This is a genomic window from Saccharothrix luteola, from assembly GCF_020859565.1.
GTDB classification, from domain to species: Bacteria; Actinomycetota; Actinomycetes; order Mycobacteriales; family Pseudonocardiaceae; genus Actinosynnema; species Actinosynnema luteola.
In genome coordinates this window covers 57,672-115,342 of sequence record NZ_JAJHUO010000002.1, presented here as the reverse complement: position 1 = coordinate 115,342, position 57,671 = coordinate 57,672, and the positions used below count along the sequence as shown (strand labels likewise).

At 71.7% G+C, this 57,671-nt stretch carries 39 protein-coding genes and 1 pseudogene (2 of these 40 cut by a window edge); 22 read left to right on the top strand and 18 right to left on the bottom strand.

Annotated elements, in window-relative coordinates:
• From LNK82_RS02260 to LNK82_RS02245, 4 genes are all read right to left on the bottom strand, one after another.
• Positions 1-5,060 carry the 5' portion of an RHS repeat domain-containing protein gene (locus LNK82_RS02260; RefSeq protein ID WP_230565207.1) on the bottom strand. Its footprint begins 817 nt before the window's first position, so 5,060 of the gene's 5,877 nt are visible here — the first part of the coding sequence; its start codon is at positions 5,058-5,060; the stop codon falls past the left edge of the window.
• Positions 5,061-5,188: 128 nt separating this feature from the next.
• Complete coding sequence (locus LNK82_RS02255; RefSeq protein ID WP_230565206.1) at positions 5,189-5,725, bottom strand: hypothetical protein; 537 nt, start codon at positions 5,723-5,725, stop codon at positions 5,189-5,191.
• A 115-nt stretch (positions 5,726-5,840) separates the two neighbouring features.
• On the bottom strand, positions 5,841-12,377 hold the full coding sequence (locus LNK82_RS02250) for an RHS repeat-associated core domain-containing protein (RefSeq protein ID WP_230565205.1): 6,537 nt from the start codon (positions 12,375-12,377) through the stop codon (positions 5,841-5,843).
• 266 nt (positions 12,378-12,643) lie between these two features.
• Positions 12,644-13,804: a trypsin-like serine peptidase gene (locus LNK82_RS02245; RefSeq protein WP_230565204.1), complete on the bottom strand. Its 1,161-nt coding sequence runs from the start codon at positions 13,802-13,804 to the stop codon at positions 12,644-12,646.
• A gap of 175 nt (positions 13,805-13,979) precedes the next feature.
• Between LNK82_RS02245 and LNK82_RS47545 the strand changes: the two genes are divergently transcribed.
• The gene (locus LNK82_RS47545; protein ID WP_230565203.1) at positions 13,980-17,237 is read left to right on the top strand and encodes an AfsR/SARP family transcriptional regulator; all 3,258 of its coding nucleotides are present in this window, start codon (positions 13,980-13,982) and stop codon (positions 17,235-17,237) included.
• Here LNK82_RS47545 and LNK82_RS02235 read toward each other — a convergent pair.
• Positions 17,224-18,066: a hypothetical protein gene (locus LNK82_RS02235; protein ID WP_230565202.1), complete on the bottom strand. Its 843-nt coding sequence runs from the start codon at positions 18,064-18,066 to the stop codon at positions 17,224-17,226. The two genes, LNK82_RS47545 and LNK82_RS02235, sit on opposite strands and share 14 nt — an antisense overlap.
• A gap of 1,175 nt (positions 18,067-19,241) precedes the next feature.
• On the opposite strand from LNK82_RS02235, the gene LNK82_RS02230 reads away from it, so the two are divergent.
• The 6 genes from LNK82_RS02230 to LNK82_RS02205 all read left to right on the top strand — a co-directional run bounded on the left by LNK82_RS02230 (position 19,242) and on the right by LNK82_RS02205 (position 28,883).
• On the top strand, positions 19,242-20,180 hold the full coding sequence (locus tag LNK82_RS02230; RefSeq protein WP_230565201.1) for an aminoglycoside phosphotransferase/kinase family protein: 939 nt from the start codon (positions 19,242-19,244) through the stop codon (positions 20,178-20,180).
• 30 nt (positions 20,181-20,210) lie between these two features.
• The gene (locus LNK82_RS02225; protein WP_230565200.1) at positions 20,211-20,753 is read left to right on the top strand and encodes a GNAT family N-acetyltransferase; all 543 of its coding nucleotides are present in this window, start codon (positions 20,211-20,213) and stop codon (positions 20,751-20,753) included.
• A 524-nt stretch (positions 20,754-21,277) separates the two neighbouring features.
• Entirely contained in the window at positions 21,278-22,327 is a 1,050-nt protein-coding gene (locus tag LNK82_RS02220; RefSeq protein ID WP_230565199.1) for a multicopper oxidase domain-containing protein, read from the top strand.
• Between the two features lie 32 nt (positions 22,328-22,359).
• A complete protein-coding gene (locus LNK82_RS02215) occupies positions 22,360-26,340 on the top strand; it encodes a ThuA domain-containing protein (protein ID WP_230565198.1) in 3,981 nt (1,326 codons plus the stop codon).
• 30 nt (positions 26,341-26,370) lie between these two features.
• Entirely contained in the window at positions 26,371-27,915 is a 1,545-nt protein-coding gene (locus LNK82_RS02210) for an OmpL47-type beta-barrel domain-containing protein (protein WP_230565197.1), read from the top strand.
• On the top strand, positions 27,912-28,883 hold the full coding sequence (locus LNK82_RS02205) for a hypothetical protein (RefSeq protein ID WP_230565196.1): 972 nt from the start codon (positions 27,912-27,914) through the stop codon (positions 28,881-28,883). The genes LNK82_RS02210 and LNK82_RS02205 overlap by 4 nt, the downstream gene beginning before the upstream one ends.
• Positions 28,884-29,002: 119 nt before the next feature.
• On the opposite strand, the gene LNK82_RS02200 is transcribed toward LNK82_RS02205, so the two are convergent.
• Both LNK82_RS02200 and LNK82_RS02195 read right to left on the bottom strand, forming a co-directional pair.
• Positions 29,003-29,494, bottom strand: a complete 492-nt coding sequence (locus LNK82_RS02200; RefSeq protein ID WP_230565195.1) for a nucleotidyltransferase domain-containing protein — start codon at positions 29,492-29,494, stop codon at positions 29,003-29,005.
• A gap of 126 nt (positions 29,495-29,620) precedes the next feature.
• On the bottom strand, positions 29,621-30,526 hold the full coding sequence (locus LNK82_RS02195) for a lysyl endopeptidase (RefSeq protein WP_230565194.1): 906 nt from the start codon (positions 30,524-30,526) through the stop codon (positions 29,621-29,623).
• 332 nt (positions 30,527-30,858) lie between these two features.
• On the opposite strand from LNK82_RS02195, the gene LNK82_RS02190 reads away from it, so the two are divergent.
• Positions 30,859-33,243, top strand: a complete 2,385-nt coding sequence (locus LNK82_RS02190; RefSeq protein WP_230565193.1) for an NACHT domain-containing protein — start codon at positions 30,859-30,861, stop codon at positions 33,241-33,243.
• A gap of 61 nt (positions 33,244-33,304) precedes the next feature.
• Entirely contained in the window at positions 33,305-34,525 is a 1,221-nt protein-coding gene (locus LNK82_RS02185; protein ID WP_230565192.1) for a hypothetical protein, read from the top strand.
• Between the two features lie 48 nt (positions 34,526-34,573).
• Here LNK82_RS02185 and LNK82_RS02180 read toward each other — a convergent pair whose 3' ends face one another.
• Positions 34,574-35,128, bottom strand: a complete 555-nt coding sequence (locus LNK82_RS02180; RefSeq protein WP_308257143.1) for an SgcJ/EcaC family oxidoreductase — start codon at positions 35,126-35,128, stop codon at positions 34,574-34,576.
• A 322-nt stretch (positions 35,129-35,450) separates the two neighbouring features.
• Between LNK82_RS02180 and LNK82_RS02175 the strand changes: the two genes are divergently transcribed.
• Positions 35,451-36,524, top strand: a complete 1,074-nt coding sequence (locus LNK82_RS02175) for a hypothetical protein (protein WP_230565191.1) — start codon at positions 35,451-35,453, stop codon at positions 36,522-36,524.
• Between the two features lie 11 nt (positions 36,525-36,535).
• Here the strand turns inward: LNK82_RS02175 and LNK82_RS02170 are convergent, their stop codons facing one another.
• From LNK82_RS02170 to LNK82_RS02150, 5 genes are all read right to left on the bottom strand, one after another.
• On the bottom strand, positions 36,536-37,240 hold the full coding sequence (locus tag LNK82_RS02170; RefSeq protein WP_230565190.1) for a hypothetical protein: 705 nt from the start codon (positions 37,238-37,240) through the stop codon (positions 36,536-36,538).
• 110 nt (positions 37,241-37,350) lie between these two features.
• Complete coding sequence (locus LNK82_RS02165; protein ID WP_230565189.1) at positions 37,351-38,406, bottom strand: ABC transporter ATP-binding protein; 1,056 nt, start codon at positions 38,404-38,406, stop codon at positions 37,351-37,353.
• Complete coding sequence (locus LNK82_RS02160; RefSeq protein ID WP_230565188.1) at positions 38,406-39,227, bottom strand: carbohydrate ABC transporter permease; 822 nt, start codon at positions 39,225-39,227, stop codon at positions 38,406-38,408. The genes LNK82_RS02165 and LNK82_RS02160 overlap by 1 nt, the downstream gene beginning before the upstream one ends.
• Positions 39,224-40,108 (bottom strand): carbohydrate ABC transporter permease, encoded by an 885-nt coding sequence (locus LNK82_RS02155; RefSeq protein WP_230565187.1) that lies wholly within the window; start codon positions 40,106-40,108, stop codon positions 39,224-39,226. The genes LNK82_RS02160 and LNK82_RS02155 overlap by 4 nt, the downstream gene beginning before the upstream one ends.
• A complete protein-coding gene (locus LNK82_RS02150) occupies positions 40,095-41,486 on the bottom strand; it encodes an extracellular solute-binding protein (RefSeq protein WP_230565186.1) in 1,392 nt (463 codons plus the stop codon). The genes LNK82_RS02155 and LNK82_RS02150 overlap by 14 nt, the downstream gene beginning before the upstream one ends.
• Before the next feature lie 288 nt (positions 41,487-41,774).
• Between LNK82_RS02150 and LNK82_RS02145 the strand changes: the two genes are divergently transcribed.
• The 3 genes from LNK82_RS02145 to LNK82_RS02135 all read left to right on the top strand — a co-directional run bounded on the left by LNK82_RS02145 (position 41,775) and on the right by LNK82_RS02135 (position 43,291).
• Positions 41,775-42,140, top strand: coding sequence for a DUF5684 domain-containing protein (locus LNK82_RS02145; protein ID WP_230565185.1), 366 nt, complete (start codon positions 41,775-41,777; stop codon positions 42,138-42,140).
• A 234-nt stretch (positions 42,141-42,374) separates the two neighbouring features.
• Positions 42,375-42,974 (top strand): hypothetical protein, encoded by a 600-nt coding sequence (locus tag LNK82_RS02140; RefSeq protein ID WP_230565184.1) that lies wholly within the window; start codon positions 42,375-42,377, stop codon positions 42,972-42,974.
• Complete coding sequence (locus tag LNK82_RS02135) at positions 42,971-43,291, top strand: phosphatase PAP2 family protein (RefSeq protein ID WP_230565183.1); 321 nt, start codon at positions 42,971-42,973, stop codon at positions 43,289-43,291. Before LNK82_RS02140 ends, LNK82_RS02135 begins: the two co-directional genes overlap by 4 nt.
• Before the next feature lie 128 nt (positions 43,292-43,419).
• On the opposite strand, the gene LNK82_RS02130 is transcribed toward LNK82_RS02135, so the two are convergent.
• Entirely contained in the window at positions 43,420-44,295 is an 876-nt protein-coding gene (locus LNK82_RS02130; RefSeq protein WP_230565182.1) for an IS110 family transposase, read from the bottom strand.
• Between the two features lie 16 nt (positions 44,296-44,311).
• On the opposite strand from LNK82_RS02130, the gene LNK82_RS02125 reads away from it, so the two are divergent.
• The 5 genes and pseudogenes from LNK82_RS02125 to LNK82_RS02105 all read left to right on the top strand — a co-directional run bounded on the left by LNK82_RS02125 (position 44,312) and on the right by LNK82_RS02105 (position 49,383).
• Complete coding sequence (locus LNK82_RS02125) at positions 44,312-46,105, top strand: 3-methyl-L-tyrosine peroxygenase-related protein (RefSeq protein WP_230565181.1); 1,794 nt, start codon at positions 44,312-44,314, stop codon at positions 46,103-46,105.
• Between the two features lie 41 nt (positions 46,106-46,146).
• Positions 46,147-47,124, top strand: a complete 978-nt coding sequence (locus LNK82_RS02120) for a TauD/TfdA family dioxygenase (RefSeq protein ID WP_230565180.1) — start codon at positions 46,147-46,149, stop codon at positions 47,122-47,124.
• A 73-nt stretch (positions 47,125-47,197) separates the two neighbouring features.
• A complete protein-coding gene (locus LNK82_RS02115; protein WP_230565179.1) occupies positions 47,198-47,650 on the top strand; it encodes a hypothetical protein in 453 nt (150 codons plus the stop codon).
• Positions 47,592-48,274 (top strand): annotated as a pseudogene (locus LNK82_RS02110) (transposase family protein). Before LNK82_RS02115 ends, LNK82_RS02110 begins: the two are co-directional and overlap by 59 nt.
• A gap of 128 nt (positions 48,275-48,402) precedes the next feature.
• Positions 48,403-49,383, top strand: coding sequence for a shikimate dehydrogenase (locus LNK82_RS02105; RefSeq protein ID WP_230565178.1), 981 nt, complete (start codon positions 48,403-48,405; stop codon positions 49,381-49,383).
• On the opposite strand, the gene LNK82_RS02100 is transcribed toward LNK82_RS02105, so the two are convergent.
• Positions 49,298-51,160, bottom strand: a complete 1,863-nt coding sequence (locus tag LNK82_RS02100) for a sugar phosphate isomerase/epimerase and 4-hydroxyphenylpyruvate domain-containing protein (RefSeq protein ID WP_230565177.1) — start codon at positions 51,158-51,160, stop codon at positions 49,298-49,300. The genes LNK82_RS02105 and LNK82_RS02100 overlap by 86 nt on opposite strands.
• A gap of 127 nt (positions 51,161-51,287) precedes the next feature.
• Between LNK82_RS02100 and LNK82_RS02095 the strand changes: the two genes are divergently transcribed.
• From LNK82_RS02095 to LNK82_RS02085, 3 genes are all read left to right on the top strand, one after another.
• Positions 51,288-51,962 (top strand): TetR/AcrR family transcriptional regulator, encoded by a 675-nt coding sequence (locus tag LNK82_RS02095; RefSeq protein ID WP_230565176.1) that lies wholly within the window; start codon positions 51,288-51,290, stop codon positions 51,960-51,962.
• Positions 51,963-52,079: 117 nt separating this feature from the next.
• Positions 52,080-53,408, top strand: coding sequence for an MFS transporter (locus tag LNK82_RS02090; protein ID WP_230565175.1), 1,329 nt, complete (start codon positions 52,080-52,082; stop codon positions 53,406-53,408).
• Between the two features lie 140 nt (positions 53,409-53,548).
• Positions 53,549-53,704 carry a hypothetical protein gene (locus LNK82_RS02085; RefSeq protein WP_230565174.1) on the top strand — a complete coding sequence of 52 codons (156 nt, stop codon included), beginning with the start codon at positions 53,549-53,551 and terminating at the stop codon, positions 53,702-53,704.
• Positions 53,705-53,807: 103 nt separating this feature from the next.
• Here the strand turns inward: LNK82_RS02085 and LNK82_RS02080 are convergent, their stop codons facing one another.
• The 3 genes from LNK82_RS02080 to LNK82_RS02070 all read right to left on the bottom strand — a co-directional run bounded on the left by LNK82_RS02080 (position 53,808) and on the right by LNK82_RS02070 (position 56,124).
• Entirely contained in the window at positions 53,808-54,632 is an 825-nt protein-coding gene (locus LNK82_RS02080; RefSeq protein ID WP_230565173.1) for an integrase core domain-containing protein, read from the bottom strand.
• 19 nt (positions 54,633-54,651) lie between these two features.
• Complete coding sequence (locus LNK82_RS02075; protein WP_230565172.1) at positions 54,652-54,876, bottom strand: hypothetical protein; 225 nt, start codon at positions 54,874-54,876, stop codon at positions 54,652-54,654.
• A gap of 492 nt (positions 54,877-55,368) precedes the next feature.
• Positions 55,369-56,124 carry an FHA domain-containing protein gene (locus LNK82_RS02070; protein WP_230565171.1) on the bottom strand — a complete coding sequence of 252 codons (756 nt, stop codon included), beginning with the start codon at positions 56,122-56,124 and terminating at the stop codon, positions 55,369-55,371.
• Positions 56,125-56,275: 151 nt separating this feature from the next.
• On the opposite strand from LNK82_RS02070, the gene LNK82_RS02065 reads away from it, so the two are divergent.
• Positions 56,276-57,671, top strand: the beginning of a protein-coding gene (locus LNK82_RS02065) for a golvesin C-terminal-like domain-containing protein (protein ID WP_230565170.1). It continues 5,144 nt past the right edge of the window; only the first 1,396 of its 6,540 coding nucleotides appear in the window; its start codon is at positions 56,276-56,278; the stop codon falls past the right edge of the window.

The following is a 57,671-nucleotide window of genomic DNA, read 5'->3' as shown; positions in this document are numbered from 1 at the left end:
TTGAGGATCGGGTCGGCCGAGGCGAACGCGCCGATCGCCGGGTCGTACTCGCGCGCGCCGAGGTGGACCAGGCCGGTGGAGGCGTCGTCCGTGCCGCCGACGAAGCCCTGCTCGCTCGGCCACGTCGGCGTGGCGCCGCGCGGCGCGCCGTACGGCAGCCGGCGACGGGTCGTGACGGCCAGGTCGTCCGCGGCGATCACGGCGCCCGCCGTGCCCGCGTGGTCGTCGGCGAGCCAGCTCAGACCCGCGCCGGTGCGCACCGCGACGACCGCGCCGTCCACGCCGTAGTGACGGGTGGCGGTGAGCGCCCCGCTGTCGCGGTCCAGGCGCAGCTCGGTGTCGCCGAGGTAGAGCGTGCTGGCCTCCGGGTCGTGGCGCAGCAGCCGGTCGCCGTCGGCGTCGTACTCGAACGTGGTGACCTGCCCGCCCACGTCGACCCGGGCGAGCCTGCCCTCGGCGGTCCACGACAGGACCTGCCCGGGGCGGCCGACGGTGTTGCCCGCCGCGTCGTAGGTGTAACCGTCCACGACGGACCCGGTGGTCACCGAGGTGACGCGGTGCGGCCCGGCCTGCCCGACCGGCGGGTAGGCGTAGTCGCGGGTCGTGTCCCCGCTCGCGGCGTGGTGCACCTCGCGGGTGCGGTTGCCCGCCGCGTCGTAGCCGTACGTGTGCCAGTACGGCGCGGGGCCGCCCAGCGCTCCGGTGCTCGGCCCGGCCGCGCAGTCGGAGGTCGTGGTCCACGCCTCCACCAGGCGGCGCAGCGCGTCGCCGCGGAAGCACTGGGTGTCGCCGGAGGCCACGTCGGTGCTGGAGACGATGTTGCCCGCCGGGTCGTGGCCCAGGGCCAGGTCGACGGCGACCTCGCCGGTCTCCAGCTCGGTCTTCAGGCCGGTGGGCCTGCGGGTGGCCTCGTCGTAGGTGTACGAGCGCATGACCCGGTCGCCGAGGATGCGGTAGCCCAGCCCGCCCACGGCGGTGTGACCGGTCGCCGTCACGTACCGCGCGAGGTCCGAGCCCAGCGTGGCCACCTGGCCCAGCGCGGTGTACCCGGTGGTCAGGGTCTCGGCGGGGAGGTCGCCGACCGCGGGCAGGCCGGTGCTGACGAGCGCGCCCGCCTGGTCGCGCGTCTCGGTGACCTCGTAACGGCCGGCCAGTGCGCCCTCGCTCGCCGGGACGGTGACGGCCGTGCCGGTCGGCAGGCCGAGCGCGTCGTAGCCGGTGACCTCGGTGCGGTACTGCGCGCCGTCGGTGTGCCGGATCGCGGCGGCCGGTTCCCCGATGCCGCCGGGCAGCGCGTCGAAGGTCCACTCGGTGCGCCGGTCCGTCCCCTCGGACACGCCGGTGCGGCGTCCCAGCGCGTCGTAGGTGTGCGTGAGCGTGGCGCCGCGGGCGTCGGTGACGCTCGTCAAGCGGTCCTCGTCGTCGTAGGTGCTGGTGGCGACACCCTTGTCCGGGTCGTCCACGCGCACCTGCCTGCCGCGCAGGTCGTGCTCGAAGCGCCAGGTGTTGCCCGCCGCGTCGGTCACCGAGGACCGCTTGCCTGCCTTGGTGTAGCCGTAGCGGGTGGTGTGGTGCTCGCCGTCGGGGCCGTCGCCGGTGTACTGGCGCAGTTCCACCACGCGGCCGCGCACGTCGGTGACGGTCGTGGTGGGCGTGCCGCCGGCGGGCGGGTCGACGCTGACGCGGTCGCCCTCGTGGCGGTAGGTCGTGCGGGCCCGCTCCACGCCGTAGGACCGCAGCACCTCGGCGGCCGTGCGGCCCGCGCCGTCGTGCTCCACGACCTCCTGCGACGGCACGTCGGCGTCGTCGACCACCAGCAGCGACGTGCCCGGCTCCTCGGCGTTGTAATAGGCGGCGTTGGTCTTCGAGGCACGGCCGTGGCTGTCGTACAGCGTGTCGGTGACGATCCGACCGCCGACCGGCGAGGGCTCCTGCGTCTGCCGCTCGCGCAGCAGGCCGTCGTGCAGCGCGTAGCTGGTCAGGTACTGGCCGGAGCCCAGCAACCGGTGCGTGGTCACGACGCTGGGCGCGTCGGCGCGCACCAGGTACTCGTAGCGCGCGGTGGGCGGCTCGGTGCTCGGGCGGCCCGGTCGCCACGCGGCGGTGAGCCGGCCCAGCGGGTCGTAGGTCTGCTCGCCGCGGCGGCCGTTGGCGTCGACGGTCGCGACGACCCGGCCGCGGGCGGGCTCCAGCTCTTCCACGCCGGTGTGGCCCAGCGCGTTCGTCGTGATCACCGCGGTGACCGGACCGCCGGTCGCGGGCGTGTACGTCGTGGTGGTGCGGGCGCCCGTGGCGTTGTCCGCGGTGACCACGCGGCCGTGCGCGTCGTGGGTGGCGCGGGACGTGGTCACGTACACCGGTCGGTCGCCGTCCCACGACGCCAGTTCCTCGGTCCGGGTGACGTCACCCTTGGTGGGCGGCGTGTCGGTGCTGTCCGCGCCGTCGTAGGCGGTGCGCTCGTCGGAGACCACGTCGGCGGGCGCGAACACCTGCGTCGGCTGGTCGTCGCACGGCACGCTCGCGGTCGTCACCCGGTTGGGCCGGTCGATGATCCACGCGTCGGTGTTGCGGGCGTAACCCGTGACGGTGCACAGGTCGTCGTCGGGCACGGCCACGTCACCCAGGTCGTGGACCTTGGTCACGGCGCCGTAGCCGTCGTAGCCGGTCGTGGTCTCCGACATCCGCGAGCCGCCGCCGGGCAGCGGGGTGCGGGTCTGCACCGAGTCGACCTTGAGGATGCGGGCCTCCAGCGGGCCGCTCTGCCGCCGGCGCACGGCGGTCGGTTCGGACAGCCACGGCTGTTGGAAGCGCGCGGAGACCTCGGCGCCGGTGACGGCGTCGCGGACCACCGTCTCCCGGGCGAACCCCGCGTAGCCGGGCTTGTCCTCGAACTGCTTGCCCTGCGAGTCCTCGACCTTGACCTCACGCGTGCCGCCGTCCAGCAGCACGTCCCCGTCCATGCCGCGAAGGAACAGGTGCTCGGTCAGCGTGCGCGGGCCGTCCGCGCCGCCGGTGGACACGCGCACCTTCTGGAAGCCGCGCCACGCGCCCCAGGTCTTGAACCGGTCGGGCACCAGCTCGGCGGCGTCGTAGTGCCAGGCCGCGCCGTCCTCCACGTACTCGTACCGGGTGACCGCGTGCGGCGCGCCGCCGACCCGGTCCACCTCGGCGACCTCGGCCACCACGTACTTGGCGAACCACCCCAGTTGCGGCGAGGACAGGCCGGCGGGCAGCCAGAACGACGGGAAGCACTTCTCGGCGTTGGCGTCCTGGCGCGGCAGCGACCCGGGGTCGCAGGTGTCCTCCAGGTAGCGGACCTCGGTCGAGCCGCCGCTCTCGTTGTGGACGCGGGACAGGCGCCACTTGTTCATCGGCTCGTGGTCGTGGCTCACCGCGACGCGGTTGGGCAGGCGGACGCCGTCGAACAGCAGGGGCGGCGTGGTGGCGGTGCCGCCGACGTGGCCCGTGCGGGTGAGGGCGCGCAGCCACAACGTCGGGCTGGTGTGGTCCTCGGTGGCCGGGAAGACGTGGTCGAGCCGCCAGGAGTCCACGTCGGCGAACCCGTCGCCTGAGCGCACCTGCGTGGTGATCGACTCCAGCCTCGTCGTGCCCCAGAAGCTCGGTCCCGCCGCCGCGCACCCGCCGCCCGCGCAGGCCAGGTCCCACGGCGTGTCCGGCCAGTCACCCGGCTTCGACGGTTGGCAGGACGAACCGGGGATGCAGCGCGGTGCGCTGGTGAACACGACGCGCGCGGTGGGCTCACCGCCCGCGCGGTGGCCGTAGTCGATGCGGGTGGGGTGCCCGGCGCGCACGTACGGCGTGGCGTTGCCGGCGACCCCGGCGCGGCCGTAGTGGTTGATCTCGGTGTCGTAGTAGTAGGACACCTGGTCGCCGTGGGTGTCCGTGACCAGGTCGAGGTTCCACCGGTAGCCCTGCCGGCACCAGGACGTGTCGAACGACGGCCCGTGGCACGGCTCGCCCGCGTCGTTGCCGAACACCGGCGCCGTCCAGACCGACTCGGCCGCGCCGGCGGAACCGAACGAGTACCGCGTGCCGTCCGGGCCGGTGACCAGCCAGTGCTCGCCGTTGTCGTCGCCGTTGGCCGCGCCGGTGCGCAGCTCGACCCGCCAGCCCTCGTCGTCGGCCACGCGCCAGTGGTCGCGGCCCGCGTCCCAGACCAGCTCGCCGGTCAGGCCGGGCAGCACGACGTGCGCGGCCTGCCGGTCCCAGCACAGGTCGCCCTTGCCGGGTTCGCCGTCCTCCTCGCAGGGTTCGTAGGTGCGCTCGATGAAGCCGGGTTCGTAGGAGAACCCCTCGCCGATCCAGGAGGCCTGGTTGTTGGTCGACGCGGTCCGCCCGTCCACGACGCCCGAGGAGTAGGACAACGCCACCTGCGGGGTCGGGCCGGGCGCCGGGGGCACCTCGATCGGGTGGTTCCAGGAGAAGTCGCCGGACTGCACCCCGACCGCCCAGGTCGCCGAAGGTGCCAGCGAGGTGGGCGTGAAGCTGCCCGAGTCACCCGACGTGCCCGCGGTCAACGCGTAGGTGGTGCCGCGCACGGGCGCGACCCTGGTCCCGTCGGGCCCGGCCGACCGCCCACCCGCCGTGCCGCCCGCCACCTCGACGTGGACCTTCCCCGCTGCGACGTCGTTGCGGGCGGGCACGACCCTCCCGGTGGCGACGTCCACGACCCGCAGCCGCGACGCGTAGTCACCGCCGAACGCGTGGCGCATCCCGGAGTAGTCCACCTCGACCGCCACGGGCGCCCCGGCGCGTCCGACCCGGAACAACACCCCGTTCCCGCCCTGCTCCAGGACCTCGACCGCCCCACCCCGTGCCGTGGCGGACACCTGCTGCTCCGGCGCCTTCGTCACGGCCGCGGCGTCGACCGCCAACCCGGGCACCGGCGCGCCGCCCGCCACCTTCCCCACCACCGACCGCGTGCCGGGCAGCTCACCCCACCCGTCGGGCCCCGCCACGGCGGGCGGCACGACCACGAGGGCCCCACCCAACGCCAACGCCGTGCCCCGCGCCACCAGACGTCTCCACGCTGCACCCATGCGAGCTCTCCTCAGGCGACCACCGGCCGAACCCGGCACCCGGCACCAGCCTGGTTCCCGCCGCCCCCGTTCGGCGAGGTGTTCGCACGGGGTCGAACGAATCCGAACAGCAGAACGGGCGGTCTGCGCTACACACCGGTCCGGGAGGAAAACCGGAAGAGCACGCAGACGTCAACTCCCCGCAGCTCGGGTGACCACTGTTCGGTGCGGTCGATGCCGATGCCGATGCCGATGGCGTCACCGGAGATGAAGTACGGCGCCTCGTCGAGTCCCACCGCAGCGGGCCACGAGCGGAGCAGGTGGTCCTTCACGACCATGAATGCGCCCCAGTCAGGTGAGAAGTCGGTCCGGTAGAGGAACACTTCCTCGCTCGGGATCTCACCCAGCAGCGCCGTGACCCGATCGAGCGCAGCCGCAGTGGGCACGACTTCGACGATGACATCGAAGGTCGACTGGCCGCCCTCGCCCGCACGTAGTGCAGCGCCGTACCTGTCGACCAACTCGTCGAAGAAGGCAAGCAGCTCCTGAGACTCGGTCGTCCGCACCGGTTCCGAGGACAACCAGGACCACCACCGGGCTACCGCGGGCGCCGATTCGGCCCGCCGTGCTCGGCGCTGCACTGCGGCCTTCCTCCGAATCAGTTCTGCCCTGCGATCGGCATCCACCAAGGACTCCCATCACCGTTTCGTGCGTTGCGACGTCTCTGGTGCGGCACCCATCGTGACGGGTGCCGCACCACAGCAGGCCATCACGCCGGCTGTGCCGGCCGACCCGCGAAGGTCATCTCCTCCTGTTCTTCTTAGTCGACGACTTCTTGGTCGACGACTTCTTGGTCGACTTGGCTGCAGCCTTCTTCCTCGGGGCCTTCACACCATGTCTCGTCTTCTGATGATCTGTGTCCTTGCCGCCGACGTGCCGCGGGTGTCCCTTGGCGTTGCGGCCGCCCCGCCACAATCCGCCCTCCCAGTGCTCGCCGTGGGTATCGTCCTTTTGGCGGACGATTATCACGTCCTTGCCCTTGGCGTTCTTGTAGCGGTACCCCTTGCCATCCGGATTCTTCCAGGTCTCGAGGGGCTTGGCGTTCCTCTCCACGTTCCACTGCCGCTTGGCGGCGCGATAGGCCGCCTTCGTCGAAGGGCTGACCGTGGTCATCCCGGGGACAGCGCAGGTCTTGTTGTGGACGACGATGTCGAACTGGTCGACCTGGACGACAAATGTGTGGATCTCGTCGACGTCCAGGTTGTAGACCACTTGGTCCTGCACGGGCCCCCGGTCGACGACGCCCGAGACCGTGGCCGTTTCGCTTCCGCTGCTGACCACGTCACCCCGGCGGACGTCGACAGCATCCACCCATCCGCGACCAACCACCCAGATCGGGTGTTCCGCAGTCGCGACCAGCGTGGAGGAGACGTCGCCGTCGAGATCGAGCGTCACGAGGTGCTTCGTACCCTCGCCCCGGATCACAGCCCGCACCGGCCTGGCGTGGGAAAGCCCTGTGCGCGGGTCCACCGCGATGACCATGTCACCGACCTGCACCCGGTCGATCGGAACGTGCCTGCCATCCGCCAGCAAAACCGGAGTCCGCGGGACGAACGAGTTGCACTTGGTTGGCTTCTTGACCGAACCCGTCCTCTTGCCGGTCGCCTGCTTGACCGTCCGGGACGACTTGGCTGGTGACGCCTTGGCGCCCTTCGCTGTTGCCTTAGTACCCTTCGCCACCGCCTTCGTCGCCTTGGCGCCCTTCGCCGCGCCCTTCGTCGCGGCTGCCTTCGCGGCGGTCTTGCCGGCCACCTTCTTGGCCACCGCCATGCCCGCCTTGAGCAGCAGCTTGCCGCCCGGCACGAGGTTGGCGGCCGCGCCGGCCGCCATCTCCAAGGCCTTCTTCTTGTTGCCCAACGCCGCGTGCGCCGCCGCGCCGGCCAGCCCCGCCGCCGTGCCGATCGGCCCCGGGATGTAGGACGCGACCTCCGACACCTTGGCCACGACCTTCGCGGCCTTCTTGACCCAGCCCCACAGCAGGCCGTCCGGGTCGCTGAACGTCAGCGGGTTGTTGTTGGAGTACAGGTAGCCGTGGAGTTGTTGCGGGTCCTCCTCGTCGATGATCGGGTCCACCGACAGGAACCGGCCCGTCTCCGGGTCGTACTCGCGCGCGCCGAGGTGGGTCAGCCCGGTCGAGGCGTCCTCGGTGCCACCGACGAAACCGCGATCACCGACCCAGCCCGCCGGCTTGTCACCCCGGTCCGCGCCGAACGGCAGGCGCAGCCGGTGCTCCGCGGCCAACGACGAAGCGTCCACCGACGTCTCGGCAGTGCCGTGGTGGTCGGCGGACAACCACGTCAACGACTCACGGGTGCGGACCGCGATCGTGTCCTCGTTGTGCTCGTAGTACCGCGTCGCCGTGAGCAGGCCGACCTTGTCCACGTGCAGCTCGGTCGTGCCGATGTACAGCGTGGTGCCCTCGGGGTCACGGCGGATCAGCCGGTCGCCGTCGGCGTCGTACTCGAACGACGTGGTCTTGTCGCCCTCGACCACCGACGTCACGTGGCCCTCGGCGTCGTAGGACAACTCCTGCGCACCGCGGGCGGTGGTGTTGCCCTCGACGTCGTACTCGAACGAACGCACGTCGTCGGGCACGCCCGGCTTGCTGGTGCGCACCGACGCCAACTGCTTCGAACCCGGCCGCGGGTACTCGTAGGTGCGGGTCGTGTCGCCGCCCGCACCGTGCAGCACCTCGGTGAGCCGGTTGCCGATCTTGTCGTAGGTGTAGGAATGCCAGTACGGCGCAGGACCACCCAGCCCGCCGGCGCTCGGCTCCTCGTCGCACGACCACGGCGCGGTCCACGCGTCGGTCAGCCGCCGCAGGTGGTCGACGCGGAAGCACTGCGTGTCGACCGCCCGGCCGGCGGAGGCGTTGACCAGCTTGGTGATGTTGCCCGCCGGGTCGTACTCCACCGTCCGGTCCACGACCGGCGTCGCGTCGTTCTCCTGGTACATCGTGGCGCCGACGAGCCGCCGGGTGCCGTCCTCGTACTCGAACGCCTGGGCGGCCTGCTTGCCCGCCTCACCCATGATGTACATGCCGACTTCGCCGAGGTTCGTGCGCAGCGTCCGGTCGACGTACCTCGACAGCCCCTGCACCGAGTCCGCGTTGCCGAACTGGTCGTACCCCTGCTCCAGCACCTCCGCGGGCAGGCCGCCCATCGCGGGCAGCGACACCGACGTCACCTGGTCGGCGGCGTTGTAGCTCAACGTCGACTCGTACCGGCCGGCCAGCGCGCCTTCCCGCGCCGGGACGGTGACGGCGTTGCCGGTCGGCAGCTCGGCATCGTCGTAGCCGAGCACCTCGTCCCGGTACTCCTGCCCGTCGACGTAACGGATCTCCGCCACCGGCAGGCCCTTGCCGAGGCTGTCGAAGGTCCACTCCAGCACCTTGGTGTCGCCCTGGCGCGTGGCGACCTTGCGCCCCAGCGCGTCGTAGCTGTGCGTCAGCGTGGAGCCGCGGGAGTTGGTGCTGGTGAGGAGCTGGTCCTCGTCGTCGTACGTCATCGTGGACGTGCCCTGGTCCGGGTCGTCCACCCGCACAAGGCGACCGCGCACGTCGTAGTGGCTGCGCCAGGTGTTGCCCGCCGGGTCGGTGATGGTCTCCTGCTCGCCGGCCTTGGTGTAGGTGTACCTGGTGGCGTCGTAGTCGCCCGACGGGGAGCCGGACGAGTACTGGCGCAGCTCCACCACGCGTCCCTCGGCGTCGAGCAGCTCGGTGGTCGCGGTGCCGCCGTCGGGCGGGTCCTCGCTCACCCAGTTGCCGCCGTAGGTGGTGGTCGTGCGCCACTTCTCCGCGCCGCGGACCAGCAGGACCTCGGCGACCTCACGCCCCGCGCCGTCGTAGCCGAACGCGGTCTGCGCCGGGACGTCCTGGTCGGACACCACCAGCAGGTCCGTGCCGGGCTGGTCGGGGTTGTGGTAGGCGGCGTTGGTCCGCGCCACCCGGCCGTGGCTGTCGTAGACCGTGTCGGTGACGATCCGGCCGCCGTCGGGCGCGGGCGCCTGCACCTGGCGTTCCCGCAGCAGCCCGTCGAACAGGGTGTGCGAGGCCACCTGCCCGCCGTGGCCGAGCAGCTTCTTCGCGGTCACGGCGGACGGCGCGTCGTTGCGGAACAGGTACTCGAACTCCACGTCCGGGACGTCGTCGGTGCTCCGACCCGGCTGCCACACCTTGGTCAGGCGCCCCAGCGGGTCGTAGGCCATCGTGGTGCGGCGGCCGTTCTCGTCGACCTGCTCCACCGCGTCACCGGTCGCGACCCGGAACGTCGTGCTCTCGGTGTGCCCCAACGCGTTCGTGCTGGTCACGGACGTCACCGGGCCGCCGACCGCGGGCGTGTAGGCCGTGGTCTCCTTGTTGCCCAGCGCGTCGTGCTCCTCGACCTCACGGCCGTGCGCGTCGTACACCGACCGCTCGAGGGTGGTGTAGCGCGGTGTGGCACCGTCCCAACCGGACAGTTCCTCCTCGCGCGTCGGGTCGCCCTTGGCGGGCGGCGCGTCGAGGTCGTCGGACCCGTCGTAGTAGGTGCGCTCGTCGGAGATCACGTCGCCCGGCGCGTAGTCGGCGACCGAGCAGTTCACCGACACCTTCACCACCCGCTTGGGGGTGGCGATCAGCCACGCGTCGAGGTTGCGCGCGTACTCCACGCGGGTGCAGGTGTCGTCGCCGGCGACCGCGAGGTCCCCGAGGTCCGCGGTCCGGACGTGGGCGCCCAGGTCGTCGTAGAAGTGCTGTTCCTCGGTCTCCCGGAAGCCGCCGCCCGCCAGCGCGGTGCGGACCCGGGTCTTCTTGACCTCGGTGACGTAGGCGCCCAGGTCGCCGGCCGCACGGCGGCGCACCGCGTTCGGGCCGATGACCTCCGGTTCGGTGATCTCCCGTTCGATCTCGGGACCGCCGTCGCCGTCGTAGGTGATCTCCTCGTAGGAGAAGCCGCGCAGCGCGGGGTCGTCCGGACGCCCGCCGAGCTCGTCCTTGCGGGTGGTGCCGTCGGCCTTGCGGTCGCCCCACATGCCGCGGAAGAAGCGGTGCTCGACCAGCGTGCGGGGGCCGGACGAGTCGCCGGTGCGCACCTTCACGCTGTGGTAGCCCCGCCACTGGCCCCAGGACTTCAGCTCGTCGGGGACGAGTTCGGCGTCGTCGTGGTGCCACGCCGCGGCGCCCGCGGGGTACTCGTAGGACGTCACCTCGTCGGGTGAGCCGCCGACCCGGTCGATCTCCCGGACCTCGGTGACGAGGTACTTGTGGAACCAGTCCAGCTCGGGTGTGGACGTGCCCTCCGGCGACCAGTTCGCCGGGTAGCACGGCAGGCCGTTGTCGTCGGGGACGGGCAGGTCGCCCGGCACGCAGCCGTGCGCGGCGTAGGTCACCTGGATCTCGCCGCCGGTCTCGGTGTGCACCCGGCCGACGCGCCACCGCTTCAGCAGCGGCCGGCGGGGGTCGGGCACGACGCGGTTGTCCAGCAGCACGCCGTCGAAGTTGACGTCCGGGGTGACCGCGGTGCCGCCGACGTGGCCGGTGTGGGTGATCGACTCCAGCCACAAGCCAGGGCTGGTCGCGTCGTGGGTGGCGGGGAACAGGTGGTTCAACGTCCACGAGTCGACGTCGGTGAGCTGCCCGTCCTGCCGCACCTGGCTGGTGATCTTCGCCAGCCGCTTGGCGCCGAAGAAGACCGGCGAGTGCTTGCCCGCGCACGTGCCGCCGTCGCACTGCTGGTCCCACGGCACGTCCGGCCAGTCGGCCGGCTGGGACCGCACGCACGCCGAACCGGGCAGGCACCGGTCCTCGGCGGTGAACACGACCCGCGCGGCGGGCTCGGTCTGACCGTCGCGCAGGCCGTAGTCGATGCGCGCCAACTGCCCGCTGCGCACGAACGGCGTGGCGAGGGACGCGGTGTTGTTGCGGCCGTAGTGGTTGGTGTCGGTGTCGTAGTAGTAGGCGACCGTGTCGCCGTGCCGGTCCACGACGCGATCGAGCATCCACCGGTACGCCTGCTGGCACCACGAGGCGGCGAACGACGAGGCGTGGCACGGTTCGCCGGGTTGGTTGCCGAACACGGGCACGGTCCACGCCGAGCGCGCCGCGGCCCGCAGGCCGAAGAAGTACTGCGTGCCGTCGGGCGCGGTCATGCGCCAGTGCTCGCCGTCGTTGTCGCCGTTGTCGGCGCCGAAGAGCTGGTCCACCCGCCAGCCGTCGTCCTGCTCGGCGCGCCAGACGCCGCGGCCCGCGTCGTGCACCAGCTCGCCGGCCACGCCGGGCAGCGCCACGACGGCGTTGGCCGAGGCGTAGCAGAGGTCCCCGGTGGGCGTGGTGTTGTTGCCGCCCGCCGCGTCCGAGGCGCAGGAGGTGTACTGGCGCTCGATGAAGCCGGGCTGGAAGTCGAAGCCCTCGCCGATCCAGGACGCCTGGTTGTTGCTCGCGGCGGTGCGCCCGTCGATCCCGCCGGAGGAGTAGGACAGCGCCACGTCCGGCTCGGGACCGGGCACCGGCGGCAGGTCGAGCGGGTAGGCCCAGGAGAAGTCGCCGGACTGCAGGCCGACCTCCCACGTGGCCGACGGCGACAGCGACGTCGGCTTGAAGGTGCCCGCGCTGCCGCCGGACGCCGCCGTCACCGCGTAGAGCACGTCGGGTGCGGTGACGCGGCGGCGCTGCTTCTCGTCGTCCGGGACGCGGGGCGTGCCGGACGCGGTGACCTCGCCGCGGATGCGGCTCCCGTGCACGTCGTTGCTCGCGGGCACCGGGGTGCCGGTGACGCACTCGGCGCGTTCCGGGGCCCACGCGGCACAGGCGGGCAGCCGCACCAGGCTCAGCCGGGACGCGTAGTCGCCGCCGAACTCGTCGCGGAACGACGAGTAGTCCACGTCCACGGTGACCGGCCCGGCGTCGGCGGCGCCGTCGGCACGCTGGACGCGGAACAGCACACCGCCGACGCCCGCCTTCTCGGCCACCGGCCGGTCCAGCACCTCGACCCGCACCCGCTGCGGGCTCTTGGCGTTGGCGACGCCGACCCGCACCGGCAGGTCGGCCGCGCGGACCGGCTCGGCCGCCACCGCGACCTCGGCGCTGCCCGCCTTCGGCCGGGCGACCTCGCGAGCGGCCTTCGGTGCCGTGACGGCGGAATCGACGGCCGGGTCCGGCGGGCGCGGGCGCACCGCGACACCGCCACCCGGCACGGACTCGGACTGCGCCACGCCGGGCCAACCGCGCGGCGCGGGGTCGGCGAACGCGGTGGGGACGTTGAGCAGGCTCGCCACCAGGGCGAGCACGAGTCCGACCGCCAACGCGGCACGGGATCTCGGTGGTGTTCCCGGTGTGGACGAGCGACCCCGGCCGGGGCGTCTGCGTGAGCGCACGGGCGTTCCTCTCCTGGGCACCGTCAGGCCACCGAGAAGCACATCCGGTCCGCGACGCCGCGAGGGCCGGTGCGAACGGATCCGAACAGATCCGAACGCGACCGGCCCTCATCCACCGCCGCTCACAGGTCAGCCACTCGTGGCGCCGGCAGTGGACGCCCGAGGGCCGCGAAGGGCCCTCGGCGCCCCGATCCCTACTCGCACGCGTGATCGTTGAACGCGCTGGGCGACAGGTGGATCCAGTGGCAGAAGTTGTCGGACCTCTTCCCGGTCACCTTGGTGCCCCAGTTGCCGTGGTAGGCCATGATCGCGATCACCCGCCGGTCACCGCCGTTGTACTGGTAGATCGGCGAGCCGCTCTGACCGGTCTGGCTGTCGGCGTGGGTCTTGATCATCTTGGCCAGCACGAGCTTCGTGGAGTTGTCGTCGCCGTACAGGTGGTTGTCGCACTGCCCGTCGGCCGAGGGCGAGGCGGCGCAGGTGTGGCTCCAGCCCGGGTAGCCGAACGTCCAGTGCCCGCCCCAGTACCCGCGGGAACGCCAGCCCAGCCAGCCCAGCCGCGCGGTGGACGCCTGGTCCTCCAGCACGATCATCCCGTAGTCGTAGGCCGGGTTGCCCCAGTCGTACCAGCCGGAGACGCTGAAGTACCAGGTGGAGTTCTTGAGGCCGTTCGGGTAGGTCCCGATCCCGTTCTGGCCCGGCGCCACCTTGCGGTTCGGGAACCAGCCCTGGCCCGCGCCCCCACCGCCCTGGTGGATGCAGTGGCCCGCGGTCAGCAGGTGCCGCGGCCCGACCAGGGAGCCGGAGCAGTGCGAGGTGGTGGAGCCGGGCGCCGAGATCGAGCCCATCGCCCGCCACGGGTAGCTCGTGGTCGCCGTCCGCAGCACGCGGTCGTCGGCGTCGAACACCGTCCGGGCGCCGAACCCGCCACCCGTCGCGGGAGCGGTGGTGTCCGGCCGCGGCTCGCCCTCGGGGTCCACGTCCGGGGGCGTCGGGTTGACCGGGCGGCTCTCCTCCGGGCCGACCGGTGACGGCGTGATCTGCCGGTACAGCCGCCCGTCCGGCGAGACCGCGACGCCGAGCTCCCAGCTCTCCGGCCGGTCCACGTCGAGCCGCTGCGCCTCCTCGTCGGTGAGCGCGACCGGCCGCGGTTCGGCGCCGGGATCGGCGTAGGTGGCCAGCCCGACGCAACGCCAGTCGGCGCGCCGGTCCAGCTCGGTGGCGGGACGGTCCGCGCACGGGTCCTCGGCCCTGGCGACCGACGCGGTCACCACGGGCGCCAGCGCCGCGATCAGCAGCAGCACGACCGCTCGGGCCGGCCGGTGTCGTTTGTCGTGCGATGTCCGGAGGTTCATCGGTGCCCCTTCGAAAGTCGGGTGACGTGGTCGCGCACCACGGTCGTCACACGCCTTCCGGTGGCCTTAGCGCCGGCATAAGGCGGCCGGACCGACCGGCCACCGGGGCTGATCACATCGGGTGAATCCGCCGACGACCGCGCACCAACCGCCCTCGATGTGCAATGGATAACGTGTGACGACGACCGGGACCACCGACACCGTCGTGCGGCCTCGCCTGGACTACCTGCTGGCCGCGGCGCGGTCGAGCAGGATCACGACGGTGGTGGCGCCCGCCGGGTACGGCAAGACCACGTTCCTGGCCGGGTGGACCGCGCGGGCGGAGGTCGCCTGGCACACCGTCACCGAGGAGGACCGGTCCGCCCAGCCGCTGCTCGTCCGCCTCGCCCGTGCCCTGCGCGTCGTCCTGCCCTCGCTCCGCTTCGAGCCGCCCGCGGTCCTGGCGGACGACGAGGACGCGGGCGAGGCCGGGCGGACCGACCGGGCGCACGCGATGGCCGCCTCCCTGTGCGACGCGATCGCCGAGGCCACCTCCGCCGGTGGGCGGGCGCTGCTCCTGGTGGTGGACGACCTGCACGTGATCGGCCGCGACGACCGGGCGTGCGGCGTGCTCGAAGCGCTGTGCCTTCAGGCGCCACCGGCCCTGCGCGTCGTGCTGTCCGGCCGGGAGCCGCCGCCGTTCCCGGTGCAGCGGCCGGCCGGGCCCTCCGGGCCGCTGGAGGTGACCGCCGCGCAGTTGGCGTTCACCGAACGGGAGACGCGGGAGCTGGTGGCCGACGACCGCGCCGCCGCGGAGGTCCACCGCCTGTCCGGAGGCTGGCCGGCGGCCGTGCGGCTGGCCGCCGAGGCGCTGGGCCGCGACCCGGCGGCCGGGCCCGGGCCGACGACGCGGCACGCGCTGCCCGCGGCGCTGCCGCACAACCGCGCGCTGTACGACTACCTGGCCCACGAGGTCTTCGACCGGGAACCGCGAGGGGTCCGCGAGCTGTTGGGTGTTGCCGCGCTGTTCGACCGCTTCGACGCCGAGCTGCTGGCGGCGCTCGGGTTCGCCGATGCCGCCCGGGTGCTCGCCGACCTGCTGGCCCGCGGGCTGTTCGTCGAGCGGCTCGTCGCGGACCCGGGCCGGCTCGGCCTGATCCCGTTGGCGCGCGTGTTCGTCGCGAGCCGCGCCTCGCTGGACGCCGCCGAACGACGCCGGCTCGGCACGGCCGCCGCCGCGTGGCTCGCCGAGCACGGCCGCCTCGGGGAGGCGCTCGCCGCGCTGGCCGGGCTCGGCGAGCACCGGGTCGTCGGCGCGCTGCTGGCCGAACGCGGCGAGGAGCTGCTCCAGCAGGGCGGTGCGGACACCGTGATCGCCGCCGTGGCCGAGATCCCGCCCGACGACCGCGACCCGGTCACGTGGCAATTGGCCGGCGTGGCGCACCAGGTGCGCGGCGAGTGGGGCCTGGCGCTGGCGTGCCTGCGGCGCGCGACGCCCCCGGGAGCCCGCACACCCGCGGCACTGGCGGCCCGCATCGCCGCGATGCACTACTTCAGCGGTGCGCCGGACCGGACGCTGGCGGCCTGCAAGGAGTGCTCGACCACCGGGGCCGACCCGGCGGCCGAGGCCAGGGTGCGCGGCCTGGCGGCGAGCGCCCACTGGGCACGGGGGGACGTCGCGTCGAGCCGGGCGGAGATCGCCGCGGCGTCGGCGTTGGCCGGGGAAGCGGGCGACGACGCGGCCTTGGCCGCCACGCACACCGTGCTGGCCATGATCGCCGACGCGGAGGGCGACCGCCCGGCGATCGCGGACCACTACGCGCGGGCGTTGGCGCACGCCCGGCTCGCCGGCGACGTGCTGGCCGAGATCAGGATCCGGGTCAACCGGTCCGCCCACCTCGTGCACGAGGCGGACCACGCGGAGGCGCTGGCCGAGTTGGACACCGCGTTGCGGCTGGCCGACCTCACCGGGTTCACCAGCTACCGGGCGCTCGCGCTGAACAACCGGGGCGCGGCGTGGCTGGGACTGGGGCGGCTCGACGAAGCCGCGGCCGACCTGCACGCGGCGCGGAAGGTGTACACCAGGACGGGTTCGCGGCTCGCCAGCCTGGCGCTGGAGTCGCTCGGGGAGGTCTACCGGCTCCGGGGCGAACGGGCGCTGGCCCGGGACGCCTTCACCGAGGCCGTGCGGCTGGCCGAGGAGAACGACGCCGTGCCGCAGCTGGTGCCCGCGCTGGCGGGGCTGGCCCGGGTGCTGGCCGACGAGCAGCCCGGGACCGCCCAGGACCTCGTGCGCCGCGCGTTGTCGTGCGGCACCGGCCTCGGCTACCCGGCGGCGCTGCTGGCCGCCGCACGGCTGGCGCTGGCCCGGGGTGAACCCGACGAGGCCGCCTCCCACGCGGGCCGGGCCCACGCGGTGGCCGCCCGTCGTGGCGACCGGGCCGCCGTCGCCGCGTCGCTCGAACTGCTCGGCCGGGCCCGGGCCGGGCGCGACGAGGCGTTGTCGCTGCTGGGCCAGGCCGCCGCGGCGTGGGCCGAGATCGGCAACCCGATCGGCGGCATCGAGGTGTCGATCGCCAAGGCGCGGGTGCTCGGCGGGGCGGACGGGCTGGCGCTGGTCACCGTGGCGGGCCAGGCCGCCGGCCGCCTCGGCGCCCGCGGGCTGGTCGCGGAAGCCGCGGCCGTCGCCGAGTCCTGCGGCCGGTCGACCGGACCCGCGGTGTCGATCCGGACCCTCGGCGGGTTCCAGGTCCTGATCCGCGGCACGGCGGTCCCGGCCACCGCGTGGCAGTCGAAGAAGGCGCGCGACCTGGTCAAGATCCTCGTCGCGCGCCAGGGGCGGCCGGCGACCCGCGAGGCGCTGATGGCGCTGCTGTGGCCGGACGAGCCGCCGGAACGCGTCGCCAACCGGTTCTCGGTGGCGCTGTCCACCGCGCGCCTGGTGCTCGACCCCGACCGGTGCGACCGGCACGGCATCGTCGCCGACACCGACCAGGTGCGCCTGGACCCGGCCGTGGTCGACGTGGACGTGCTCCGGTTCCACGCCGACGCGAAGGCCGGGCTGGCGGGCCGGTCACCGGCGCTGCTCGCGTCGGCGGAGACCGCCTACACCGGCGACTTCCTGGAGGAGGACCCCTACGCCGACTGGGCGGCCGAGCTGCGCGAGGACACCCGCCTCACCTACCTCCAGGTCGCCTCGGCGCTGGCCGGGCACGTCGCCGCCGCCGGCGACCACGTCGCGACCGCCCGGTACTGCCTGCGGGTCCTGGAACTCGACGGCTACGACGAGACCGCGCACCTGACGCTGGTCCGGGCCTTGACGGCGTCGGGCAGCCACGGCGAAGCGCGACGACGCTACCGGGCCTACGTGTCGCGGATGCGCGAGATCGACGTGGAGCCGAGTCCGTTCCCCGACTCCACGCCGCCGCGCGGTGCGGGACTCACCCCTTCTTGAGGCAGATCGCGTAGGCCTCCACGTTCCACCGGCTGGCGCCGTCCGGCGCGATCACCGTCATCGAGTCGGTCCCCGGGTCCGGCTTGGCGCTCACCAGGACCGCCTCGGAGTCGGGCGTCTCGCCGGTCACCAGGCCGCCACCGCCCATGAGCTGGAACCCGTCGTCGCAGGTCGCGGTGGCCTCCTGCGCCCCGAGGTCGGGGAACTCGCCGGAGTCGGCCACCACGCGCACCAGGCTGCCGGCCATCGTGGCGTCGCAGATCGCCGACGCCTCCATGGTCCACTGCGCGTTCGCCGGTCCGGATCCCATCGCGGTGGCCGTGGTCAGCCCCTCGTCGGGCACCAGCCCGTACAGGGCCGCCTTGTCCTCGGCGTCGTTCCCGACGACGTCGCCACCGACACCGGTCAGGCTGCCGGCGACCGCGCAGTGGTCCGAGGCTTCCTTGAGGTCGACCGACGCGGTGCCGAACGGTTCGTCGCGCGCCAGTTCGGGGTTGCCCGCCGCGCAGAGGGCGTAGGCGGTCACCGCCCACGCGGACGTCGTCGTGCGCGACCTGGCCCGCACCACGACCCCCGACAGGTCCGCCGACGGCCGGATGGAGTCGATCACCACGTCCCCCGACCGGTTGTCGACCGCGCCACCCGCCGAGTACAGCTTCGTGCCGCGCGGGCACAGCGCCCGCACGGACTTGTCGGAGTCGGTGGACGGGCTCACCGCCTCCACCAGTTGGACGTCCACGGCGGCGCTCGCCGCGCTCGCGTGCCCGGTCGCCAGCCCCACCGCGAGACAGCCCGTCGCCACCCGCGTCCACCACGTCGTCCTGGTCATCGATCCCCCTTGATCTCCGCGCGCGGCCGTGACCCGCGACGCCACGAACCAGGGTGGGGCCGGGGATTACGGTGGTCTTAAAGTCGGGGGGCCGGCCGCCTCCGGTGCGAAGGCCTGGTGCCGCGTCACGAAAGGTTGGGGTGGTGATCGTGTCGGGCTGACCGCTGCTGGTGGTGGCTGGAACGCTGCTGGTGGAGGTGTTGCTGGTGGCTCGCGTCCTGGCTCTTTACGACAGTCCACCGGCCGACGGGCGGGTGCTCTGCGCGGATGAGTTCGGCCCGCTGAACCTGCAACCGCGACCCGGTCGGGACCGGTTCCATCGCGGGCATCCCACCCGGCAGCGGGCGACCTACACCCGATGTTGTCCAGGCCATGACCGGGCTCGCCCGCCACATCGCCCAGCCAGCCCCCGGCACTGCCGAATCCGGCTCTATGTGATCAAGGGCCGGCGCAAGCGCAGCCTCAGCCAGTCGATGTGTGCGTGCGTGCTATCGGTAGCACGCCCAGCCTTGCGCGTGGTTCTGCTCGAGTACTGCATACGCCCCCGCGCCGTACTGCAAACTGCAGGCGTGGTTGAGATCCATTTCTCGCACGCGGTAGGTCGCCCAGCCAAAGGGCGGGCCCACCCACATCGAGTCCACGCAGCGCCATCCCCTCGCGTGGTTCTCAACCAAGTAGGCGATGCTGGCGTCCCCCGGATTGACTGTTCTCTGGCAGTAGGCACCCAGGTTGATGCCGCCGAGGCGGGTGGCCGCCGAGGCCGGCGGAGCCATGACGGCCAATCCTGACGTGGCTATGACCGTGACGGCCGCTGCGCTCAACCAATTCCGTACACCCATGTCAACCCCTCCTGTCGTCTCAACGTCCCCTTTCGCGGACCGGGAGCAAGTCTGCCCCTCGCTAGGCACGAACTGGATGACGGACACCGGATCTGTCCTACAACTGTCGACAGCGTGTCCCCGGACGCCACGACGCACCGTGCTGACCGGCAAGCGGAACCGGCTCGCGGAGCACGTTCCGGCCGAACCCGGTCCCCGGTCGACCGCGCGACCTTGACCAACCGCTGCGCCTGCTCCGGCTCCAACGGCCGCACGAACACCTCAGCCCGACACGATCACCACCCCGACCTTCCGTGACGCGGCACCAGTGCGGTGCCCGGCACTAGAGTGGTGCTCATGATCACCGAGGAAGAACGGACCGCCCGCTCACGTCGCGCCTGCGACGCCGCCATCGCCGCCGCGACGGCGCTGGGGCTGGACGCTTCCGAGGCGAAGGTCCTGTACGACGTGTTCTCGGTGGTGGTGGACCTCGCGCCCTCGCCCGTCGTCGCACGCGTGCCGGTGGTGACCCCGCGCGGCACCACGTCGACGGGCTTCCAGCGCACGGAACTCGACGTGTCGAGGTGGCTGGCGGCACGCGGCGTGCCGACCGTCGTGCCGAGCGCGCTCGTCCCGGCGGAGCCCGTCGAGCGCGACGGTTTCGCGATGACCTTCTGGGAGAAGGTCGAGGGCGCGACCCCCACCGACTACGACGCGGTGAAGCGCATGCCCGTCGTCGCCCGCCTGCACTCGATCCTGGCCGAGTACCCGGGCGAGACCGGCTTCTTCCCGGGGATGCAGGGGTACGTCGACCTCGCCTTCGACGACCTCGAAGGTCGGGACGACCTGCTGCCCGCCGCCGACCTGGCCCGCGCCCGCGCCGAGTGGGCCGTCCTGTCGCCCGTCATCTCCTCGCCCGCCGCCTTCGCGCGGGCGTTCCCCGGCGTCCCCGTCCAAGTGGTCCACGGCGACGCCCCGTTCTACAACCTGATCGAGACCGCCGACGCCCTGCTGTACTCCGACTACGAGCACGTCGGCGTCGCCCCGGTCGAGTGGGACCTCGCGCACACCGGCGAAGAGGCGATCGCCTCCTACAACGCCGCCGCGGCCGATCTGGGCCTGCGCACGGTCGACACGGGCGTGCTGCGCGCCATGGAGCGCTTGCGCGACCTCCAGGTGGTCGCCTGCCTGGCGCTTGTACCGCAGCTCCCGCTCCTGGTCGACGGCCTGTCCCCGTCGCTGGCGGCGTGGCGGGTCACCGAGCCCTGGCAGAGTGGGGACTTTCCCGCGAAGTGAAGCGGGCCGTCCGAGGGAGGGGTCGCGGTCATGGCAGGCGACGTGACACCGGGACGCGAGACCGTGCTCGAGACCGAACGCCTGCTGCTCAGGCCGTGGCGGGTGGCCGAGGCCGCCATCCAGCGCGAGCTGTGGACCGAACGCGATCCGCGCGTGCCACCGCACCGCCGGATCGACGCGGACGGTCGCCCCACGGTCGAGGACCTGGAGCACGCGATCCGCATCCGCGCCCACCAGCCGTCGTCGACCGGGTTGCTCGCGATCGAGCGGAAGGCCGCTGGTGACGTCATCGGCTACTGCGGGCTGATCGACAGCGGCCGAGGGGCCGAGGGGGAACCGGAGCTGGCGTTCGAGCTGCTGCGCCGGGTCTGGCGTCAGGGCTACGCGACCGAAGCGGCGTGGGCGGTCCTGGACTGGGCCAGGTCGTCGGGGTACGACCGCGTGTGGGCCACGGTCTGGGACTGGAACACCGCGTCGCGGCGGGTGCTGGCCAAGCTCGGGTTCACCGAGACCGGGCGGACGGAAGTGGACCCGGTCCGCGGCACCACCCTGTTCACCACGCGACAACTCTGATACCCCGCCTGTCGCCGGTGCGAATCGCCGCGCACGACGACGGAAACCGTCAACCCGACCGCAGCCCATGATCATGGTGAATACGCACGGTCGGCGGGAACCGGCGAGCGGGACCGACCAGGAAGCGAATTCGGACGATCACCAGCCCCGCGTCTTGTCCGCCGTGAACTTGCCGAGTGCGCGGGCACGACGCCCAGTGGGCCGACCGAGTGAACGGCGTACGGGCGTCCCACACTATGACACGGATTGTCCGGTCCGTTAGGCCGGTTGGCCCTTCACTTTCGTTCAAACCATGCATAAGTTGCAGATGGTTGTTGCGAAAGACTGCCGAACTCCGCTCAACCGCACACCGGACAACCACGACCTCCGACGCCGTCCGCGAAAGCACACCCCGGACGGTTCATTCGCTGCGGGGAATGGACGATCCGCCCATTCCCGAGCCGCCCGTGCCCACATTGTTCCACGCCTTTCCGGCACCGGCGTCGCCCTTTCCGGACACCTGCCGTCGACCTGGATGGAGAACGATGACCGAGCACGCCCAACCCGGCTGGTTCACCAGGCTCGTGTCCCGGCGGGCCGTGCTGGCGACCGGCACGGCGGGGCTCGCCGTGCCGGCCGCCATGACGCTCGGCCCGGTGGCGCCCCGACGGGCCGCCGGCGCGCAGGCGGGCGTGGTCAAGAAGGTCACCCTGTACGCGGAATCCCTGCCGGACAACCTGTACGGCTACGGCCTGGCGCCCGGTCGGGCGACCGTTCCCGGTCCGGTCCTGGAGATCTACGAGGGTGACGCGCTGGAGGTCACCCTGGTCAACAACACCGACCGGCGGATGTCCATCCACCCGCACGGCGTGGACTACGGCGTCGAGTCCGACGGCAGCCCGCTCAACGCCTCCTTCAACAACCCCGGCGAGACGCGGACCTACACCTGGCGGTCACGGGAGATGGTCGCCACCGCGGGCAGGCGCCTGATGCCCGGCAACGCGGGCTACTGGCACTACCACGACCACGCCATGGGCACCGACCACGGTTCCCTGGGCATCGCACGCGGGCTGTACGGCGCGCTGGTCGTGCGCCGCCGCGGGGACATCCTGCCGGACAAGCAGTTCACCGTCGTGTTCAACGAGATGACGATCAACAACCTGGTGGCGCCGCACACACCGATCTTCGAGGCGGACCTCGGCCAACGGGTGGAGTGGATCGCGATCGGGCACGGCACCCAGTTCCACACGTTCCACCTGCACGCGCACCGGTGGGCCGACAACCGCACCGGGATGCTCGAAGGGGCGTCCGACCCGAGCCGGGTGATCGACAACAAGGACCTCAACCCCGGCAGCTCGTTCGGGTTCCAGGTGCTGGCCGGCGACGGCGTCGGCCCCGGCGCGTGGATGTACCACTGCCACGTGCAGAACCACTCGGAAACCGGGATGTCCGGGATCTTCCTCGTGCGCAACGCCGACGGCAGCATGCCGCCCGGCGCGCAGGAGGCGATCGACCGGTTCCGCGGGCACGGCCACGGCGCCGCGACCGCACAAGCCCCGACCGAAGGGCAGCACCACCACTCGTCGACGCGATGACCTCGTGGCCGACGACGACGAAGGAGTGAGGGATGGGGCCAAGGACCGCTCCGGGCGGACACCGCGGGAGAACAGGGAGCAGGGCGCTGTCGGCGGCGACCGCGGCGGTGGTCCTGCTCGGCGGATCGCTCACCTCCGCGACCGCGTCACCGGCCGTGCCGCGGCAGGCGCCGACCGCCGCCGCCACGCCGGTGTCGGTCCTGGTCTTCCACGGCCCGGCCGCCGAGCAGCAGGACCCGGTCGTGCGCGCCACCCTGGCGTTCCGGGACATCGGCGCGGCCAACGGCATCGCCGTCGACGAGTCGTCCGACCCGGCCGCGTTCACCGCCGACAACCTCGCCCGGTACCGCGCCGTCGTGTTCCTGTCCGCCTCGGGCGCGACGCTCAGCCGTGACCAGGAAGCGGTGCTGCGCGACTACGTGAAGGCAGGCGGCGGATTCCTCGGGGTGGCCGACGCGGCGAAGGCGCAACCCGAGTCGTCCTGGTTCACCGGCCTCATCGGCGCCCGCCCGGTCGGCACCACCGCCACCCCCGAGACGGCGAGCGCGGTGACGGCGAGCGGCGAGAACCCGCCGAACGAGACCAAGGAGATGCTGGCCGACGGCAAGCCGGAGACCAAGTGGCTGGTCCGCGGCACGACGGCGTGGGCGGCCTACCGGCTGCCGGCCGCCGCCGCGGTGAACCGCTACACGCTCACCTCGGCCAACGACGCGCCCGGCCGTGACCCGAAGGACTGGACGCTCAAGGGCTCCGCGGATGGCACGACCTGGACCGACCTGGACCGCCGAACCGGGCAGACCTTCGCGGAACGCTTCCAGAGCCGCACGTTCACCATCGCCGAACCGCGGTCGTTCCAGCACTACCGCCTGGACATCACGGCCAACGGCGGCGAGCCGATCACCCAGCTGGCCGAGCTGCGCCTGTTCTCCGGCGACCCGACACCCATCCCGGACCCCGAGGTGCACCAGTCCGTGGTGAACCTCGTCGACCGGCAGCACCCGGCCAACGAGGGCCTGCCGCTCACCATCACCCGCTCGGACCGCTGGTACAACTGGGAGCCCAACCCGGTCGGCACCGTGCACACCGTCGCCCAGGTCGAGGAGCGGCACTACGACCCGGGCCCGGGCGCCAACGGCCCGTTCCACCCGGTGTCCTGGTGCCGTGACCACGAAGGCGGTCGGTCCTTCTACACCGGTATGGGCCACACCGAGGACGGCTACGGCGAGCAGGCCCTCCGCAGCCACCTGACCGGCGCCCTCAAGTGGACGACCGGCCTGGTCCGCGGCGACTGCCAGGCCACCATCGCGGCCAACTACCAGGTCGAACGGCTCACCGCGGCCAACCAGACCGGTCAGCTCGACCAGATCGGCGAGCCGCACGGCCTCACCGTCGCCCCGGACGGCACGGTGTTCTACGTCGGCAAGGCCGCCTGCCCCACCGGCCCCGTCGTCGCGTGGACCGACCCGGAGGTCGGCCTCGGCTGCGGCACGATCCACCAGTTCAAGCCGGACACCAAGCAGGTGAAGCTGCTGGCGACGCTGCCGGTGATGGGCAACCGCGGCAGCGGCACGGAACTGGTCAAGAACGAGGAGGGGCTGCTGGGCATCGTGCCCGATCCCGAGTTCGCCGAGAACGGCCGGCTCTACGTCTACTGGATGCCGCACGACACCGTCGACCGGGAGAAGCGGACGGGCAAGCGCACGATCTCGCGCCTCACCTACGACCGCGCCGCGCAGACGATCGACCTCGCCACCCGCAAGGACCTGCTCCAGTGGGAGGTCCAGCAGCACAGCTGCTGCCACGCGGGCGGCGGCATGGCGTTCGACGCCGAGGGCAACCTGTACGTGGGCTCCGGCGACAGCAACTCGTCCCTGGGCTCGCAGGGCTACTCCGGCAACAACTGGGCCGCCGACTGGCAGGGACTGTCCTTCCAGGACGCCCGCCGCACCGCCGGCAACACCAACGACCTCAACGGCAAGATCATCCGGATCCACCCCGAGCCGGACGGCACGTACACGATCCCGCCGGGCAACCTGTTCCCGCCCGGAACCGCGAAGACGCGCCCCGAGATCTACGTGATGGGCGTGCGCAACATCTCGCGCCTGCAGATCGACCCCGTCACCCAGTGGCTGACCGCCGCCTGGGTCGGTCCGGACGCGGTGCAACCGAGCCCGGAGCTCGGCCCGGCCAAGTACGAGACCGCGACGATCATCACCGAGGCGGGCAACCACGGTTGGCCCTACTGCATGGGCGACAAGCAGCCGTACCGCGACCGCAGCACCACCGACGCGACCGTGCTGACCGGTTGGTACGACTGCGACGCGCCGAAGAACCACTCCCCGCGCAACACCGGCCTGGTCGACCTGCCGCCGGTCAAGAAGAACATGATCTGGTATGCGCCGGGCGGCGGCGGCCCGGTGTTCCCGGACCGGCCGGACGGCAGCGGCATCCCCACCTACAACGCCGCCGACGCCACCTACACGCAGCCGTACCTGCGCGGCGGCGGCCAGGCCGTCATGACCGGCCCGACCTACCACCGGGAACTGGTCGACACCGGCAGCGGTGTCGCGTGGCCGGAGTACTGGGACGACAAGTGGTTCATCGGCGACCAGTCCAACTCGGCCAACCGGGTCGCGGTGACCATCGACCCGGCCGGCGTGCCGACCGCCGCTCCCCCGGCCTTCGCCGAGAGCCTGCGCGCGATCATCCCCGGTGGCCTCGGCAACGACCGGCTGCAGAGCTGGATGGACGCGAAGTTCGGCCGGGACGGCGCGCTCTACCTGCTCGACTACGGCGGCGGGTTCTTCAGCCTGCACGCGAACCAGAAGCTGATCCGGATCACCTACCGGGGCGGCGCGAAGACGCCGGCGCCGTCCGCGACCGCGGTCGAGGTGCAGAACAAGCCGCTGACCATCGCCTTCACCGGTTCGCGGTCCGGCGGCGCGTCGCACCGCTGGGACTTCGGCGACGGCACCTCGTCCACCGAAGCCGACCCGAGGCACACCTACGACCGGGTCGGCGAGCACCGCGCCAAGCTCACCGTGACGTACGCCGACGGCGAGACGCAGGTCGTGCCGCTCACCGTGAACGTCGGCTGCTCGGTCCCCGACGACCGCGCCACGGTGCGGCTGGGCGACACGGACTCGGGCGTGGCCAACGCCCCGGTCGGCGGCGGCTGCACGGTCAACGACCTCATCGACGACGAGAGCGCGTGGGTCGACCACGGCGCCTTCGTCCGCCACGTCACGGCGGTCGCCGACCGGTTGCAGCGCGACGGCGTGATCACCGGCCGCGAGAACACCGCGCTGGCCCGTGCCGCCGCCGGCTCCGACGTCGGCACGGCGGGCAACACCGGGTACGAGCCGATCTTCGACGGCACGGCGGCGTCGCTGCGCGGCTGGTCGCAGGCGCCGTCGGGGTCGTTCTCGATCCAGCCGGACGGTTCGCTGCGCTCCTCCGGTGGGTTGGGCATGCTGTGGTACGCCCGCGAGCAGTTCGGTGACTTCTCGGTGAAGCTGCAGTTCCGCGACATGTCACCGGACGGCGCCCACGCCAACAGCGGTGTGTTCACCAGGTTCCCGGATCCGCGCGTCCCGGTGGAGCAACGCCCGCCGGGCAGTTGCGGGACCGTGGGTTCCGCGCGGACGTCGGCGGCCTGGGTGGCGATCTACTGCGGGCACGAGATCCAGCTCTACGACGGCCCGACGGGTGAGCCGCAGAAGACCGGGTCCGTCTACAACTTCGACCCGGTCGGGCGGCCGCCGTCCGGCGTGCCCGCGAAGGGGACCTGGAACGACTACGAGGTCCGGGTCGTGGGCCGGCACTACACGATCGTCCGCGACGGCGTGGTGATCAACGAGTTCGACAACGCGCCGGGCAAGCAGTCGTCCCGGCCGAGCGACCCGCCGACGGACCTGCGCCAGTTCGCCGAGGGCTTCCTCGGCCTGCAGAACCACGGCGCGACCGACGTGATCGATTTCCGCAACATCCGAGTGCGGTCGCTCCAGCCGTGACCGGCAGGTCCGCGCTCAGGAAGGTGCACCATGTTCCGACGTTCGACCGCCGCGGTGGCAGCGGCGTTGATGTCCCTGACCGCCGTCATCCCGGCCGCTCCCGTCCAGGCCCGAGCCCAGGAGCAGGTGCTGACCTGGACCGCCGACAACGACATCACCCGCTACAAGTCCGCGCCGACCACCGCGGCGCCGGGCCCGACGAAGATCGTCTTCGAGAACAGCGAGGCCACCGGCAACACCACCGGCATGCCGCACACCCTCACCTTCGACACCTCCACCCCCGGCTACAACCACGACGTGGAGCTGAACATCCTGGCCAACCCGTTCGACACGCGCAACGGCAGGCACGAGGCCGCGGTGACGCTCACCCCGGGCAAGTACCGCTACCTCTGCACCATCCCCGGCCACGGCACGATGTCCGGGGAGTTCACCGTGACCGAGGGCGGTGAGGACACGACCCCGCCCACCGTGACGGGCGAGGTCACCGGCCCGCGCGATGCCGCAGGCAACTACCTCGGCAGCGCCACGGTCACCGTCACGGCCTCGGACGCGGGGTCGGGCGTGGGGCTGGTCGAGCACGAGGTCGACGACACGGGTTTCGTGCCCCACACCGAGCCGGTCCGGATCACCGCCGTCGGGGACCACTCCGTGCAGTACCGGGCGACCGACCGGGCGGGCAACACCTCCGAGGTCGGCTCGGTGTCGTTCCGCGTGGTCGAACCGCCGTCCGACACGACACCGCCGGAGGTGGCCGCCGACGTCACGGGCACCAAGGACGCCCAGGGCAACTACGTCGACAAGGCGACCGTCACCATCACCGCCACCGATGCGGACTCCGGCGTCCGCGGCCGCGAGTACCAGTTGCACTCCGGGCCGTGGACCGCCTACACCGCACCGGTCGAGGTCACCGCGGCCGGCTCGCACATGGTCCACTTCCGCGCGACGGACAACGCGGGCAACACGTCACCGGAAGGCATGGTCGCCTTCACCGTCGTCGCCACGCCGGTCGACACCGAGCCGCCCACGACGTCCGCCGTGGTGTCCGGCGCCAAGAACCCCGACGGCGCCTACCTGGACGACGCGACCGTGACGATCACCGCGTCGGACGCGCAGTCGGGCGTCGAACGGGTCGAGTACGCGCTCGACAGCGGCGAGTGGACCGCGTACTCGTCGGCGGTCGTGGTCGGCACGGCGGGCAGCCACACCGTGCGGTACCGGGCCACCGACAAGGCGGGCAACACCGCCGAGGCGAAGTCGGTGTCCTTCACCGTGGTCGAGCCGGGGGCGGACGCCTGCCCCGAGTCCGACACGCGCGAGACGGTGGTCATCGGGCCTGACGACACCGGGGTGGCGAACGTCGACACCGGCAACGGCTGCACCGTCAGCGACCTCGTCGACCAGCACGGCGAGTACCCCGACCACGGCGCCTTCGTCCGGCACGTCGAACTGGTCACCGCCGACCTGGTGACCAGGGGCGTGCTGACCTCGCGGGAGCAGGCCGTCCTCGTGCGCGCGGCCTCGCGGTCCGACATCGGCGAGCAGTTCCTTCCACCGCAGCAGGGAGAACCGAGATGACCAGACGGACCGCACCCGCGCTCGCGACCGTGAGCGCCATCGTCACCGCGTCGGTGCTGGGCCTTGTCCAGGAGGCGCACGCCGACCTCGTGATGTACTGCGTCGGCAGCGGCGGGGCCGTCACGGTCCCCAGCGACCTGTACGTGCCGCCGGGCGAGTCGTGCTCGTTGACGGGCACCACCATCACCGGCAACGTGCGCGTGGCCGCCGGCTCGAACCTCGTGATCACCGGCGGCACGGTCAACGGTTCGGTCAAGGTCGCGGCCGACGGCTACCTCGACTCGACCGGCACCAGGGTCGACGGCGGGGTCACCCTGGCGGCCGGCGGCTTCGGGCTCTACCTGAACAACACCGACGTCGGCGGCGTGGTCGTCGAACCGAAGGGCTCGGCGACGATCGAGGGCTTCCTGTTCGTCGAGCGGGGCTCGAGGATCGACGGCGACCTCACCTCGGGCGTCGGCGAGGTCAGCGTGACGGGCAGCGAGGTCACCGGCGACGTCAGCACCACCGCGGCGTACTTCACCGACCTGCACGACAGCTTCGTGGACGGGGCGCTGTCGGTGCTGAACAACCCGACCGGCAGCGTCGTGTGCGGCACCGCCGTCGGCGGCCGGGCCACGTTCGCGGGCAACCTCGGCGGCGTGCAGCTCGGCCCGAACGGCGGCCTCGACAGCTGCGCCTCCGGCGGCTACTTCGCCAGGGACGTCGGCATCTCGAACACGACAGGTGGTCGCACCACGCTGGACGACAACATCGTCAACGGCGTCCTCCGCCTGACCGCGAACAACCCGGTGGCCGAGGTGGCGGACACCAACAGCATCCGGGGCGGGATCGTCGGCGACCACTCCGCTCCCACCGGGTCCGCCGCCACCGCCGACGGCGTCCGCGGCAGCGCCGACGAGCGCGCCCGTGAGCGACGTGCGCAGGCCACCGCGTCCACGACGGCGAAGGGTGCCGCGCGCCTCTGAGGTCCGGTGTCGCCGGCGGTCCGACGTCGCACGCGCGCTGCGTCGCGCGGGCCGTGCCGGGGACCGGACCGCCGGCACGGGCGCGGCCGGCAGGTGCAGGTAGCAGGGCCGGGCAGGGGTCAGAAGTGGGTGGCGATCCCGAACGCTTCGCGGAGCCGGGCCATGTCGTGGCGATCCCGGTCGGTGGGCTCGTAGCCCTGGTGGAAGTAGACCTGCTGCTCGGCTGACAGGCAGGGCACGGTGCGGTCCAGGATCGTGCCGGTGACGAAGCACGCCGCCGGGTAGGCGAACGGCCGCCCTGGTTCGAGCGACGCCTGCGTGGCGCTCCCGTCGGGAGCGAAGACGAGCGGGTGCAGGTCGATCTCGCGTCCCCTCGCGTCCACGACGACGAAGCGCACCGGACGCCAGTCGACCGATTCGGCGAAGCCCAGTTCGGCGAGGGTCGCGACGACAGCCGGCTCCTGTCCGCCGCGGTGCATGAGGTCCAGGTCCCGGTGCGGGCGGGTCTGCCTGCCCAGCAGGGCGTCGACGCCCCAGCCCCCGCCGATCCACACGTCGCTGCCGGCCTTCCGGAGCGCGTCCAGGATCTCCAGCACGTCGTCGCCGGTCACGGTCGCCCCCCGCCTGCCCCGCAGCGGCGATCCTACCGAGCCTGGTTCCCGATCCGCGATCGTGGCCGGTGGGGACAGTGGGAGCGTCGGTCGCACAGGTTCACGGCACCGCGCGACCGCGGTCGCTCATCGTCCGGGCCCGCCGGTGGCGGCGGAGGTCGACACGTCCTTGGCGCGAGTCGCGGAGTTGACCGCCGCCGCGTAGTCCGCCACGGTCCGTCCCGGGGCCGAACACAGTCGCATGTCGGAGTAGCGCCACAGGAACCCGCCGTAGATCGACGTGGTCTTGCCCATGTCCTCCAGCGTCTGCTTGACCGCTTCCGGCGAGTCGCCGTCCGCGCAACCCGAGCCGTTCTTGCACCACAGCCCCGGGTCGACCGACATGCCCAGCTCATCGACCCAATCCGCGGGGTCGTTGCCCGAGCCCCCCGCGTAGCACTGCAAGTAGACGCGGTCCACCAGGGAGCCGAGTTCCCTCATGACGGCCTGCCAGTAGCCCACTTCCTCGTAAGGCACGAAGGTGAAGTTCCGGTACCCGATCACCTCTGCCATCCGGGCGAACTCCACGGTCGAGTTCACGTCGTAGCACGATTCGTCGTCGCTGTTGAGCACGTCGACGCCGAGCTCGTCCCGCAGGGCCTCGAAGTTGCGGTACAGGATGCTGTCGGGCCCGGTGCCGCCGTCGGCGCTGCGCCGGTTGACCAGGCTCTCGATGTTCTCCCAGTCGGCGGCGCCGTAGGAGCCGATCGAGACCTCGACGCGACCGACCTTCGAGTTCTTCCTGGTCTTCAGGGACTTCACCCAGGCGGGCCACGTCCCGTCGCCGCAGTACTCCCCGTCCGACACGATCCGGTCCTCGTTGTAGAAGAGGTCGCCGTTCTCGTGGACGTGCAGGGTCCAGAGGATCACCGTGCCGAACCCGGAGGTCGCCAACTCGGCCGCGGTCTCCTCGCTGCCGGGGTAGGGGCCGTCGACGTAGATGGCCGCCCGACCGCCCGCTCCCGACCTCGGTTGCACAATCGCGTTGCCCATTTTCGACTCCTGCTCGGAACTGTTCCGGCCGTGCTCGGCCACCCGCCGTCCTACCCAGCGGTGGGACCCCCATGTGCACGACCTGGCACGTGCACTCGGACGAGCCTGGCGAATCAGCCCTCCGGGGAACGCGGTCACGCCACGTCCACGTGCGCCTGCATCGCCCGCGCCGGCCACCGCAGTAACCCTTCACCTGATCCGGGCACACCCGGACGGGCGACAACGGGCCGGTCATGGCGACAGGTGGTCAACGGGCACGCTCGTGGTGTCGGGGAAGGACGTCGACGCGGGAGCAGGCTGCGGATCACGTGGGCGGCAGGTCGGAGGTGGGGATGCGGTGGCGGTGGGTCCTCACGTGGCTGCTGTGCGCCGTCCTGGCGGCCGGTCAGGTGGCGGTGTGGGTGTGGGCGGAGCCCGAGCAGGCGGCGGACGCGGGCTCCGTGGTGGCGGCGGTGGTCGGCCTGTTCGGCGTGCTGACGGTCTGGGCGTGGCGGCGCGACCCGCGACGCGGACCGTCCACCCCCGGACAGGTGGCGGACGCCGCGCTGCTGCTGGCACGACTGGTGCGCCGGCAGTGGCAGGACGAGGCGGCGCTGCGGCAGTTGTTCGACCCGGCGCCACTGCCCGTGCGGTGGGCCGACTGCTCCCTGCCCGACGTCGGCGATCACCGGCAGCTGATCGGCGACCCGGTCAGCTGCCGGGCCGACGCGCCGCAGGAGCTGGCCTCCGCGTTCCGCGGCCTGCCCCGCCGCCGCCTGGTCGTCCTGGGACCCGCGGGATCGGGCAAGACCACCTTCGCCGTGCTGCTCACCCTCGCCCTGCTGCGCGACCGCGACCCGGACGAACCGGTGCCGGTGCTGCTCTCGCTCGCGTCGTTCGACCCGTCCCGCGAAAGCCCGCGAACGTGGCTGCGCCGCCGGATTGCCGCCGACTACCCGGCGTTGGCCGACGTGGAGACCTTCGGCCCCACCGCGATCGACGACCTGCTCGCCGACGGCCGCGTCCTGCCCGTGCTCGACGCTCTCGACGAACGCCCCGAACCCGGCCGCGCCGCGGTGCTCACCGCCCTCGACGACACCCTCGATCCCCACTCCCCCGTGGTGCTCACCTGTCGCACCGCCGACTACACCACCGCCGTGGCCGACGCCGGTGTCCTGACCGGCGCGGCCGTCGTGACACCCTCACCCGTCCGCCCCGACGACGCGGTCACCCTGCTTCGCCTGGCCACCCCGCCCGGCCCCCGTCAGGAGCGCTGGGACACCCTGGCCGAGCACCTGGCCGAGCACCCGGACGGGCCGACCGCCCAAGCCCTCACCAGCCCGCTCGTGGTGGCGCTCGCCCGCACCGTCTACGCCGACGCACCCGGTGACCCCACCGAACTCACCGACACGGGCCGCTTCCCCACCTCTACCTCCGTCGAGCACCACCTGCTCGACGCACTCGTCCCGACCCTCTACACCCGCGCTCATCGACAGGAAGCCGCCGGACGTCGCCGGCACCCGGCTCGGGCTCACCGGCACCTGACGCACCTCGCGGCCGGACTGCGACGACAGGGCACCTACGACCTGGCCTGGTGGCAGCTCTACCGGTGGACGCCGACGTCTGCTTCACCGCGGCGGCGGGTGCTGCTGTGGATGTCCGTCGTGGCATTGCTCGACTTCCTGCTGGGCAAGGCCTACGCACTGGTTCCCGGCGGCGGCCACGACCTGGTGCACGACGACGCCGTCGGGTGGCTGCTCCGCGCCGTGCCCGGACCTGCCTGCGTCATCCTGATCGCGGCCTGGCTCGCGCGACGCGCCCGCGTCCGGTCTCCGATCCTGACGGCGGCGCTCTCCGCGTTCGGCGGCGCGGCGGTGGGAGCGTGCGTCGTCACGGCATGGGACTTCGCGACCGGGCAGCGGAACGGCTGGGGAGAGGCTGTCGAGGACGTCCTGGGCCGGGCGGGCACCGGCGGAGTGCTGTTCGTGCTGGTGATCCTCGTGGCGGGCCTTCCCGTGCCACCCGCGGTCCCCAGCCGGGCCGGCTTCTCCACCCACCAGTGGCGCCACCGGTTGCCCGGAGCGGTGAGGTTGACCGGGGCGACCGCCCTCGTCATCGCCGCGATCTGCGGCGTCTTCACCTTCGGCACGGGCAGCGTCACCACCTCCGTCGGCGCCGCGTCGGCCGGGTTCGCGGGCGGGACGGTCATCGGCGTCGGGTTCGCCTTCCTGAGGTGGATCAAGAATCCCAGCGGTCTCCGCGACGTCGTCACACCGGCGTCGTCCGTCCGAGCGGATCGGCTCCTCGCACTGGTGGCGGGGACCGTCGCGGTCCTGGCGCCCGTGCTGACGGACGACGTCCCGTGGGCCCTCATCCGCTATGTCGGCCGCGACGGCTTCGACCCGGGTACGACGTTGCGCGGGGTGGTCTACGCGTTCTTCAGCAGTTCCGCTGCCTGCCTCGTGGTGGCCCTGAACGCCTCGGCCTGGGCGCACTACACCAGCGCACGGCTCGTGCAGGCGGCCAGGGGCCGCCTGCCGTGGCGGCTCCAGGAGTTCCTCGCCGAAGCCCATCGCCTGGGGATCCTGCGCCAGGTCGGCGCCGTCTACCAGTTCCGCCACGCACGCCTGCAGAACCACCTCGCCGCACGACACGACCACCCGGGTGACCCGTGGGCCGTCCCGACACCGCCACTCCAGCACGCGGCCGAGACGCGCAGGTCCACGCAGAGCGGCTGAGACGCGGTCACACCCCCGAAACCGCTCGCTCGCCCGCTCCTCCCGGCCCACAATGGCGTCGATGCGCCCAGCCCCTGCCGACACCCTCGCCGGGATGCTGCACCGCGGCCGCGGCCGGGGAGCGGTGCTCGCGACCACCGACCCGCACTCCGCCGACCTGGTCCACGACTGCGTCGCGCACGACTACCGCTGGGACTGGCAGGTCGACAGCCGCACGGTGTACCTGGCGCGACTGGTCCGCGATCTCGCCCTGCCGCCGCACCCGATCACCGCCCTGCTGCGGGACAGCACGGACGACCAGGCGACCCTCACCGTGGCCTCCCTGCTGGTGGCCCTCGGCAGCGCCGGGTCCCGCGAGGCCGTCACCGCCGTCCGGGACTACGTCCGCGACGGCCCGCACTGGATCGACGTGCTCGAAACCGCCGCCGCCGAGTGGCCCCACGCCTGGTGGGACGACCTCGCCGCCACCGCGCGGCACCGCCTGACCCCGGACGACCGCCGCAGCCTTCTCTGGCGCAGCGACCCGTGGCTGACCTGGGCGCGGCAGCACGCCTGGGCCACCCGACCCGACACCGACCGCGCCCACGGCAGACCCGACCCGCACCGCGACCGCCCCACCGGTGAACTGCTCGCGCTGCTCCTCGACCGCGACCTGCCGCCGGCCGCGAAGACCCGGGCGCTGTTCGAGATCACCCGACGCGGCCCGGAACCCGCCCTGCTGGACCTGGCGGAGCACCTCGTGCTGGACACCCCCGTGCGGCGACCCGTGCCCGGACTCGGCCGTGCCCTCCGCGCGCTGGGACCACGGGCCGCGGACCACGCGCGCCGCTGGTCGGCGGACCCCGACCACCCCCTCCGCTTGATCGCGACCCGCGTCCTCGCGACGCACGGCGACCACCGGGACGTCGAACTGATGCTGCACACCCTGGAACGCCCACCCGGCGACGACTGGTGCGGCTACGACGTCGCGGCCACCGGCCTGGCACGACTGCCGGGGTCGACCGCGGCGCACCGCGCCGTCCCCATCCTGGAACGGTTGTGGTCGGACACCCCGCACTCCTACGAACGCGCCGCCTACCTCGGCGCGTTGGTGGCGCTCAGCCCCGTGCGACCGGACCACCTGCTAATCGAAGGCCTGTGGGACTGCGAGGAAGACGTCCGGGCGTTCGCCGCCGCACGGGCGCCGCTCACCCGTGAGACCCGGGCACGCCTGCGCGAACTGGCCGACGACCCGATCGAAACCACGACCGTGCGCGCCGCGGCGGCGGACCGCCTGACCTGAGCGCCTGCTTCCGGTCCCCAAGAGGTCGCCGCGGACGGAGTCAGGCGGTCAGGTGTTGACCGGGCTGTTGTGGTACGCGGCCAGTTTCCACTGCCCGCCCTGGCGCACGACGAACCACGAGGCCCTGATCTCCCGGGTCGGGTGGACTTCCGTCTCGTCGGGGGCGAGCACGCCTCCCTGGGTGATCAGCACCGCGCTGTCGTCGTTGAGCATCTTGAGGTGGAGCGGGTCACCGGTCACCCGGGTGCCCCGGTACGGTCCCTCGAAGGCCTGGGCCATGTAGGCGCGGATGTCGTCTTTGCCCTTGCGGTACAGGCCGGGCAGGATCATCGTGCCGTCGTCGATGAAGAGCTCGGCGAACGCCTCGGCGTCCTGCGCCCGCCACGCCGAGGTCAGGTTCACGGGGAGTGCCGCGATCGCGGCGCGGTCGTCGGCATCCGGTTCGGTTCGGACGTGGTCTTCGCTGATGGCCATGTCTTCCTCTTTCGCCGTGATTCTTCCTGCTTCGCGGTTCGCCGTGGCGTCCGGGCCAGAACCTCCACTGTGGACTTCAATCCGCGCGGACTTGATTCCCGTGGACGTGATTTCCGCTTCCCAGGACAAGGCAGGACCGGGCCGGTCACGTCGAGGGAGCACGACGCGTCCACGACCACGTCCCGCAGATCACCGAGAGCCGCACCGCGTCCCGTTCCCGACGGCCAGTGCTTTGCTGCCAAAGACTTCTGCGGCACCGCTTCGACCGCGGTGGTTCACATCGTTCGCGTACAACAGATGGCGCGATACTTTCCCACTATTCTACATGGTGAACGCCTGGCCGGCCAACGCCTCGGCTCACGAATCCCCCACGACTCGACCAACACCGGGAAGGAGCCGCGCCGGGTGCACCGTGAGTGGAGAATGGTCGCAGGCGACGATCGGAGGCCGCATGGACCCGACGGACATCACCCGCGCGCTCGACCACCTGCCCGGCCTTCGAGTGACCACCGTCGCGAACGGGGTCCGCGTGCACGTGCCGGCCCTCGACGACGCGGTCCGGATCGACGCCGACGCGGTCCGCAGGCACCGCGCCATCCGCGCGCCCAACGGCGACCCCGCCGTGGAGTTCGTGATGGGTGACGAGCAGGGCTTGTGGCCGTTGATCCTCACCCCGGACGACGTCGTGTTCCAGCCGGTGTCCACCGGTGCCGTGCTGGACTCGGCCATCGAGTTCCAGGTCACCAACGCGCCCCACATCGTGGCCTACTCCGAGATGGAGCACGCCGCCGAGCACGCGGCCCTGACCAGCGAGCGGCCGGGGCCGATCGAGCTGGTGGGTGTCGGCGCGTCGCTGCTGCTGGTGCGGTGCCAGGTGGTCGCGGCCACGCTCGTCGGGATGCGGCCGGTGCGCGCCGTGGCGTGGTGGCGGCGCGCCTGGGAGGCGCTCGGCGGCGAACTGCCGTTTCCCCCGTTCCGCCCCGACCCGCTGTGGGACGAACTGGTGGCCGATGCCGCTCGGATCTCGGTGACGCCGTCCGAGCGACCCGGCCAGGCGGTCGAACCCGCGGACCTCGCGGCCTTCCGCCGGCTGGAGCCCGGGCTGACCGTCGTGGGCCTGGACGACGAGTTCGTGGCGACGTGGCGCGAGTGGGCGCCGATCAGCCCGTCCCGGTTCGCCGCGACGCTGCTCCACCGGCTCGACGGGGCGCGTGCCGACCTCGCCCTGTACCCCGGCGGGAGCGGCAGCGTCGACGTCGTCCTGCGCCAGGGCTCCGCCACGGCGCTGCTCCAGTTCAGCTGGTCCGACCGGGTCGAGCTGAGCGTGGACGAGGTCCGCATCGACGAACCCCTCAGGAGCACCGGCCTGTTCCAGCGGATGATGTTCAACGTCGACCGGCTGGCCGTGCTGCTGGGTTTCGCCCGGACGACGGTGCTGGCCACCGACATCGGCAGCATCGCGTTCGCCACGATGGGCTACCCGCGCGACCCGGAGCTGGTCCGGGAACTGCGGCACCACCGCTGACCGGCTCGGGCTCAGGGCAGCAGTTCGCGCCGCAGCCGCGTCATCGCCTCCGGCCCGACGGCGGTCTCGGTCGCCCGGAGCAACGTGGCGCAGAAGTCCTTGGTGCGTGCCAGGCCCGCCCGTGCGGCGGCGATCTCGGCGTGGATCCCGGTGCCCTTGGCGGCGGCGGTGCGCAGGTCCCGCAGCTCCCGCGCCCGGACCGCGCGCACGCCCTCGGCCACGGCGTGCGCGTACGGGCCGCGGTCGAGTTCGGCTCCCCCGCCTGCCTTGTCGACCAGGCTCGCCACCTCGCGCGACGGCAGGAAGAACAGGGTCGTGGTGGAGAACGCGCTCAGCGACGCCTGCCTGGCCCACCGCGTCAGCAGGCCGGACTTCTGGTCCACGACCGGGGCGAGTTCCGGGTAGAACAGCGGGTCGACGGTGGCCAGCAGCGGCTTCGCGTCGGACAGCTTCAGCCGCAGCGCCCCGACCTCGCGCACCTGCTCGGCCAGCACGCCCTCGAACTCGGCCGACGTCCGCGGCCCCGGCGAGTCGCCGGCCAGCTCCTCGGCGAGCACGAGCAGCCGTTCGCCGCGCACGCACAGCTCCTGGAGTGCCAGCACCACGCCGACGATGTGCGCCGCGACCTCGGCGTCCCGCCCCGACCGCCGGCCGTCGAGGAACCGCACCCAGTGTGACGACAGGATCTCCGCGAGCTTCGCCACCAACTCGAACATCGGACACCCTCCGCCGGAAGATCACCGAGTGTAGCGACGATCCGGCACGCCGGCGGCGTGCCTTGCGCGGTCCGGACCCACGTTGCGCGAGGTGCATTCCGCCGGACGGGTCAGCCGCCCAGCAAGCGGCCGTCGTCCGCGCCGTAGTACAGCAGCCTGCCGGGTGCGGCGGCGACGGTGAGGGACGCGCCGAGGGCGGGTTCCTCCTGCTCCGGCACGGTGAGGCTGATCAGCGTGCTGTCCGGGCAGTCGAGGGTCACCAGTGACGACACACCCAGGTTCTCGACCGTGGACACCCGGCCGGTGATGCCCTCGCCGGCCGGCGCCAGGTACTCCGGCCGCACACCGACCACGAGGGGCGTGCCGTCGGCCAGTCCCGGCGGACCCGGCAACCTCGCCCCGGCGCACTCGACGTGACCGTCGCGGGCCCGAGCTGCGATCAGGTTCATCGGGGTGGAGCCGATGAAGTTCGCGACGAACGTGTCGGCGGGCCGCTGGAACACCTCGCGCGGTGTGCCCAGCTGGCGGATCCGGCCCGCCTCCATCACCGCGATCCGGTCGGCCAGCGCCAACGCCTCGGCCTGGTCGTGGGTCACGAAGACGGTCGTGAGCGCCAGGTCGTGCTGCAACCGCTTGAGGAACGTCCTGGCCTCCAGCCGCAACCGCGCGTCCAGGTTGGACAGCGGCTCGTCCAGCAGCAGGACGTCGGCGCCCGCGGCGACGGCCCGACCCAGCGCCGCGCGTTGCTGCTGACCGCCGGACAGCTGCCCGGGCCTGCGGTCGAGCAGGGCGGACAGGCTCAGGCCCTCGGCCACCTCGACCGCCGCTTCGCGTTGTCGCGCTTTGGGTTCACGGCGCACCCGCAGCGGGTAGGCGATGTTCTCCGCCACCGTCATGTGCGGGAACAGCGCGTAGTCCTGGAACACCATCGCCACCCCGCGCCGACCGGGTGGCAGCCGCGTCACGTCGCGCGACCCGATCGTGATGGCGCCCGCCGAGGACGGCTCCAGGCCGGCGATCGTGCGCAGCAACGTGGTCTTGCCGCAGCCGGACGGGCCGAGCAGCGCGAACAGCTCGCCGTCCACGACGCCCAGGTCGAGGGCGTCCACCGCGCGCACCCCGTTGGGGTACACAGTGGACAGCCCGGTGAGGTCGATGCGCGCCATCAGCTCTTGATGCCCCCGTGGAATCGGAACCCGTAGCGCTTGTCCACGAACACGTACAGCAGCACCACCGGGATGGAGTACAGCAGCGAGAACACCGGGATCACGGTCAGGTTCGCGCTGCCACCCTCGTCCTGCAACGTCCGCATCAGCACCGCCGCCGGCTGCTTGCCGATGTCGCGCAGGAGCAGGAACGGCAGCAGGAAGTTGCCCCACGCGTTGACGAACGACCACACCAGGATCATCGCGAGCCCCGGCCTGGCGATCGGCAGCACCACGTGCCCGAGCACCTGCCGGGGCGAGGCGCCGAACACCCGCGCGGACTCCTCGTACGAGCGCGGCACGGAGTCCACGAAGTCCTTCAGGATGAAGATGGCGGCGGGCAGCATGCCGCCCGCGATCACCAGCGCCGTGCCCAAGCGCGAGTCGACGAGCCCTAGCTGCAGCATCAGCACGAACAGCGGCACCATGGCCGCGGTGCCCGTGACCACGCTGGACAGCAACAGCAGCACGTACAGCAGCACGTCCCGGCCGGGGATGCGCACGCGGGACAGCGCGTAGGCGGCCAGGGCGGCGAACGCCGTCGTCACCGAGGTCGCGACCACGCACAGCACCAGCGAGTTGACCAACGACCGCACCACGTAGGGGTGGCCGAAGGTAGCGATCACGTTCGCCGACGTCCACTCCGGCCAGCGCAGGCCGAACCCCGGCCGCGCGTCGAAGGGCGCACCGGCCAGCCACAGCATCGGCACCGCGAAGAACGCCAGCACCACCGCGATCAGCACGTAGGAGCCGATCCGGCGCACCACCCACGCCGGCGTCACGCGCGCCTGCGCAGCAGCCGCAGGTACACCAGCGCCACCACCAGGTTCCCGACCAGCAGCAGCAACGACATCGCCGACGCGTACCCGAGCCGCCCGCTCTCCAACGCCTGCCGGTAGATCAGCACGGGCAGCACCTCCGACTCGTGGTTCGGGCCGCCCGCGGTGAGCAGGAACGGCGTGAAGTCGTTGGCCGTCCACAGGCTGATCAGCAGCGTGTTGGTCAGCACGTGCCCGCGGATGTGCGGGAACACCACGTCGCGCACGGTCTGCCAGCCGCCCGCGCCGGCCAGCCGGGCGGTCTCCAGGTGCGACGGCGGCACGGCTCGCAGCGCGGAGGTGTACAGCAGCACGGAAAACGCCGTGCCGCGCCAGACGTTGAACACGATCAGGCTCGCCATCGGGTACTCCACCAGCCACGCCGTCCCCGGTCGGCCGAGGAGCAGGCCGAGCGTGCCGCCGTCCCGGCTCAGCACCGCGAACCACAGGTAGGCGACGACCGGCCCGGGCAGGATCCACGCCAGCAGCACGAAGGCCTCGACGGTGCGCCGCAGCCCCGGCCGCACCCGGCGCAGGAACCAGGCGAGCGCGAAGCCGAGCGCGTTCTGCCCGACGAGCGCGGAGCCGAGCACGAACAACGCGGTCAGCCAGAGCGAGTTGGCGAACAGCGGGTCGTCCAGCGCGGTGGCGAAGTTGTCCAGGCCGACCACGCTCGGCTCGGCCGCGGCCGGTCCGGCCAGCTGGTAGTCGGTGATCCCGATGTAGAGCGTCCACAGCGCGGGGAACACCAGGAACAGGCCGACCAGCAGCAGCGCCGGCGCGAGGAAGCCGATCGCCCGCGTGGTGCCGAGCCCCGCCGGGTCGCGGCCCTCAGCCGCCCGCAACGGCGTCCTCGCCGACCGCCTTGACCAGCGCTTCGTGGTAGGAGCGGGCGGCGTCGTCCGGGCTCCGGCCCGCCACCACGTCGGCGGTCGCCTGCTGCAACGCGGCCGACACCTTCGGGTAGTCCGCCAGGCCGGGCCGGTACCGGGTGATCGGCAGCACCCGTTCGGCGATGAAGGCCAGCATCGGGTCGCCGGCCAGCACCTCGTCGTTCACGTCGGTGCGCTGGGTGACCTGCGCGGCGCCCGCCAACGCCGACTTGACGGCCTCGGCCGAGTTGAGGAACTCCATGAGCTCCCACGCCTGCCGCGGGTACCGCGTGTTCGGGTTGATCACCCGCACGCCGCCGCCGGACGTGCTGACGAAGTCCTGGCCGCCGACCCCGGCCCCCGGCACGCGCGCCGGGATCAGCGCCCACCCGACGGCCGTGTCCCGGTCCGCCATCTTGGCGACGCCGACGCGGGGCTCGACCACCGAGCGCCAGAAGTAGTCGCTCTCCAGCAGGATGCCGATCCTGTGCTCGGCGAACATCGCGAACGACCGGTCACGGCCCTTCGCCTCCTGCTGGAGGATCGGGTCGCCGAGCCCGTCCCGGTAGACGCGCTGGTAGAGCGACAGGACGTCCTTGACGCCGGCCGTGGAGCCCTGCCACTTGCCGTTCTCGTGCACGGCGGCGCCGGCGCCCGCCAACGCGGGCAGCACGCCCTGCATCGTGGTGGCCTCACCCATGGCGGTCCCGGCGTTGAGCTGCAGCGGCCAGACACCGGGCAGCGACTTGAGCTTCGCGGCGGTGTCGAGGACGTCGTCCCAGCTGCGCGGCTGCCAGTCGGTGGGCAGGCCGGCCTGCGCGAACAGCTTCTTGTTGTAGAACAGCACCCGGCCGTCGGTGCCCATCGGCACGCCGTAGCGCCTGCCGTCGAACTCGCCCAGGCCCTGCACGGCGTCGGGGATCTGCCGCCAGCCGTCCCACGCGTCGACCTCGTCCGCGCCGACCACCTCGTCCAGCGGCTCGACGTGGCCGGCTTGGGCGAACTCGCCGAGCCAGATGCCGTCCAGCTCCACGATGTCACCGCCGCCGCCGGTCTTGAGGTCCAGCGCGACCTTCGTCTTGAAGTCCTCGTCGCCCGCGCCGTTCTGCTCGAAGCGGACCGTGGCGTTGACGCCCTTGGCCCGCTGCGCCTCGGTGAAGCGCGGGATCACCCAGTTCGCGATCCAGTCCGCGCCGCGCGCGTTCTTCCCGCCCGCCACCGCGTTGGCCGTGATCGTCAACGTGACGTCCTGGGCGTCGGCGTTGCGCTCCGGATCCGAGTCCCGCGACTGGCCGAGGCACCCCGCGAGCAGGCCCGTCACCGTCAGCAGGACGACCGTTGTCCGCCGCATCGCGCCCCCTCGCCAGAGTGCACGCCACTACGCCACCCTCAACATGGCACCCCGGCCGTTCGATCGCAGCACCTCCGGCCGTCATCACCCGTTTGATGGCCGGACACCCGCCGGCCGGCGATCCGGCGGGCTGGAGCACTGGATTGATCTCGAACAGCTCACGAATCGGCCAACAGCGGTGCGTCCGCCCTCGCGGGCTGGGAACGTCCGCGCCACGACCGGTTGGGGGAACCCCGATGCGTGCGATCAGCGCGCGCAACTCCGCCGGTTGCCGGAAGGAACCACGCGGTGAACCAGACCGACTCGTCCGCCATCATCGTCCCGGCCATCATCGGCCTCGTGATCGGCATCTTCCTGATCGTGGCCATGTGGAAGGTGTTCGCGAAGGCGGGCAAGCCCGGGTGGGCGGCGATCATCCCGCTCTACAACATCTACGTGCAGCTCAAGATCGTGGGACGTCCGGGCTGGTGGCTGATCCTGTTCTTCATCCCGATCGTCAACATCGTCATCTCGCTGCTCGTCGCGATCGACATGGCGAAGTCGTTCGGCAAGGGCAGCGGGTTCGGCGTCGTCGGCCTCTGGCTGTTCGGGTTCGTCGGCTACCCGATGCTGGCCTTCGGCGACGCCACCTACCGCGGCCCGGCGGCCGTCTGATCGCACACCCCCGACCCCGGCTCGGCCACCTCCGTCCCACGCGACGGCGGTGCCCGAGCCGGGGTTTTCCGTTCCTGCGTGGAATTTCCCGAACAGGTGACGTCTCCGTCCGGTCATGGCCGGGATTCGAGAGGCCCCTTCCCGCCCACGCAGGCGTGGTGCTGCGCCTCCCGGACCCCCGGCGATACGTTGCGCAGTCGTGTCGATGCGGAACGGATGCACCCGGGGTTGACGATGACCATGACACGCCGCACGGCGGTTCACACGGTTCTCGCCCTGACCGCGTCGCTCGCCCTCGCGCCGCCGGCCCCCGCCGAGGCGAACACGTCACCGAACTCGGTCGTCGACTGGGACCTCCACGCGCAGACCGCCATCTGGGACATCGCGCAGCAGGCGCCGCCGCAGGTCGCCGGACGCGGTTTCGCGATGGTCAACGGCGCGGTCCACGACGCGGTCAACGCGATCACCGGCACGCCGTACGAGCCCTACCTCCTCGCACCGCGGGCCAACGGACGCGAGTCGACCGACGCCGCCGTCGGCACGGCCGCCTACCGGGGTGCTGGACGCCATCTTCCCTGCTCAGCAGGAAAGGCTGCGCACGCAGTACCACCAGTAGCTCGCCGGCATCCCCGAGGGACCGGCGAAGCGCGGCGGCATCCGGGTCGGCGCACAGGCCGCCACCGCGATGATCACCGCACGGCACGACGACGGCGCCTTCGACCCCCGCCCCTGGACCGTCGGCACCGAGCCTGGTCAGTACCGCCCCACTCCCCCGGCTTCGACAACACCGGCGCCTGGGTCGGCTTCCTGAAACCGTTCGCCATCCGGGCGTGACCATGTTCCGCACCCCCGGACCGCCCGCCCTCACGAGCCAGGCCTACACCCGCGACTTCGACGAGGTCAAGCGACTGGGCTCGACGACGAGCACCGCGCGCACCGCCGACCAGACCGACGCGGCGCTGTGGTGGCACGACCGACGCTCCGTCAGCTGGGGCATCAAACGGGACCTCGCCGTCACCCAACGACTCGACGTCCTGGAGACCGCGCGCTTCTACGCGCTGGCCGACGTCACCGGCGCGGACGGCTCGATCGCGTGCGCGAACGACAAGGCGTCTCAAGCACGCATTCGTGGGACTCGAGCCACCTTCTAGACGAAGGTTGTGAGTCACGACCCCGACTTGGCAGCGACGACGTCGATCAGTCCAGGTGGGACGGATCCCACACGAGGCACCCGGAATTGTCACCGTCCGTACGCCTCCACGAGGCGGAAGTGAACGTCTCAGCGCTTGTATGTGCCATGTCGGTGGTCGCACCAAGATCCGTCAAGGCCGATGACACCTGCACCAATGCAGTGGGCGTACACCCTGCAAGGACGACCTCGCCCGATCACGCGTCCTGTGCCTGGTCGCTGGTCCGGCCTCGTCTTGCGTTGCTCGACCGGCACCGCACAGGCGACCGCGAGGAGGCGCGGACGCTGACTGGTCCTAACAAAATGATCACCGTGGTGGCGTCGGGCATGTCCGATATAGATCATGTTCGGTCGTGAGGAGGGTGAGTCGCCGCCGTGGCTCGTCCCGGACGATCTGTCAGAGCGGATCGAGTCGTTGTTGCCGGTGGTGCCGCGCAGAACCCGCAATGCCGGTCGTAAGCGTCTACCCGACCGGCTGTGCCTGCAGGGCATCCTGAGCAGTTCGCGCAGCAGCGCGTGCAGCTGGTTGACCGTGCGGGTGCGTTGTCGGGTCAGATTGCCGCGCCGCTCGTCCAGCATGCTCAACACCGTCGAGGCGTCCTCGGCCACCACTGGGGCGGTCTCGCCACGCAGGGCGGCCACCGCGGCCGCCGCGGCGGCGTCCAGGACGTCGTTCTTGGGTCGGCCGCCGCGCGAGAGCTCGCGTATCCGGGCGGTGGCCGTGGGCGGGACGTCGACCACGGTCTCGCCCCGGGCGATCAGCCATTGCGCCAGGTGCCGGCCCAGACCGCGGGCGTTCTCCACCGTCCAGCGCCGCTCGCTCCACCTCCTGGCCCAGGCCAACAGCCGACGGTAGTCCCCCAGCGTGGCCTCCGCCCGGATGGTGCCCAGCGTGCCGTGGGTCGCGTGGTCCAGTGCCGCGGCCGTGTGGCTGGACTTGTGCGGGTCAACCCCGATCACGATCATCGATCACAGCCCTTCCTTGCCGGACAAGGAGGAACCGCGATCGACATTCCGACTTCCGGTTTGTGGAGCCCACTCCTCTGTTGAGTCAGACCGCGGCCGGCGCCGGGCCGGGCCACAAACCCCCGGAGAGCCAACCCTGTCCAGGGTGGCAGGAAGCTCACGAGCGAGCCCGGCCCAGCGCCTCCGGCAAGCTACAACTGGTGATCATCCAGTCAGCCTGGCCGGTACCTACATACAAGTCGGAAGCTCAGCACACACGTTCCCCGCCGTCACCGAGGAGACGTTCTTCCCACAGCTGCCGATCGTCGTCCCCGAAGAAGGCCCCGACCTCCTCGGTGACGTGCTCGCACTGCTCGACGCCAACACCTACGGCGGCATCATCAAGGTCAACGACTCCCACTCCGGCACCGCACCGTTCCTGCCCACCCACGGCGAAACCGGACTCTCCGGCGGTCTGTTCGGAGAGACCTACTACCCACTCCTGCGGGCGACCCACCTGCAAGCGGTCGCCATCGGCACGGATGTCGACATCGCCGACGCGCTGGTGACCGTGGACACCGGCTCCCGTCCTTGGAGCGGCCCGGCCGCAGTGGTGACTCGTCGTCATCTCAGGTACCCGGAAATCGCCGGGGTGGCGGCAGGTGGGATACCCGATCGGGTGGCCCCGCAGGATTTGCGGGCCGGGATACTCGAGGTCGTGGATCCCCCAACGGCTGCCCGGTATCCGCCTGTCGCCGTGTTCAGGGACCCGGGACCCGGCGGGACCGTCCCTGACCTCGATTTTTCCGCGCGTGCCTCGGCGCAACGAACCGCTGCGGCGTTGGCCGCGGTGCCCACGCACGCCGGGCCCGTTGAGCGCACCGCCGCCCTGAGGCGGGCTTCGGCGGTCGCGGACGGGTTGGTGGCGGCGCTGTCCGCGCGTGGCGCGGCCGTGGTCGGTGAGGACCTCTCGGCCGAGTCGACCAGCCAGTCGTTCTTTCGCGTGCGCGAGGTGGACCTGTCGGACGACCAGGCCGCCTGGCACGGTGCTTCGGTGGTGCAGCGCGGTCTGCGGGACCTGTGCGACGCGCCGTTGTCGGGTGCCGACCTGGCGGTCGAAGTCGCGGGCATGGCGCAGGCAGTGCTGGACCTGACCGGGGCCGGCAGCCCGGACGGCCCGCTCGGCGAGCCGTTCCCCACGGCCTGGGCAGCCGAGGAGACATCGCTGGAAGAGCGGTGGACCGCCCGGTGGATCGTCGGGCACCAGGTGCACGTGCTGTTCAACGTCTGCGCGGCAGTCGCGGTGACCGACGCCGCGCACCACCTGCGCCATGGGGCAACCGAGGCCGCCCTGCGGCGGCTGGGCCACGCCACCGCCTTCGTACGCGGCTTCCCGGCGGCCATGACCCACGCGAGCACGATCCCGGTCGAGTACTACGCCGCCGCGGTGCGGCCCTCCATGCAGCCGCCCGAGGTGGCGCGTCCGTTGAGCGGACGACAACACCGTGGTTACAAGACCTTCCGCACGGCGATGAAGGACCTGCTCGCGGTCGTTCCCCAGCCTTATGGGCAGTTGGCCGGCCGTGACCCGGAACTCGCCGCCGCGCGTGACGCGCTGCTCGAAGCCGACTTGATCGACAGCGAACGGCACGTCACCCTCGCCTACTCGATGGTGCGTCTGCGACGCTCGATCGCCCAGCTGCCCGACGGCCCGGACAACGCCGTGGGCGAACTGCGGCTGATGCGCCACCGACGGGCGGCCCAGTACGCGCCGCTGCTCCGCTTCGGAGACCACTACATCGCCGAGGCCGTGGCCGCCCTGCGGCACTGACCCGAACCAGCCGCCCGCGCCGGAACCAGGAGCGAACACCGATGCCCGAGACCGCCACCACCGCGACCGCCGTCCTGGAACTGGGACCGTCCGACACCGCCGAGGTCGACCGCATCGCCCGCGCCCTGTGCTCCGACCGGCATCCCGTCGACGCGCCGGAGTGGGTCGAGCGCGCCCGCGACGCCTGGGACGAGCTGCCGTTGGCGTTGCGGCGCGGTGTGCGCCGGTTCCGGCGGCATTCCGGCCCGCACGGGGTGCTGGTGATCCGAGGGCTGCCGGTGGACGGAGCGGCGCTGTCGGCCACGCCGTCGAGGCCGGAGTCGGTGCAGCGCGAGGCCACCGTCGCGGCGGCGGTGCTGACGATGGTGGCGTGCGGGCTCGGCGACCCCGCCGCGTACCTGGCCGAGAAGTCCGGTGCCCTCGTGCAGGACGTCGTGCCCGTGCCGGGCAAGGAGAACTTCTCCGGCAACGCCGGGTCGGCCCTGCTGACCTTCCACAACGAGAACGCCTTCCATCCCCACGAACCAGACCACGTGCTGCTGCTGTGCCTGCGCGCCGACCACGACCGCACCGCCGCCCTGCGCACGGCGTGCCTGCGGGAGGTGCTGCCGCTGCTTCCCGAAGCCACCCGTGACGCGCTGTTCGCGCCGGAGTTCATCCTTCGACCACCACCGTCCTTCGGCGTCGACAACACCACTCGCGCACCGCAACCGCTGCTGTTCGGCGCGGTGGACGATCCGGACATGCGCATGGCCCAGATCGCCACCACCCCGGCGACCCCGCGGGCCGAAGCGGCACTGGCCGAACTCGCCCACGCCTTCGACACCGCCGCCCGCACCACCCGACTCACCCCCGGCGACATGGCCGTCATCGACAACCGGATCACCGTGCACGGCCGCACCCCCTTCCGCCCCCGCTACGACGGAGCCGACCGCTGGGTCCAACGCACCTTCGCCCTCGCCGATCTCCGCCGCTCCCGCGACCACCGCCCCGACGACGGCTACGTCCTCACCCGATGACCACGGACTTCCACCGGACGTGTCGCCCGATCGATACGTGGCCCGCCCGAGTCGGGCGTGATTCGCTCAAGACATGAACACGATCGAGGAAGCCGGCAACAGATCAAGGCCCGACGGCTACCCCTACGCGTTCCACATCGCCCTGGACGGCAACGGGCTCAACGGCCTGGAAGGCCGCGTGGGGTTCTGCGTGTTCCAGTACGACCCGGTCAGCGGACGCCACACCTCCCGGATCGAGTACTACGACGGACTTTCCGGCGGCCACGCGATCAGCCTCAGCCCCGACCGGCGCACCGGGTTGCTCGGCAACACCGGCCAACATCTGGCGTTCTACGACACCGCGCGACCCGAGGAAACCGAACGGTCTCCACTCTCCGCTTCGAACCCACCGACTCCTCGATCAAAGGCAGCACCCACGCGGTCTGGCTGGACGGCTCGACCGGGATCACCGCGGTCGGGGAGTCCTTCTGGCAGTTCGACGTCGACCACCTCACCGCCGCCGAGAACATCGGCGCGCACGGCTTGAAGCTCCCCCACGCCATCAAGCGCGCCGGATCGGCAGCAGGTGACGCAAGCTCGACCCCGGCCGCCAGGCCCTCCTGGTCCTGGCCCATCTGCGCTGCGGCGACACCTGCACCCGCCTGGCCGCCGGATTCGGCGTCGGTCTGGCCACCGCCTGCCGCTACATCCACGAAGCCGTCCAACTTCTGGCCGCGTTGGCACCGGACCTGGCCGACGCGATGGGAGTCGTCGTGTGCAAGGCCTATGTCGTCCTCGACGGCACCCTGTTGCGCATCGACCGGATCGCCGCGGACCGTCCGTACTACTCGGGAAAGCACAAACGCCACGGCATGAACGTCCAGGTCCTCGCCGACCCGGCCGGGCGACTGCTCTGAGTCTCGCCCGCGCTGCCGGGTTCGGTCCATGATCTGACCGCGGTCCGGTCCGCGTCCCCTACCACGGCAGATGGCACAACCTCTCGCCCGGCCAGCAGGCGGTCAACCACTCCCACGCCCGCATCCGCGCACACGGCGAACGCGCCGTCTCCACCCTCAAGAACTGGCGGCTACTGCGCAGACTCCGCTGCTCCACCACCCGTATCACCGACCTGACCAGAGCCGTCCTCACACTCCACCTCAACGCCGGATGAGGTTGGAAAGGCTCACTGGTTGTCCGCGTAGTACAGCATGACGCGCGCGTTGCGGCTGCGAGCGCATGCCTCGTCTTTCGCGAGGGCGACGAATGGAGTACAAGTAACTATCTAGTACGTTCATTATCGTGGACGGGGTGGCGGCTGTGGCGGGAGTGCGCGACGAGGACCGTTTCCTGATCGGCCTGGTCGGGTCGGGTATCGGGACGTCGTTGAGCCCCGCGCTGCACGAACGCGAGGCCGACGAGTCGGGGCTGCGCTGCCTGTACCGCACGCTCGACCTGATCGTCCTCGGCCTGCCGGCGGCGGCCGTCGGCGACCTCCTGGCCGCCGCGAGGCTGACCGGCTACGACGGCCTCAACATCACCCACCCGTGCAAGCAGGTCGTGCTCCGCCACCTCGACGGGCTGTCCCCCGAAGCCGCCGCGCTGCGAGCGGTCAACACGGTGGTCTTCACCGACGGCAAGGCCATCGGCCACAACACCGACCTCGCCGGCTTCGCCCGGAACCTCCGGCTGGGCCTTCCCGACGCCCCGCTCGACCAGGTGGTCCTCCTCGGCGCGGGCGGCGCCGGGGCCGCTGCCGCCCACGCGCTGCTGGAAGCGGGCGCGGGCGCCGTTCACGTCTTCGACGCCGACCGCCACCGCGGTGACGTGCTCGTCGGCTCCCTGCGCGACCGCTTCGGCCCGGACCGCGCCCTGGCCGGACGCCTTGACGACGACCACGTCACGCTGGCCCGCGTGCTGCACGACGCGGACGGCCTGGTCAACGCCACACCCGTTGGGATGACCGCGTACCCGGGACTGCCACTGCCCGCGCACCTGATCACGTCGCGGCTCTGGGTGGCCGACGTGGTCTACCGGCCGCTGGCCACCGAACTGCTCCGGACGGCACGCGCGCGGGGCTGTCGGGTGCTCGACGGTGGCGGCATGGTCGTGTTCCAGGCCGCGGAGGCGTTCCGGCTCTTCACCGGCCGCGAGCCCGACGCGGACCGGATGATGCGCCACTTCGACGCGCTCGTGCTCAGCGCGGGCGGGGATCGGGTCGGTCGGCGGCTTCCCGGGTCAACCGGAACTGGCGATGTGCGGCCATCCGCACCGGCGAGTTGACCGCGCCGTAGCCCTGGTACCCGCCGATGCGCTGGACGACCTCGAAGAACAGGTGCGATCCCAGCATGTGCGTGTAGAAGTGGAGGAACTGGCCGTGCTCGTCCTGGTCGTAGAGCACTGAGCACTCGCGCAACGAGGCGAGTCGCCCGGGCGGCAAGGCGAAGCGCGCGTCGAGGTCGTCGTAGTAGTTGTCGGGGATGTCGAGCAGGGGCGCGCCGAGCGCACGCATCGCCCGAGCGCTGGCCACCACGTCCTCGGACGTGAAAGCGATGTGCTGCGGGTCGGGCACGGCGGGCGCCCAGTCGCCGCGCCGCAGCGCCGCCACGTTCAGCGCGATACGGATCCGCCGGTCGCGATCGGTCGCCGAACGGCTGCGGATCAGGCCGAACGGTGCGGCGAACTCGGTCTCGGGCTCCGGGCGCAGGCCGAGCGCGGCCCGGTAGAACAGGGCGGTGCGGTCGAAGTCGTCGAACGGCTCGGTGAGCGAGACGTGGTCGATCCCGGTGATGCCGCAGGTGTGCACCGCCGCGGGCTCCGCCGCCGTGAAGTCCGCCGTCCAGTCGCCTCCCGGGCGGCAGAAGACGAGCGTGACGCCGTCGGGCGCGGTGACCGCCGGGTCCGCACCACCACCGGAGTCAGTCGGGGCGAGCAGCCGTTCCGCACGCCGCGCGGCGACCGCCGGGTCCGGGGTCTCCACACCCAGCGCGCCGATCCGCACGCCACCGAACCCGGTCGTCCGGACCACGATCCGGGCATCCCCCTGCTGCCACAACCGGGCCGAGCTCGACTCGTCGTGTCCCATGTGGACGAAGCCGAGACCGGCGAGCACCGGCGTGGGGTCGGGAGCGCCGGAACCGGCGGTGGTCAGCTCACAGAACGCGTACCCGGTCGGTTGTGGCGCGGCGGGCAGGTCGGCGACGCCCATCCGGTCACGGACGCTCACCGGACCCGTGGTGGCGATGTCCTCGCGGAGGAGCAGCAGCGAGCGCATGGCGTCGACCGCGGTCCGGGCGGGGTCGGCCTGCCGGAAGACGTCGTTGAACACCTCCAGCGACACCGGGCCGTCGTAGCCGGTGGCCACCACGGTGCCGGTGAAGGCGGCCAGGTCGAACGCACCCTGACCGGGGAAGAGCCGGTGGTGCCTGCTCCACTGCAGCACGTCCATCCTCAACCGGGGCGCGTCCGCCAGTTGCAGGAAGAAGATCCGCGAGCCGGGGATCACCCGGATCCCGGCGATGTCGCTGCCGCGGGAGAGCACGTGGAAGCTGTCCAGGCACAGCCCCAGCGCGGGGTGGTCACCACGCCTGACGATCCGCCACGAGTGCTCGTAGGTGTTCACGAAGCGCCCCCACGCGAGCGCCTCGTACGCGATCCGGATGCCCCGGTCGGCCGCCCGGCACGCCAGCGCGTGCAGCTGCTCGGCGGCGAGGTCGTCGTCGTCGACGGCGTCCGGCGAGACCGAGGAGCACACCAGCACGGTGTCCACCCCGAGCTGCTCCATCACGTCGAACTTGCGCTCGGCCCGGCGCAGGTTCGCCGCGAGCACGTCCGGCGGCACCGCCTCGAAGTCGCGGAACGGCTGGTACAGGTCGATCGACAGCCCCAGGTCCGCGCAGCGGGCACGGACCTCCCGCAGCGACCAAGGCGAGACGACCAGGTCGTGCTCGAAGATCTCGACGCCGTCGAAGCCGGCCGCGCCCGCGGCGGCCAGCTTGTCCTCGAGCGTGCCGGACAAGCACACCGTCGCGATGTCCAGGTGGAGTTCCGGGCCGTCCATCGTCGCCTCCGCAGTGCCGCGGACGTAATGAACGTACCAGATAGTTACTTAGCCGTGCGTTGGGACGCCCCGGACCGCGCACCTCGCTACAGTGGCGACACAGATCCACGGTCGGAGAGGGAAGTCGTTGGCCGCTCAGGTTCCCGGTGCCATTCCGGCACGACGCCCCGCCGACGGACCGGACCGCGGCCGGGACCCCGACCGGACCCGCGCCGACATCCTCGACGTCGCCACCACCGAGTTCGCCGACAAGGGGTACGCGGGCGCCAGGGTGGACGAGATCGCCGCGAAGACGAGCACCACCAAGCGGATGATCTACTACTACTTCGGCAACAAGGAACAGCTCTACATCGCGGTACTGGAGCGGGCCTACACCGGCATCCGGACCATCGAGCGGGAACTGGACGTCGAGCACCTCGACCCCGTCGACGCCATCCGGCGGCTGGCCGAGCTCACGTTCGACCACCACGAGTCCCACCCGGACTTCGTCCGACTGGTCAGCATCGAGAACATCGACCGCGCCGAGCACATCGCCCGCTCCTCCGTGCTGACCGGCCTGGCCTCCCCCGCGCTCGACGTGCTGGCCAGGATCCTCGACCGGGGCCGGGAATCGGGCGTCTTCCGCGACGACGTCGACCCGCTCGACGTGCACATGGTGATCAGCGCGTTCTGCGTGTTCCGCACGGCCAACCGGCACACCTTCAACGCGATCTTCAAGCGCGACATGCTCGACCCCGCCCTGCGCGCCCACTACCGCGGGATGCTCTGCGACCTCGTCCTGGCGCACCTGACCGTCCGCTGATCGTCACCCCTTGACAAAGTGACCGCCGCCACATCAGCCTAATTAACTATCTAGTCCGTTCGCTCGATCGGCCCGGCTGCTGACCTCGCAACGACGCCTGACACCAGGAGCACCCCAGTGACCACGCAACGGGCAGGCAAGCCCCGGCAGGCCGCGGTCGCGGCCTGGATCGGGAGCGCTCTGGAGTACTACGACTTCTTCATCTACGGCACCGCCGCGGCGCTGGTGTTCAACAAGGTGTTCTTCCCGGCGTCCGATCCGGCCACCGGCACCCTGCTGTCCGTGGCGACCTTCGGCGTCGGCTACGTGGCGCGGCCCGTCGGCGCGTTCCTGCTCGGCCACGTCGGCGACCGCCTGGGGCGCAAGAAGGTGCTGGTCTTCACGCTCATGCTGATGGGCGTGGCCACGTTCCTGGTGGGCTGCCTGCCCACGTACGACCAGGCCGGTGTGCTGGCTCCCGTCATGCTCGTGCTGCTGCGGCTGCTCCAAGGCCTGTCGGCCTCGGGCGAGCAGGCGGGCGCGAACTCGATGACGCTCGAACACGCACCGACGCACCGCCGCGCGTACTACACGAGCTTCACGCTCAGCGGCACCCAGGCCGGTCAGATCCTCGCCACCGCGGTATTCCTGCCCGTGGCCGCGCTCCCCGAGGAGGCGCTGCTGTCCTGGGGTTGGCGGGTGCCGTTCTGGGCCAGCTTCGTCGTCGTCGTGGCCGGCTACGTCATCCGACGCCGTCTGGAGGAGACACCGGTGTTCGAGCGGCAGAAGGCCACCGGCAGCGTGGCCCGCCTGCCGGTCGCCGTGCTGTTCCGCGAGCACTGGCGCGACGTGCTCCGCGTCGTGCAAGCGTCACTCATCGCCTCCGTGAGCACCATCTTCACCGTCTACGCGCTGAGCTACGCGGTGAACACCGTCGGACTCGACCGGTCGTCCATGCTGTGGGTCGGTGTGCTGGCCAACGTCGTCGCCCTGCTCGCTCTCCCCCTGTGGGCCACGCTCGCCGACCGGGTGGGCCGCAAACCCGTGTTCATCACCGGCTCGGTTGGCTGCGCCGTGCTGGTGTTCGCCTACTTCGCCGCCATCTCGGCGGGCAACTACCCGATGATCTTCCTGGTCGGCATCGTCATGTTCGGCGTCGTCTACAGCGCCGCCAACGGCATCTGGCCCGCGTTCTACGGCGAGATGTTCAAGACCGGCGTCCGGCTGTCCGGCATGGCGATCGGCACCCAGATCGGCTTCGCCATCGCAGGTTTCGCCCCCACCATCGGCGCCGCCATCGCCGGGACCGGCACCACCGGCTGGATCCCGGTCGCGGTGCTCACCGCCGCGCTCTGCGCGGTCAACATCGCCGCCGTCGCGGCCGCCCGGGAAACGTTCCGGGTGCCCACCGAGGACCTGGGTGTCCGGCCCACCCGAACCCCTGACACCGACGTCACCGCTACCTGAACCGCGTGCACTCAGGTCGCCGGCGTCAGGGATCGCCGCGGCACCCTCGGTCAGGGCGCGATTCCCCCGCCGGGGGTCGGACTCGGGTGTGGTACGAGGCGGGGCGGTAGTCGGGATCGTGGAAACCCCCGCTGCCGTAGGTGCTGTCGAACGTCGTGCAGGAGTCCGCGATCGACTGCGGTGTCGGCTTCCGGCCGGTGCGCACCCAGTTGTCGAGGGCGGCGATGGAGGTGGCGTACTCGGACGCGCTGAGGTCGTCGTGCTCGGACTCCGTGGTGAACGTCTGGACGAGGTGACCGTCCCGGCCCGCGCCCTCGAACGCCACGATCCTGGCCGGTCGTGCACCTTGGCTGAGGCCTTGTGAGGTGTCAAAAGTCGGCCACATGGCCTGACCTGCGGTTAGGCGGCTGCGTGTCCGTATTTGTTGATCAGGCCGCCGAGGACTGGTCGGCGGCGTATCGAGGTGCAGCTCGACTTTGCGATCGGGTGGTCTGGTCGTGCCGGTGTGAGTTGTAGGGCTTGGTGTGGTCTGCGGTGGTTGTAGTGGGTCGCGTAGCGCTGCAGCACCGTCCGCAGGTGCTGTTCGTTGATGATGAGCAGTCGGTCGGTGGCTTCGCGTCTGGCGGTCCCGACGAACCGCTCGGCGTAGGCGTTGGCTCGCGGACACCGTGGTGGGATCTTCACAACCTGGATGCCTGCGCCGGAAAGGACCGCATCGAACGACGTGGTGAACTGGCCGGCCCAGTCTCGGATGAGGAACCGGAAGTCGTCTGCCCGGTCGCAGAAGTACGCCAACAGGTTGCGGGCTTGTTGGGTGGTCCATGCCGCGTCGGGGTTCGTGGTGGTGCCGAGGATTTGGACGTAGCGGGTGGCGACCTCCATCACGAATAACAAGTAGCTCCGCTTGAGGGTGACGGCGCAGTCGACGTGGAAGAAGTCGCAGACCAGCATGCCAGCTGTCTGGGCGCGGAGAAAACTTCGCCAGGAGATGTCGGTATCGCGCCGGGGCGCGGGCGGTATCCGCAGGCGCTTGAGCACGCGCCGTACCGTCGAGTCGGCTACTCGGTGGCCGAGCTTGAGCAGCTCGCCCTGGATCCGGCGGTAGCCCCAGCCGGTGTTCTCCGCGCCATGCGCTCGATCAACGCCACGATGGTGTCGTCGACCGGCGGTCGGCCGGTGCGACTGGGATAGGGCCACTTCATTGCGACCAGGCGCCGGTGCCATCGCAGGATGGTTCCCGGTGTCACCAACGAGTGCTCGCGCAACCGCCGAGGGAGTCGGCGAACCAGCGCGGCGAGCACAGCACGATCGCCCAGTCCAACCGCGGGCGGGGGTTGGTCCGGGGCAGCACGGCGACCTCATGCCACAGTACAAGCAACTCCACGTACTTGACGGCGGAGGACCGGCCGAGCAGGACCAGCCAGTCGCCGAGTCGGACGAAGATCAGGTACAGCAGTCGTAACGCCACACCTCACGATCATGCCCTGGAGGTCCAGCGTGCGCGATCGTCGCAGCTCAGCATCCCAGTGCAGAGTTCTGGCACCCCACAGGGCGACGCGGCGGCCGGACCCGACAAGGTCGAGGACTTTGCGCCGGAACTCGGGTGGGTACCGCTTGGGCATCGTGGGTTGTCCTCCGGGCTACTGAGATGAGTGATCATTCAGCAACCCGGCTCCGTACAACCAGGGGAGGATCAATCCTTTTCCTTATCGAACAAGGAAAGCCACGGTCGACATTCCGACTTTCAGCGTGTGGGACCCATTCCTCTGTTGAGTCAGACCGCGGCCGGCGCTGGGCCGGGGCCGCAAAACCCCCGAAGAGCTTGCCGCTGCCGCCCGCCGTGGTGGAAGGGCATGAGGCAGAGTGACTGGTGTCGCCGGCCGAGTGCGGCGAGCTGAGCCCGATCATCGGGTGACAGGAGCGGGCTGGCATAGGCGCGCGCCGGCGGAACCGGTTCCGCTCAGGGCAACGGGTCGAGCAGGGCCAGGTCCGGTGGCACGAGGCTGGTGGACAGCACCAGTTCGCGCAGCAGGTTGTCGTTGAGGGTGTTGCCGACGGGTTCTCCGACCTCCTCGCGGAGCAGGCCGTGGACACCACCGGCCGATAACCGCGCGCGGACGTCGGCGACCATGTGCTCGACGCGCTTGACGCTCCAGTTCGCGTCCGGCTGCAGCTCCGCCAGCATGTGCGCGGCCTGCTGACGGGACACGGGCTGGGGGTTGGCCTCGTGCAGCAGGTAGCGCTGGCCCAGCACGACGAGCAGGAGGTGCTCGTCGTGAGTGAACCGCCATCGCGTCGGCGGCTGGGTCACCGAGTCGTGCTGGGGCACCGGCTGCTTGGCCGTGCCGTCGGCGACGTACAGCTCGAGCAGATGTTCCCGCTCGCGGGAACCGCGGACGAACAGCGGCGTGTAGCCGCTGTTCAGCGGAACCGATTCCTCGTCTCGGAACAACCACCGGGTCCCGGGCAGGCGGATCGGCAACTGCCCGGTGTTGCTCACCCACCAGTGGCCGTCGCGACGGGTGAGCACGCCGTGCCGCCGGCTGACCCGCAGATCGTTCTCGCCGACGCACAGGTCGACGTTGGGACGGTTGCGCCCGAACCAGACCGTGTGCCCTTCGACGGGGTCGATGTGCAGATGCCCTGTCAGCGCACGGGCGACGATGGCCCCCGGGGCGGCGTGCGGCACGCCGCGGGCCAGGCTCTCATGGTTCATCGCGCTCCCTAGGTCCGCCGACAGTGTGACAACGCCGTCCGGGACCCGTCCCGGAAACCGCCCCACTCGCGCTTCCGCGCGGCACGGATCGGGACCGGTCCCCCGCGCGGGGTTCATTGTTCCCCGGTACCTCCGGATGAAGGGGACGAACATGGGGGCACTCTCGCGAGCGGGCCGCTTATCCGCGTTGTCCGTGCTCGTGGCGGCACTCATCGCGCCGACGCCGCCGGCGTTCGCTCACACGGCGCACACGCCCGCCCGTGTCGCCGCACCGCCGTCCGCGCGGTGCGCCACGCTCGGCGTGGTCGACGTGAAGAGACCGGTCCGGCATTCACCGGAACCGCGTGCCGTCGTGCGCGCGATGGCCGTGAACGCGGCGTACTCCGCGCCGGACACGCCGCGCCGGATGATCCCCGGCGACGAGTACGCGGTGCGGGTCACGCTCACCAACACCACCACGACCCCGTTCAGCGCCGCGCAGCACGCGTTGTCCTACCACTGGACGCTGCCCGGCGGCACCGACGGGACGCCTGCCGACCGGCTGGAGACGAAGCTCCCCGACCTCGCGCCCGGCGCAACTGTCACGGTTGACGCCAAGGTCGAGGCACCGACGCTGGCCGATATCGGCAACGAACGCGAGCAGTTCGTGCTGCGCTGGGACGTCCGCGACACCGCGACCCACCGGTGGCTCTCCGAGACGGCCGGGGTGCCGACGCTGGACCAGGACGTGCGGGTCGAGCGGCCCACCTCCGGCCAGCTCGGGCTGGAGCAGTTCTACCAGTACGGCGGGATCGGCACCGGCGCGGGCGGGAACCTGTCGGTGAACCAGTTCTCCGGCAACGCGGTGTGGGGCTACGACGCGCTGACCAACCCGAGCCGCGGTCTCGCGAGCTTCGCCCGGTTCACCTACAACAGCGCCGACACGTCGGACTCCTACACCGGCACCGGTTGGTCGGTCACCGCGTCCACGCTGAACCGGCTGGGCACGCCGCTGGAGTTCAGCGGCACCGGCTGGGCCCCGATGGTGACGCTCGTCGACGGTGACGGCACCGGCCACTTCTTCGAGCTGAACAAGAACGGCAGCGAGGACTCCGCGCACTGGACCTACGACAGCCCCGCAGGCGTCCACCTCTACCTGCGCCACCTGCCGAAGGAAGAGGACAGCCGCCGCTGGGTCTTCACGACGCCGGAGCGCACGCACTTCTACTTCGACCATCAGGGCTACCACACGTCCACGGTGGAGAAGAACGGCAACACCATGACGTTCTCCTACGAGCAGGCGCTCGTGGGCGGGCGGACCGCCAAGGTGCTCACGCACGTCACCGACGCCACCGGGAGGCGCACCCTCACTCTGGACTACTACCAGCGCGACGACCCGTTCACCGTCTTCCGCGGTGACCGGAAGGTCAGCGGAGCCAAGCTGGCCGAAGCGGCGGTCATCGACCAGCTCAAGTCCGTCACCGACGTCTCGGGTCGGATCATCCACCTGACCTACGGTGAGCACGGCGCGTTGCAGGAGATCGTGGACGGCGCCGGGCGCCCCGAGG

Bases quoted from the DNA above. Each gene is read 5' to 3' on its own strand.
- LNK82_RS02080 (WP_230565173.1), bottom strand. From the start codon at position 54,632: ATGGCACCGGCGCCTGGTCGCAATGAAGTGGCCCTATCCCAGTCGCAC.
- LNK82_RS02220 (WP_230565199.1), top strand. From the start codon at position 21,278: ATGACCGAGCACGCCCAACCCGGCTGGTTCACCAGGCTCGTGTCCCGG.
- LNK82_RS02170 (WP_230565190.1), bottom strand. From the start codon at position 37,240: ATGTTCGAGTTGGTGGCGAAGCTCGCGGAGATCCTGTCGTCACACTGG.
- LNK82_RS02100 (WP_230565177.1), bottom strand. From the start codon at position 51,160: ATGGACGGCCCGGAACTCCACCTGGACATCGCGACGGTGTGCTTGTCC.
- LNK82_RS02190 (WP_230565193.1), top strand. From the start codon at position 30,859: ATGCGGTGGCGGTGGGTCCTCACGTGGCTGCTGTGCGCCGTCCTGGCG.
- LNK82_RS02235 (WP_230565202.1), bottom strand. From the start codon at position 18,066: ATGACCAGGACGACGTGGTGGACGCGGGTGGCGACGGGCTGTCTCGCG.
- LNK82_RS02185 (WP_230565192.1), top strand. From the start codon at position 33,305: ATGCGCCCAGCCCCTGCCGACACCCTCGCCGGGATGCTGCACCGCGGC.
- LNK82_RS02195 (WP_230565194.1), bottom strand. From the start codon at position 30,526: ATGGGCAACGCGATTGTGCAACCGAGGTCGGGAGCGGGCGGTCGGGCG.
- LNK82_RS02150 (WP_230565186.1), bottom strand. From the start codon at position 41,486: ATGCGGCGGACAACGGTCGTCCTGCTGACGGTGACGGGCCTGCTCGCG.
- LNK82_RS02130 (WP_230565182.1), bottom strand. From the start codon at position 44,295: ATGATCGTGATCGGGGTTGACCCGCACAAGTCCAGCCACACGGCCGCG.
- LNK82_RS02215 (WP_230565198.1), top strand. From the start codon at position 22,360: ATGGGGCCAAGGACCGCTCCGGGCGGACACCGCGGGAGAACAGGGAGC.
- LNK82_RS02120 (WP_230565180.1), top strand. From the start codon at position 46,147: ATGCCCGAGACCGCCACCACCGCGACCGCCGTCCTGGAACTGGGACCG.
- LNK82_RS02115 (WP_230565179.1), top strand. From the start codon at position 47,198: ATGAACACGATCGAGGAAGCCGGCAACAGATCAAGGCCCGACGGCTAC.
- LNK82_RS02140 (WP_230565184.1), top strand. From the start codon at position 42,375: ATGACCATGACACGCCGCACGGCGGTTCACACGGTTCTCGCCCTGACC.
- LNK82_RS02205 (WP_230565196.1), top strand. From the start codon at position 27,912: ATGACCAGACGGACCGCACCCGCGCTCGCGACCGTGAGCGCCATCGTC.
- LNK82_RS02230 (WP_230565201.1), top strand. From the start codon at position 19,242: ATGATCACCGAGGAAGAACGGACCGCCCGCTCACGTCGCGCCTGCGAC.
- LNK82_RS02245 (WP_230565204.1), bottom strand. From the start codon at position 13,804: ATGAACCTCCGGACATCGCACGACAAACGACACCGGCCGGCCCGAGCG.
- LNK82_RS02070 (WP_230565171.1), bottom strand. From the start codon at position 56,124: ATGAACCATGAGAGCCTGGCCCGCGGCGTGCCGCACGCCGCCCCGGGG.
- LNK82_RS02175 (WP_230565191.1), top strand. From the start codon at position 35,451: ATGGACCCGACGGACATCACCCGCGCGCTCGACCACCTGCCCGGCCTT.
- LNK82_RS02225 (WP_230565200.1), top strand. From the start codon at position 20,211: ATGGCAGGCGACGTGACACCGGGACGCGAGACCGTGCTCGAGACCGAA.
- LNK82_RS02210 (WP_230565197.1), top strand. From the start codon at position 26,371: ATGTTCCGACGTTCGACCGCCGCGGTGGCAGCGGCGTTGATGTCCCTG.
- LNK82_RS02165 (WP_230565189.1), bottom strand. From the start codon at position 38,406: ATGGCGCGCATCGACCTCACCGGGCTGTCCACTGTGTACCCCAACGGG.